Annotated in this window: 48 protein-coding genes; 22 read left to right on the top strand and 26 right to left on the bottom strand. The window is 53.9% G+C overall.

Features of this window, described 5'->3' with window-relative positions; all coding sequences use genetic code 11:
* The coding region (locus tag NP596_RS04430; RefSeq protein ID WP_256614049.1) for an L-serine ammonia-lyase, iron-sulfur-dependent, subunit alpha at positions 1-328 on the top strand (328 nt) is incomplete at its 5' end.
* Between the two features lie 3 nt (positions 329-331).
* Here the strand turns inward: NP596_RS04430 and NP596_RS04425 are convergent.
* The 4 genes from NP596_RS04425 to NP596_RS04410 form a co-directional block, all read right to left on the bottom strand.
* The gene (locus NP596_RS04425; RefSeq protein WP_256614048.1) at positions 332-1,459 is read right to left on the bottom strand and encodes a GGDEF domain-containing protein; all 1,128 of its coding nucleotides are present in this window, start codon (positions 1,457-1,459) and stop codon (positions 332-334) included.
* A gap of 185 nt (positions 1,460-1,644) precedes the next feature.
* Positions 1,645-4,203: a bifunctional aconitate hydratase 2/2-methylisocitrate dehydratase gene (acnB, locus tag NP596_RS04420; RefSeq protein WP_256614046.1), complete on the bottom strand. Its 2,559-nt coding sequence runs from the start codon at positions 4,201-4,203 to the stop codon at positions 1,645-1,647.
* 52 nt (positions 4,204-4,255) lie between these two features.
* Positions 4,256-4,870 (bottom strand): Uma2 family endonuclease, encoded by a 615-nt coding sequence (locus tag NP596_RS04415; RefSeq protein ID WP_256614043.1) that lies wholly within the window; start codon positions 4,868-4,870, stop codon positions 4,256-4,258.
* A 44-nt stretch (positions 4,871-4,914) separates the two neighbouring features.
* Positions 4,915-5,925 (bottom strand): isocitrate/isopropylmalate dehydrogenase family protein, encoded by a 1,011-nt coding sequence (locus tag NP596_RS04410; RefSeq protein ID WP_256614041.1) that lies wholly within the window; start codon positions 5,923-5,925, stop codon positions 4,915-4,917.
* 324 nt (positions 5,926-6,249) lie between these two features.
* On the opposite strand from NP596_RS04410, the gene NP596_RS04405 reads away from it, so the two are divergent.
* The 9 genes from NP596_RS04405 to NP596_RS04365 all read left to right on the top strand — a co-directional run bounded on the left by NP596_RS04405 (position 6,250) and on the right by NP596_RS04365 (position 15,191).
* Positions 6,250-7,164, top strand: coding sequence for an ABC transporter ATP-binding protein (locus tag NP596_RS04405; RefSeq protein ID WP_256614040.1), 915 nt, complete (start codon positions 6,250-6,252; stop codon positions 7,162-7,164).
* Complete coding sequence (locus NP596_RS04400) at positions 7,161-8,453, top strand: ABC transporter permease (RefSeq protein WP_256614039.1); 1,293 nt, start codon at positions 7,161-7,163, stop codon at positions 8,451-8,453. The genes NP596_RS04405 and NP596_RS04400 overlap by 4 nt, the downstream gene beginning before the upstream one ends.
* Positions 8,454-8,466: 13 nt before the next feature.
* Entirely contained in the window at positions 8,467-9,336 is an 870-nt protein-coding gene (locus NP596_RS04395) for an ion transporter (protein WP_256614038.1), read from the top strand.
* Between the two features lie 216 nt (positions 9,337-9,552).
* Positions 9,553-11,292 carry a L,D-transpeptidase family protein gene (locus NP596_RS04390; protein WP_256614037.1) on the top strand — a complete coding sequence of 580 codons (1,740 nt, stop codon included), beginning with the start codon at positions 9,553-9,555 and terminating at the stop codon, positions 11,290-11,292.
* A 361-nt stretch (positions 11,293-11,653) separates the two neighbouring features.
* Positions 11,654-13,057: a cytochrome c peroxidase gene (locus NP596_RS04385; RefSeq protein ID WP_256614036.1), complete on the top strand. Its 1,404-nt coding sequence runs from the start codon at positions 11,654-11,656 to the stop codon at positions 13,055-13,057.
* A gap of 51 nt (positions 13,058-13,108) precedes the next feature.
* Entirely contained in the window at positions 13,109-13,615 is a 507-nt protein-coding gene (locus NP596_RS04380; protein WP_256614035.1) for a general stress protein, read from the top strand.
* A 39-nt stretch (positions 13,616-13,654) separates the two neighbouring features.
* The gene (locus tag NP596_RS04375) at positions 13,655-14,014 is read left to right on the top strand and encodes a NifB/NifX family molybdenum-iron cluster-binding protein (RefSeq protein WP_256614033.1); all 360 of its coding nucleotides are present in this window, start codon (positions 13,655-13,657) and stop codon (positions 14,012-14,014) included.
* A gap of 140 nt (positions 14,015-14,154) precedes the next feature.
* Positions 14,155-14,646, top strand: a complete 492-nt coding sequence (locus tag NP596_RS04370) for a hypothetical protein (RefSeq protein ID WP_256614032.1) — start codon at positions 14,155-14,157, stop codon at positions 14,644-14,646.
* 107 nt (positions 14,647-14,753) lie between these two features.
* The gene (locus NP596_RS04365; protein WP_256614031.1) at positions 14,754-15,191 is read left to right on the top strand and encodes a c-type cytochrome; all 438 of its coding nucleotides are present in this window, start codon (positions 14,754-14,756) and stop codon (positions 15,189-15,191) included.
* A gap of 124 nt (positions 15,192-15,315) precedes the next feature.
* On the opposite strand, the gene NP596_RS04360 is transcribed toward NP596_RS04365, so the two are convergent.
* The 8 genes from NP596_RS04360 to NP596_RS04325 form a co-directional block, all read right to left on the bottom strand.
* Positions 15,316-15,951 (bottom strand): class I SAM-dependent methyltransferase, encoded by a 636-nt coding sequence (locus tag NP596_RS04360; RefSeq protein WP_256614030.1) that lies wholly within the window; start codon positions 15,949-15,951, stop codon positions 15,316-15,318.
* Positions 15,952-15,986: 35 nt separating this feature from the next.
* Positions 15,987-16,439, bottom strand: a complete 453-nt coding sequence (locus NP596_RS04355) for a ferritin-like domain-containing protein (protein WP_256614029.1) — start codon at positions 16,437-16,439, stop codon at positions 15,987-15,989.
* 3 nt (positions 16,440-16,442) lie between these two features.
* On the bottom strand, positions 16,443-17,180 hold the full coding sequence (locus tag NP596_RS04350; protein ID WP_256614028.1) for a ZIP family metal transporter: 738 nt from the start codon (positions 17,178-17,180) through the stop codon (positions 16,443-16,445).
* 121 nt (positions 17,181-17,301) lie between these two features.
* The gene (locus NP596_RS04345; protein WP_256614027.1) at positions 17,302-18,237 is read right to left on the bottom strand and encodes a SufB/SufD family protein; all 936 of its coding nucleotides are present in this window, start codon (positions 18,235-18,237) and stop codon (positions 17,302-17,304) included.
* Positions 18,224-18,946 carry an ATP-binding cassette domain-containing protein gene (locus NP596_RS04340; RefSeq protein ID WP_256614026.1) on the bottom strand — a complete coding sequence of 241 codons (723 nt, stop codon included), beginning with the start codon at positions 18,944-18,946 and terminating at the stop codon, positions 18,224-18,226. Before NP596_RS04340 ends, NP596_RS04345 begins: the two co-directional genes overlap by 14 nt.
* A gap of 4 nt (positions 18,947-18,950) precedes the next feature.
* Complete coding sequence (locus NP596_RS04335; protein ID WP_256614025.1) at positions 18,951-20,951, bottom strand: heavy metal translocating P-type ATPase; 2,001 nt, start codon at positions 20,949-20,951, stop codon at positions 18,951-18,953.
* Between the two features lie 14 nt (positions 20,952-20,965).
* Entirely contained in the window at positions 20,966-23,479 is a 2,514-nt protein-coding gene (feoB, locus tag NP596_RS04330; protein WP_256614024.1) for a Fe(2+) transporter permease subunit FeoB, read from the bottom strand.
* A gap of 198 nt (positions 23,480-23,677) precedes the next feature.
* On the bottom strand, positions 23,678-24,613 hold the full coding sequence (locus NP596_RS04325) for a radical SAM protein (protein WP_256614023.1): 936 nt from the start codon (positions 24,611-24,613) through the stop codon (positions 23,678-23,680).
* Positions 24,614-24,884: 271 nt separating this feature from the next.
* On the opposite strand from NP596_RS04325, the gene NP596_RS04320 reads away from it, so the two are divergent.
* The 10 genes from NP596_RS04320 (at position 24,885) to rpiA (ending at position 36,189) form a co-directional block, all read left to right on the top strand.
* Complete coding sequence (locus tag NP596_RS04320; RefSeq protein WP_256614022.1) at positions 24,885-26,057, top strand: acetylornithine transaminase; 1,173 nt, start codon at positions 24,885-24,887, stop codon at positions 26,055-26,057.
* A 7-nt stretch (positions 26,058-26,064) separates the two neighbouring features.
* The gene (gene argF / locus NP596_RS04315) at positions 26,065-26,964 is read left to right on the top strand and encodes an ornithine carbamoyltransferase (RefSeq protein ID WP_256614019.1); all 900 of its coding nucleotides are present in this window, start codon (positions 26,065-26,067) and stop codon (positions 26,962-26,964) included.
* Positions 26,965-27,011: 47 nt separating this feature from the next.
* Positions 27,012-27,650, top strand: coding sequence for a TIGR04211 family SH3 domain-containing protein (locus NP596_RS04310; RefSeq protein WP_371927900.1), 639 nt, complete (start codon positions 27,012-27,014; stop codon positions 27,648-27,650).
* A gap of 96 nt (positions 27,651-27,746) precedes the next feature.
* Positions 27,747-29,597 carry a dihydroxy-acid dehydratase gene (ilvD, locus tag NP596_RS04305; protein WP_256614017.1) on the top strand — a complete coding sequence of 617 codons (1,851 nt, stop codon included), beginning with the start codon at positions 27,747-27,749 and terminating at the stop codon, positions 29,595-29,597.
* A 101-nt stretch (positions 29,598-29,698) separates the two neighbouring features.
* Complete coding sequence (locus NP596_RS04300; RefSeq protein WP_256614016.1) at positions 29,699-30,883, top strand: AAA family ATPase; 1,185 nt, start codon at positions 29,699-29,701, stop codon at positions 30,881-30,883.
* Positions 30,883-31,299: a type II toxin-antitoxin system VapC family toxin gene (locus tag NP596_RS04295; protein WP_256614015.1), complete on the top strand. Its 417-nt coding sequence runs from the start codon at positions 30,883-30,885 to the stop codon at positions 31,297-31,299. The genes NP596_RS04300 and NP596_RS04295 overlap by 1 nt, the downstream gene beginning before the upstream one ends.
* A gap of 48 nt (positions 31,300-31,347) precedes the next feature.
* Positions 31,348-32,181 (top strand): AlbA family DNA-binding domain-containing protein, encoded by an 834-nt coding sequence (locus NP596_RS04290; protein WP_256614014.1) that lies wholly within the window; start codon positions 31,348-31,350, stop codon positions 32,179-32,181.
* A 30-nt stretch (positions 32,182-32,211) separates the two neighbouring features.
* On the top strand, positions 32,212-34,449 hold the full coding sequence (locus NP596_RS04285; protein WP_256614013.1) for a fused MFS/spermidine synthase: 2,238 nt from the start codon (positions 32,212-32,214) through the stop codon (positions 34,447-34,449).
* An 8-nt stretch (positions 34,450-34,457) separates the two neighbouring features.
* Positions 34,458-35,486, top strand: coding sequence for a UDP-3-O-(3-hydroxymyristoyl)glucosamine N-acyltransferase (lpxD, locus tag NP596_RS04280; RefSeq protein WP_256614012.1), 1,029 nt, complete (start codon positions 34,458-34,460; stop codon positions 35,484-35,486).
* Between the two features lie 31 nt (positions 35,487-35,517).
* Complete coding sequence (gene rpiA, locus NP596_RS04275) at positions 35,518-36,189, top strand: ribose-5-phosphate isomerase RpiA (protein ID WP_256614011.1); 672 nt, start codon at positions 35,518-35,520, stop codon at positions 36,187-36,189.
* Between the two features lie 139 nt (positions 36,190-36,328).
* On the opposite strand, the gene NP596_RS04270 is transcribed toward rpiA, so the two are convergent.
* Positions 36,329-37,057 carry a pentapeptide repeat-containing protein gene (locus tag NP596_RS04270; protein ID WP_256614010.1) on the bottom strand — a complete coding sequence of 243 codons (729 nt, stop codon included), beginning with the start codon at positions 37,055-37,057 and terminating at the stop codon, positions 36,329-36,331.
* 486 nt (positions 37,058-37,543) lie between these two features.
* Between NP596_RS04270 and NP596_RS04265 the strand changes: the two genes are divergently transcribed.
* A complete protein-coding gene (locus NP596_RS04265) occupies positions 37,544-37,888 on the top strand; it encodes a small metal-binding protein SmbP (protein ID WP_256614009.1) in 345 nt (114 codons plus the stop codon).
* Positions 37,889-38,098: 210 nt separating this feature from the next.
* Here NP596_RS04265 and NP596_RS04260 read toward each other — a convergent pair whose 3' ends face one another.
* From NP596_RS04260 to NP596_RS04235, 6 genes are all read right to left on the bottom strand, one after another.
* Positions 38,099-40,420, bottom strand: coding sequence for a TonB-dependent receptor (locus NP596_RS04260; protein WP_256614008.1), 2,322 nt, complete (start codon positions 40,418-40,420; stop codon positions 38,099-38,101).
* 376 nt (positions 40,421-40,796) lie between these two features.
* Positions 40,797-41,783 carry an exo-alpha-sialidase gene (locus NP596_RS04255; RefSeq protein WP_256614007.1) on the bottom strand — a complete coding sequence of 329 codons (987 nt, stop codon included), beginning with the start codon at positions 41,781-41,783 and terminating at the stop codon, positions 40,797-40,799.
* Between the two features lie 424 nt (positions 41,784-42,207).
* Entirely contained in the window at positions 42,208-42,498 is a 291-nt protein-coding gene (locus tag NP596_RS04250; protein WP_256614006.1) for a cupin domain-containing protein, read from the bottom strand.
* A gap of 54 nt (positions 42,499-42,552) precedes the next feature.
* On the bottom strand, positions 42,553-43,551 hold the full coding sequence (waaC, locus tag NP596_RS04245) for a lipopolysaccharide heptosyltransferase I (protein WP_256614005.1): 999 nt from the start codon (positions 43,549-43,551) through the stop codon (positions 42,553-42,555).
* Between the two features lie 3 nt (positions 43,552-43,554).
* Complete coding sequence (waaF, locus tag NP596_RS04240) at positions 43,555-44,553, bottom strand: lipopolysaccharide heptosyltransferase II (protein WP_256614003.1); 999 nt, start codon at positions 44,551-44,553, stop codon at positions 43,555-43,557.
* A complete protein-coding gene (locus NP596_RS04235) occupies positions 44,554-45,480 on the bottom strand; it encodes a branched-chain amino acid transaminase (protein ID WP_256614000.1) in 927 nt (308 codons plus the stop codon).
* A 411-nt stretch (positions 45,481-45,891) separates the two neighbouring features.
* Between NP596_RS04235 and NP596_RS04230 the strand changes: the two genes are divergently transcribed.
* Positions 45,892-46,083, top strand: coding sequence for a hypothetical protein (locus tag NP596_RS04230; RefSeq protein ID WP_256613999.1), 192 nt, complete (start codon positions 45,892-45,894; stop codon positions 46,081-46,083).
* A gap of 172 nt (positions 46,084-46,255) precedes the next feature.
* Here NP596_RS04230 and NP596_RS04225 read toward each other — a convergent pair whose 3' ends face one another.
* The 7 genes from NP596_RS04225 to NP596_RS04195 all read right to left on the bottom strand — a co-directional run.
* On the bottom strand, positions 46,256-46,747 hold the full coding sequence (locus tag NP596_RS04225; protein WP_256613998.1) for a VOC family protein: 492 nt from the start codon (positions 46,745-46,747) through the stop codon (positions 46,256-46,258).
* A 179-nt stretch (positions 46,748-46,926) separates the two neighbouring features.
* Complete coding sequence (locus NP596_RS04220; protein ID WP_256613997.1) at positions 46,927-47,625, bottom strand: response regulator; 699 nt, start codon at positions 47,623-47,625, stop codon at positions 46,927-46,929.
* Positions 47,626-47,649: 24 nt separating this feature from the next.
* Positions 47,650-50,388: a DUF4118 domain-containing protein gene (locus tag NP596_RS04215; RefSeq protein WP_256613996.1), complete on the bottom strand. Its 2,739-nt coding sequence runs from the start codon at positions 50,386-50,388 to the stop codon at positions 47,650-47,652.
* 103 nt (positions 50,389-50,491) lie between these two features.
* Complete coding sequence (locus tag NP596_RS04210) at positions 50,492-51,022, bottom strand: potassium channel family protein (protein WP_256613995.1); 531 nt, start codon at positions 51,020-51,022, stop codon at positions 50,492-50,494.
* Between the two features lie 51 nt (positions 51,023-51,073).
* Positions 51,074-51,442, bottom strand: coding sequence for an IS110 family transposase (locus NP596_RS04205; protein ID WP_256613994.1), 369 nt, complete (start codon positions 51,440-51,442; stop codon positions 51,074-51,076).
* A gap of 111 nt (positions 51,443-51,553) precedes the next feature.
* Entirely contained in the window at positions 51,554-51,901 is a 348-nt protein-coding gene (locus NP596_RS04200; protein ID WP_256613993.1) for a hypothetical protein, read from the bottom strand.
* 2 nt (positions 51,902-51,903) lie between these two features.
* A partial coding sequence (locus NP596_RS04195; protein ID WP_256613992.1) for a sigma 54-interacting transcriptional regulator occupies positions 51,904-52,735 on the bottom strand: 832 nt, incomplete at its 5' end.

The following is a 52,735-nucleotide window of genomic DNA, read 5'->3' as shown; positions in this document are numbered from 1 at the left end:
CTGTTCGATGGCGGCCGGCGCGCTGGCGGAAGTGTTGGGCGGCACGCCGGCACAGGTGGAAAACGCGGCGGAAATCGGCATGGAACACAATCTAGGCCTGACCTGCGATCCGGTCGGCGGCTTGGTGCAGGTGCCGTGCATAGAACGTAACGCCATGGGCGCGGTCAAGGCCATCAATGCCGCCCGCATCGCCTTGCGCGGCGACGGCAGCCATTTCGTATCGCTGGATAAAGTCATCAAGACCATGCGCGAAACAGGCGCCGATATGAAAACCAAATACAAGGAAACCTCGCGCGGCGGCTTGGCGGTTAATCTGATCGAATGTTGAAAATCAAGCCTGTTGCAGCTGCAATTTTTCCAAAATAATCCCGCTACTTTCCACCCGGTTTCTGCCGTTGTGTTTGGCTTTGTATAAGGCCGCATCCGCGGCCTGAATCAAGCGGCCGGCGGTTTCGGAAACGCTGTTTTTTTGGCTTAGTTTGGCATCGAAGGTCGCCACGCCGATGGAAATGGTGACCGGAATGCTCCGGCCGGCGAATTCGATGCTCAACGCGGAAATACTGGCGCGGATCCGCTCGGCGATTTCCCCGGAAATAGTCTCGCCGCTGCCCGACAGCAAGGCCACGAACTCCTCCCCGCCGAAACGCGACAACACGTCGTTGCTGCGCAGCTGTTTTTTGATTGCGGCGGCGACCAGCGCCAACACGTGGTCGCCGGCTTGATGGCCGAAGTTGTCGTTAATGCGTTTGAAATAATCGATGTCCAGAAACAGGCACGACAACGGCTGCCGGTTGCGCAGGCTGCGGTCTATCTCTTCGTCGATACGTTGTTCCAAAAAACGCCGGTTATTGACGCCGGTTAAGGGGTCGATCAGGCTGGTGCGGCGCATGGTCTCGAAATTCAGGGTGTTTTCCAAACAGATGCTCAATACCGAAGCCAGGTGTTCGATAAAGTCCGTGGCCATGGTGCGTATGAAGCGGTCCTGGCGAAAACTGCCCAAATTCAGGGAACCCAGATATTTGCCGCGCCGCGCCAAAGGCGCCAGAATCACCGACGACGGTCTTTCCGTCTCGCCGGGGAAAAATTGCTCATAGTTTTCCGGATGATAGATGCCCAGCAGCGGCCGCTGGGTATGGTCGAAAAATTTTTTGAACAGGCCGTCGTCGTTGACCAGCGCAAGTCCTTTACGGTTTTGGTAGGGATACTGGTCGCTGTCCAGGTAAGCCGCTATTTCCCGGCTAGGATCGAACAAAAACAGGCTGACGATTTCCAGATCGAACAGGGATTTGCTTTCGTCCAGTATGTAATCGATCATCTCGGTCAACGAACTGAGCCCCAACAGCCGCATTTCGAAGACTTGCAGGCGTTTTAAGGTCAGGCTGTTATGTTGTACCCGGTTCAGCATGCCGTCTAAATGGCTTTGCAGGACCCGCAAGTCGGCTGTGATATCTTCGTCCAATGTTCAGTCTCGACAGAAATTACTGATGTATTAAGGTTAGCAGCAATCTGAAAATCTGCCCGGCCCCGGCGCCTGGCCGGAACCGAACTTTGAACGTTACGCTAAAGGTGCGCGATCAAAAACCAGCCTTGCTCGCCCCAAGCTCGCATCCATATGCCGGAGCGGCGAAAGCTTTTTCATGATCTTTAAGCTACCCGGTCAGCCTTTTCCTGAAAACTGGGGATTTGATTAAAATTCAGGTAACGGTAAGTATCGGCACTGGTTTCATCGATCGTCGCCGCATACTGCATGTATTCCGCAACGGTGGGTATTTTGCCCAACAGGGAACAAACCGCCGCCAATTCCGCCGAGGCCAAATAGACATTGGCGCCGTTACCCAGACGATTCGGGAAATTACGGGTGGACGTGGATACCACGGTCGAACCTTCCGCCACCCGCGCCTGATTGCCCATGCACAGCGAACAGCCCGGCATTTCAGTGCGGGCACCGACTTTGCCGAAGGTGCCGTAATAGCCTTCTTCCACCAACTGGCTTTGGTCCATCTTGGTCGGCGGCGCCACCCATAACCGGGTCGGCAAGGCGCCGGCTTTTTCCAGCAGCTTGCCCGCCGCCCTGAAATGGCCGACATTGGTCATGCAGGAACCGATGAACACTTCGTCGATTTTGGTATCGGCCACCTCGGACAAGGGTTTGATGTCGTCCGGGTCGTTCGGGCAGGCCAGTAGCGGCTCGGTGACTTGGTTCATGTCGATTTCGATGATTTCGGCGTATTCCGCATCGCTATCGGCCTCCATCAACAGCGGGTTTTCCAGCCATTCCCGCATGGCTTTGATCCGGCGCTGCAAGGTGCGCACATCGCCGTAGCCCTCGGCTATCATCCATTTCAACAGCGTGATATTGGAATTGAGATATTCGGCGATAGGTGCTTGATTCAGTTTGATGGTGCAACCGCCGGCCGAGCGTTCCGCCGAGGCGTCGGACAATTCGAAAGCCTGTTCGACTTTCAAATCCGGCAAGCCTTCGATTTCCAGAATCCGCCCGGAAAACACGTTCTTCTTGCCCTGCTTGGCCACGGTCAGCAAACCGCGCTGGATCGCCGCGTAAGGAATCGCATTCACCAGATCGCGCAAGGTAATACCAGGCTGCATTTTGCCGGTAAACCGCACCAATACCGATTCAGGCATATCCAGCGGCATCACGCCGGTGGCGGCGGCAAACGCCACCAGACCGGAACCGGCCGGAAAGGAAATGCCGATCGGGAAACGCGTATGCGAGTCGCCGCCGGTGCCGACCGTATCCGGCAGCAGCATGCGGTTCAGCCAGGAATGAATGATGCCGTCGCCGGGGCGCAAAGAGACGCCGCCGCGGGTCATGATGAAATCCGGCAGGGTGTGCTGCATTTTCACATCGACCGGCTTCGGATAAGCGGCGGTATGGCAGAACGACTGCAATACCAAATCGGCGGAAAAACCCAGGCAGGCCAGGTCTTTCAGTTCGTCGCGGGTCATGGGCCCGGTGGTGTCTTGCGAGCCGACCGTAGTCATGCGCGGTTCGCAATAACTGCCGGGACGCACGCCCGGCAAGCCGCAGGCTTTACCGACCATTTTTTGCGCCAGCGTGTAGCCCTTACCGGTATCGGCCACCGCCGCCAAATGGCGGAACACGGTCGAGGCCGGCAAACCCAGGGCCTTGCGCGCCCTATCAGTCAGGCCGCGGCCGATGATCAGCGGGATCCGTCCGCCGGCCCGCACTTCGTCCAGAATCACCTCGGTTTTGAGTTGAAACGCGCAAACCGTTTCGTCGCTGCCGTGGCGCTTGACCACGCCAAGATAGGGATAAATGTCGATCACATCGCCCATATGCATGGCGCTGACGTCGCACTCGATCGGCAAGGCGCCTGAATCTTCCATGGTATTGAAGAAGATAGGCGCGATCTTGCCGCCGATACAGACGCCGCCGGCGCGTTTGTTGGGAATATGGGGGATATCGTCGCCCATGAACCACAGCACCGAATTGGTGGCGGATTTGCGCGACGAGCCGGTGCCGACCACATCGCCGACATAGGCCACCGGAAAGCCCTTGGCTTTCAGTTCGGCGATCTGTTGTTCGGCGTTGGCGATGCCTTCGCGCGGCATTTTCAGCATGGCCTTGGCGTGCAGCGGAATATCCGGCCGCGACCAGGCATCCGGCGCCGGCGACAGGTCGTCGGTATTGGTTTCGCCGCTGACCTTGAACACCGTCACGGTCAGTTTCTCCGGCACTGGCGGCTTGGCGGTAAACCATTCCGCGTCGGCCCAGGATTGCAGGACTTGCTTGGCGTAAACATTACCGGCCTCGGCCTTTTCCTCTACGTCGTGGAAGGCGTCGAAAATCAGTAAAATGTGCGACAGGGCGGCGGCGGCCGTGGCGGCCAGCGCGCCGTTATCCAACAATTCGATCAAGGGCGCGATGTTGTAACCGCCCAGCATGGTACCCAACAATTCGGTGGCTTTTTGCGGCGATACGATGGGCGATACCGCCGCGCCCTTGGCCACATCGGCCAAAAAGGCGGCCTTGACATAGGCGGCTTCATCCACGCCGGCCGGCACCCGGTTAGCCAATAAATCCAGCAGAAATGCATCTTCGCCAGCCGGCGGCTGTTTCAGTAATTCCACCAGCGCGGAGACTTGCCCGGCATCCAGAGGTTTGGGAACGATGCCTTCGGCGGCCCGTTCGGCTACGTGTTTTCGGTATTGTTCTAACATAAGCTTAATCCTGCAAATAACGGCCACTCGAATGGCGGCCGGCAACAATAATTTAAATTGGGTGGCTATCGCGCTGGAGCGATTGCTGTTCCAGCAAAAATGCCCGCACATCCTCGTTTTCGACCCGCTCGTAAATCTCGGCCACGGTCAGCGTTATATCCACCGATTGGAAGAATACCTCGTCGCCGAGAAAATAATGATTGGACACCCAGCCTTCGCTGCGGCGGCAAACTTCCACATCGACGATGTCCTGCTCGATGAGCACGTATTCCTGCAAACTGGGCAAACTCTGGTAAAGGCGCCGCTTAAGGGTTTCGTCCATGCGCCGCGTGGATTTGGATAACACTTCAACCAGCAACGTCGGGGCTTCGCTGTAATATTCGTGCGGCTGGTTCTCTTCGCAAACCACCATCGCATCGGGATAAAAAAAGTGATTTCCTACTTTGACTTTTAGATCCGAATTGAACGCCTCACAGGGTTTTCCGCGCAATCGATAACGTAATTCCGCGAATACATTACCGGCAATCCGCTCATGATTTCGACTGGCGCCGGACATGGCATACACGGCGCCATCGATATATTCATGCTTAATATCGCTCAGCAACTCGCCTGCAAGATAGTCGTCGATACTGACCCATGCATCTTGAACCTTTTGCCGCAGACTCATGCTAACCTCCGATTCTTGGCAGTCCCACTTAAACCGATAATAGCTTACGCCATCGCATCGACGATGGCCTGCCCCATTTCCTTGGTACCGCAGGTGCTGTGCGGATTCAGGTCCGGCGTGACGTATTTGCCCTCGTTCACCACTTTTTCGATCGCATGCAGCATACGCATGCCGGCCTCGTGTTCGCCCAAGTGAGTCAACATCATCACCCCGGCCATCATCACCGCGGTCGGATTGGCGATATTCTTGCCGGCGATATCGGGCGCGCTGCCGTGCACGGCTTCGAACAACGCCGCATCCCTGCCGATATTGGCGCCCGGAATCAGCCCCAGGCCGCCGACCAGTCCGGCGGTCAAATCGGACAAAATATCGCCGAACATATTGGTGGTGACCACCACGTCGAATTGCTCGGGTTTCATCACCATGTGCATGCAGGCGGCGTCGATGATTTTTTCGTCGAACTCGATCTGCGGATATTTTTTGGCTACTTCGCGGGCGGTATTCAAAAACAGGCCCTGGGTAAATTTCAGAATATTGGCCTTGTGGCAGACCGTCACTTTTTGCCTGTCGTTATCGATGGCGTATTTAAAAGCGTATTCGACGATACGCTCGGAACTGTCCTTGGTGACCACCGCCAAACTTTCGGCGATGTCTTTTTGCGGCGTCAGATAATGTTCCAGACCCACGTACAGACCCTGGGTGTTTTCCCGCACCACCACGATGTCGACATCGTCGTAACGGGTTTTGACGCCGGGCCAGCTTTTGGCCGGGCGGACGTTGGCGTAGAGATCGTATTTTTTGCGCAATTCGACGTTGATACTTCTGAAACCCTCGCCCACCATGGTGGTCAGCGGTCCTTTGAAAGCGACCCGGGTTTCGTCTATGGATTGCATGGTGGCGTCCGGCAAGGGATTACCGGTTTTTTCATAAGCGGACATGCCGGCGTCGGCTTCATGCCAGTTTATTTTGGCGCCGGATGCATTGATGACCGCTACCGCGGCATCCATAATCGAAGGACCAATCCCATCACCTTTAATCAACGTGACGTTGTGCATTCACTCTCTCCTGGGTGTTTTTTAAATTTTAAATGATAACAGTTTCCCGGCCGGCAGGCAGCCAAGCGGTTCACCAGCCGTTGCCGCCCGGTAAAAAATCGCTATCAACCAAGACCTGTGTCAAGCAATTTTAATACCATAACAACCATAAAAAATCCCGCCCCGTTCCATGAACCCAACCCCCAGGGCTATTAAGCGAATAGTTCCAGCATAAGCTGAAATTTTGCACCAAGCCAGCCATTTAAAGACCGATAATGGTGCGAGGTTAGCCGCTATCGCTATTGTTGGCTACAATGCCCGGCAAACCCAATAAGGCGAGCCTACATGATCACGGTCGATAAACTGATTTTTGAATACCCGGGGCTCAGGGCGCTGGATAACGTGTCGTTTCAGATTAATCAAGGCAGCATCACGGCCTTGGTCGGCCCCAACGGCGCCGGAAAAACCACCTTGCTGCGCTGCATGGCGGCGCTGGATAGGCCGGTCGGCGGCACCATTACCATCGAGGATATCGATGTTTTGGAGCAACCTCGCGAATGCCACCGGATTATCGGTTATCTTTCGGATTTTTTCGGGCTTTACCAACGGCTAACGGTACGGCAATGCTTGCATTTCGTCGCGCGCGCCCAAGGCATAGCCGATGGCGATTGCCCGGCGGCGATAACCGAGGTTTGCCGCCGCCTGCATATCGAAGACCGCCTGGAAATGCGGCCGGACGAGTTGTCGCGCGGCTTGCGGCAGCGGGTGGCCATCGCCCAAGCCATTATTCATAAACCCAGCTTGGTTTTGCTGGACGAACCGGCATCCGGACTGGATCCGGAGGCCCGCCATGAGTTGGCCGAGCTGTTCCTGGACCTGCAACGCCAAGGCATGACGCTGCTGGTCTCCTCCCACATACTGGCCGAACTGGAGGCCTATTGCACCGACATGCTGGTACTGCGAAAAGGCCGCTTGGTCGAGCAGGTCGCCGTAAAAACGCCCCAACACCATAAACCGTTTAAATTATTACTGGCGCAAGCGGTGCCGAATTTGGCTGACATATTGACACAATTACCGGATATCGAACTATTGAAAACCGAACACGATCGTCTGGCGCTGATCCGGCTATCAACCGACACTCAACATCAGCACGCGGTATTAAAAGCCTTGTTGGCGTTGAATTTACCGGTTTGCGAATTCGCCCCCGCCGCCAGCAACTTGCAGGACGCCTATCTACAGACCATCAGGCAACGCCCATGAATTTGAATCCGGAATTTCAACGCCAGCTTTATCTGGAATGCTCGCAAGCCCGCTTGATCGGTATTCCCGCGGTTTTGGGCATCATCTTCACCTTCAGTTATTTTATCGACGGCTATCGGCTGGGCAATGCCACGGCAAAGGCCGCCTTGAGCTTATTCATGCTGATCACCCTGTTATGGGGCGCGCGGCAAGCGGTCGACAGCATCGTCGAGGAATACCGGGACCGCACTTGGGACATCCAGCGCCTGTCGGCGTTGGGGCCCTGGGAAATGGCGTGGGGAAAATTGTTCGGCAGCACTGTGATGGTTTGGTACGCCGGTTTACTGTGCCTATTCGCATACGGCTTGGCCATTGACGATTACGCCGCCCTGCCCCTGTTGATTTTTTACAGTATTTGCGCGGCGCTTTTGGTGCAAAGCGGCAGCCTGTTGCTAGGCCTGCTTGCGGTACGGCGGGGACAAACCAAAAGCGGCTCGATTTTCCTGCTTGCCGTTATCGGCTTTTTATCGATTGCCCCCTGGCTGTCGGACGTGTCGAATCTGACCTCGTATGCTTTACCGGACTCGACTACGCATTGGTACGAAATGCGTTTCAGCAGTGGCGATTTTCATCAAGTCAGTTTGTTACTGGCGCTATTTTGGTGCGCCGTGGGCAATTACCGCTTAATGTCGCTGGAATTGGGCTTGCGGGCAACACCCTGGGTATGGCTGGGATTTAGTGTGTTTTTGATGATTTATGTCGGCGGCTTTATGCCCGGTTCGGCTTATGCGTTCTGGTTGGCGGCATTCGCGGTTTGCGGCACATTGACCTATGTGGGCGTATTGGTCGAAAGCAACGACGCCATGCGCATCAAACGCCTGTTGACTTACTTTGCCGAGCGCAACTGGCGCCGAGGTAGCGAAGAATTACCGATCTGGTGGCTGTCTTTCCTGTTATTGTTGCCGGCCGCGTGGGTGTTGAGCTTGTCCGAACACCCATTGCGCGAATTCAGTTTGCGCTTTCATTTTTATCCGTTGGCGATGGTGTTGATTTTATTGCGCGATTGCGGCATCTATATTTATTTTTGTTACGGCAAAAATCCGCAACGGGCCTTAAGCATGACCTTGCTGTTCGCCGTATTACTGTACGGCATCCTGCCGGGTATTTTTAACGCCCTGGGCCAAAACGGCCTGGCGGCGCTGTTTTTTCCGCTGTGGGCGGACTCGGCCGGCGGCGCCTTGCTCTGCGCGCTTTTGCAAACCGGATGGGTATCGAGTCTGCTGTATCGACGCTGGAAAGCCAACACTTAAATTAATGGGCAACATGAAACCGATTTATAGAAAATCCGTCATCAATGAAGGCCATGGCCTGGCACCCTGGCGGGAAAAGCTGAATGAAGTGATTTTCGGCTCCGAAACGGCCGCCGGGCGTAATTTCGATCTGGTTTTGATCGTATTGATCGCGCTCAGCACGCTGGTCGTCATCGTCGACAGCGTTGAGGACTTTCACGACCGGCATGCCAAATTTCTGGACCGATTGGAATGGCTGTTTACGCTCTTGTTCAGTCTGGAATATGTGTTACGTTTATTGTGCGTACGGCATCCTTGGCTATATATACGCAGTTTTTACGGGATAGTGGATTTATTATCCATTTTGCCCAGTTATATCGGCTTGGTTTTGCCGGGCGTGCAATACACCAGCGTGGTGCGTATTTTACGTTTGCTGCGTATTTTCCGGATCCTGAAGCTTTCGGTTTATCTCAACGAAGCCAACCTGCTCAAAACCGCGCTATACAACTCGCGCAAAAAAATACTGGTATTTCTTTACACGGTATTAACGCTGGTGGTAATTTCCGGGGCCCTGATGTACGTGATAGAAGGCAAGGCGGCCGGATATACCTCCATACCCGTCAGCATGTATTGGGCCATCGTTACGTTGACCACGGTAGGCTACGGCGACATTGCTCCGCAAACGCCGCTGGGGCAAATTACGGCTTCCTTCATCATGGTCATGGGTTACGGCATCATCGCCGTCCCCACCGGTATCTACGGCGCGGAATTGATTAAAACCGCCGGCCAAACCAATTTCTCGAACGAGCCATGTCCGGATTGCGGCAGTATCGGCCATGACGTCGACGCCAATTACTGCAAACATTGCGGGCATAATCTCAGCGATCTGCCATCCCATCACTGAACCTTGGCGTAAGTGGATGATCCGATTCGAAGCGCCTCAAGCAATGCCGCCATGGGCCGATATATGAAAAGCACGCGGAATGCATGCAGTTTTACTGTTTTTATTCCGCCGGACAAAAATTGTTGTATAAAGGCCGGGATATTCTGACCGCAATCAATTAACCATGTGCTTTACCTTTAAGTTTCAAAGTGCACCGCGTCTATACTATAGAACCCTATGAATACTACCGGCTTAAAAAAACTATCCATCAACGTTGGCCTGATGCTACCGGTTGTATTGTTTTTATTTTTTTCGGCCCAACCCACCGCCACCGCCGAGGAAACCAGTTACCCTCTCGATGCCGGCACGGCCATCGCGGCCTTGATCGCGGGCAAACAGAATGCTTTATTGACCAGGCCCGATTTCTCCAATGACGCCGAACTGCTGGGCAATCTTTATCAAAAAAATAATAACCAACTGTTATGGCTGGGTGAAAAGCGTTCAAAAGCCAATATCGATCAGGCCCTGGCAATACTGGGCAATGCCGGCTCCGACGGCCTGAATCCGAACGACTACGATGCGGATGTATTGAAGGCGAATTTACAAATGGCTCTGTCGATTCCGCAAACAGCGGTAAAAGAGCTGGCCGAATTCGATACCGCGCTGTCCATCGCCCTGTTGCGTTTTACCAACGATTTGCATCATGGCCGGGTCAACCCGCAACAACTGAGCTATCCCACCCCATTCGGCAGCAAAACCTCCGCCGATATGCCGGCCCTGATTAAACAAGCCCTGGACAACCTGACGCTGTCGGCATTACCGCAACAATTGCAACCCAAGTTCAAACAATACGAGCAATTGAAACGCGTATTGGCCGCTTACCGTAAAGCACCCGCCGAATCGGAATATCAAGCGCTGGTTTTTCCAAAACTGTTGCGTCCCGGAGACAGCCACCCCCAACTGGCCGCGCTGCATCAGCGCCTGATTGCCCTGGGCGCTCTGCCCGAACGGGCCCCGGACGGCGCCGCGGAAAAAAGCTATACCCCTACCTTGCAGGAAGGCGTGAAAACCTTTCAACGCGAAAACGGCTTGAAAGCGGACGCCATTATCGGTCAGGAAACCGCCGACCGGCTCAATCAGTCCTTGGGGCAAAAAATCCTGCAAATCGAACTGGCCATGGAAAGGCTGCGCTGGTTGCCGGACGACATTGCCGGTCCGATGATTATCGTCAACATCCCGGCTTTTCAGCTGTGGGCCTTCAATTCTCCCGAAGATACCGACATATTGAATATGAAAGTCATCGTGGGCAAGGCGCTAAAAAACCAGACCCCGGTTTTATTCGAAGAAATGAAATATCTGGAATTCATGCCTTATTGGAATATCCCGAAGAACATTATGGATAAGGAAATCCTGCCCAAGCTGTATAACGACTTTAGTTACCTGCAAAGCCAGGATATTGAGTTGGTCCAGCGTTATGCATCCGACAGCGCGGGCTCTTGGGACAGCGTTTTCGACGATATCCGCCGCGGGCGAGTACGGGCCCGGCAAAAGCCTGGCAAGAAAAATCCGCTGGGCAAGGTCAAGTTTATTTTTCCCAACAAGGAAGATGTCTATCTGCACGACACCTCGACCCCTAGCCTGTTCAGCCGCAGCCGGCGCGATTTCAGCCATGGCTGCGTCAGAGTCGCGGAAGCGGAAAAATTGGCCGAGTTTGTGTTAACCAACCAACCCGAGTCCACCTGGGATGTGACAGCCATTCAAGAAGCCATGTCGGGTTCCAAGACCCGCCGCGTCACCTTGAAAAAACCCATTCCGGTACTGTTTTTTTACAGCACATCTTTTGTCGACCGCGATAACCGGATTCATTTTTACCGGGACATCTACGAACAGGATGCCGCCTTGGAAAAGGCGCTGGGAAAGATAAGCGGTTCCGGAAGCAGTGAATTATTAACGGCCAAAACAACCTCATCCAGTTAAGCCGGCCGAGATAGCCGCCTAACAGTCCCGAATTTCCCGGTATCGACTCGACAACACGCTATCGCGGCCGCTTCGGTTTTCCAAGATTCTAACAAGAAGCGGTGCTTGAAAATCCTCGAACGCCTCAACCGTACCCGCGCCGGTCCTGACGCATAGGCCTGTTCTCCGGCCGCATACCTGGGGAGCGGCCGCCTCCGCTGGGCGTTGCATTGCAGCTTGTTTTTTGCACGCCGATAAGTTTGTTATCCGCGGATCGATATGCTACCTTTCAAAAACATCAGTTGACCAAAAGCGTCTGTAGCTGGCTTAGCCTGCTAACCCGAATTGTGCGATGCACTTAATAACTCACGGGAGTCAACGCATGAATAAATTATCCTTATTTTTACTTCCCCTGCTAGCCGTTATTCTATTTTTCCCACTATCCAATCTGCTCGGTTTGCAGGGTAAAAACGAAGCAATTGCCGTGATTCCGAACCGTTCCGAAAATTTTGCCGAGGTTTCGCGAATCATGCAGGATAAATGCGTCGATTGCCATGCGTCCGGCATGCTTAGAAAGCCGTTTTATGCCGAATTCCCCGTCGCCAAACAGTTGATGGAACAAGACATGGAACAGGGCAGCGCCAGACTCAGTCTGTCGAAAACATTATTTAGCGGCGAGGAAGCCTTTACACCTTTGATGCTTGCCCGCATGGAACATGTGGTTCGAAACGGCAGCATGCCGCCGGCGCAATATCTGGCGATGCACTGGACCGACAGTTTGAGCGCCGACGAAAAGAATACCCTGCTCGCCTGGATCGCCGAGGAACGGGCCAAATTGCCTTGGAGCCGGGACGCCGCCGCCGAGTTTAAAGGCGAACCGATACCACCCTTGCCACTACAGGTTGAACTCGATGCTGACAAAGTCTCCTTGGGCGACAAACTGTTCCATGATCGCCTGTTGTCCGGTGATAACAGCTTAAACTGCGCATCCTGTCACGACTTGACCCGTGGCGGCACCGACCAGGCCAAGGTCGCCACCGGCATACGTGGACAACAGGGACCGATCAATTCGCCGACCGTCTACAACGCAATGTACAACCTTGCCCAGTTCTGGGACGGCCGCGCCAAGGACTTGCAGGAACAAGCGGCCGGCCCGGTTGTCAATCCGGTGGAAATGGGCGCGCATTGGGATGAAGTTGTCGAAAAACTCAAGCAGGTAACCGAATACCAAGAGGCTTTTGCCAAGCTCTATCCCACGCAGGGCCTGAACAAAACTACCGTCACCGATGCGATTGCCGTGTTTGAACAATCGCTGGTCACCGGCAATTCCCGCTTCGACCAATATCTGCGCGGAAATGCATCCATCCTGACTAGCGACGAAATACAAGGCTACGAGTTGTTCAAGACAAACTGTGCCTCTTGCCACGCCGGTCCTGCGTTGGGCGGCTTGTCTTATGAAAGAATGGGCGTCAAGCGGGATTATTTTAAACTGCGGGGTGGGGCATTGACTGAAGCCGACAATGGCCGTTTCAATGTCACCAAACAGGAAAAAGACCGTCATTTCTTCAAGGTGCCGGTATTACGCAATATCGAATTGACCTACCCATATTTCCACGACGGTTCGGTTGCCAGTCTTGCCGATGCGATTCGGATCATGGGCGAGGTCCAACTCGGCAAAAACTTCAGCAACGATGAAATCGTCAAGATGGCGGCCTTTTTACGGACCTTGACCGGCGAATACAAAGGTAAATCGCTCGCGCGGTTAACGGCTGAGGACATCCAATAACGCGGTTTTCCCGAGCTACAGGCTCGGAAACCGCCCAATCAGGAGAAGATCATGAGAAGAATCTATTTTTTAGTCCCCGACCTCGAAACGACGCATAAAATTGTCGATGAGTTACGGGCGGAAGGGTTTGAAGACCGGCATATTCATGTTTTAGCCAAACGCGATACGCCGCTGGGCGATATGCCGGAAGCGTCGGTCTTCGAGAAAACCGATTTTATCCCGGCAGTCGAACGCGGTGCCGCGCTCGGCGGCGCCACAGGTTTGTTGGCCGGGCTGGTGGCTTTGCGCTTTGCCGGCTTTGCCATTGCCGGCGGCCCCGTGCTGGGGGTGTTATTTTACGGGGCCACCATAGGCGCGATGATGAGCGGTTTGGCCGGTCTGCAGGTAGGCAATTCCAGAGTCAAGGATTATGCCGACGCCATAGAAAACGGCCAGCTGCTGGTTATGATCGATATTGCAAAACAGCGCATCGATGCCATCAGGCAGTTAATTATCAAACATCACCCGAGCGCCGAATTCGAAGGCATAGAGCCGCTGTTGCCGCCCAACTATGTGTAAATCGCGTTTGGTTGTAGCGCTTAATGATCGAGAATTGTCATGAAAATTGCCGTCGCCAGTCAGAACCGAAAAGAAATCACCGGCCATACCGGCCGATGCCGTAAATTCTGGATTTACAGCATAGAGAACGATGCGATTGCCGGAAAGGAAATGCTGGAATTACCCAAAGAGCAATCTTTCCATGATTCATCACCCTGGGAGCCGTCGCCGTTGGATGACGTGCAGGTGTTGATTGCCGGCGGCATGGGCACCGGCTTGGCGCGCCGTTTACAACAGAAAAACATCCAGGCGGTGTTGACCAAGGAAACTGATCCGGATCAAGCCGTAAAGGATTTTTTAAACGGCACCCTGAAAACCGAGCCTTTCGAACCGCACGAACACGGGCATAAGCACCCGTAAGTGTTATGCGGCCGGAATCGCCAGGATTATCCTTTACCGTAGGACTGGACGTTGCGATGCTCAAACTTCTCTCTAAAAAGCTATTCGAGCGAATGGGACTTACACGGACTTACGATAAGCGAAGCAAGCGCTTCGTCGCCGTGATTGAATGCATTATCAATCAAAATGCGCGCGATGCCGGCGCTGCGATCTTTCCGGCGATGAACTGGCCTATTCTTAGCCTATGCAACGAATATAACGTCGGCATATTGCAAATACCTTGCCCTGAAATTCGTTTTTTGGGGCCGGCAAGAAAACGGCAACCCGGGCAATCCTTAAGGGACGCGCTCGATACCGATGCAGGCCGCGACTGTTGCAGAAAAATCAGCATGGATATCGTAAATCGAATCGAAGATTACACGGACCAAGGGTATCGGATATTAGCCATCCTGGGCGGCAATCCTAAAAGTCCGGGATGTGCGATTCATTGCGAAAACAGCAAGCTATCGCCTAATTCGGGCGTATTGATGCGGGAACTTCAGGACGAACTTCGGAACAGGCGGATTGAGATTCCCTTTAAAGGTATCCGGGATGCCGATCCGGAACTGTTGGCACGGGATATCGCGTGGGTGCGCGAAATTTTTTCGATTTAGGCGGCAAGTTGATCGCCTATTTCCAGGTACGGCTGATTTCTCAACCAAGCGTATAGTATGGGAAGAGAGCTATCCGCTTATTATTCAATACCATTTTTGGAGGCAATATGAAGATTTCTACAAAATTCCGAGGGGTCTTATTAGCACCGATTGGCGTCATGCTGATCGGTATGTCCGCCAATGTACAGGCGGATAAAGTGGATATCGGCAAAAGGGAATACGATTCAGCTTGCGCCGTTTGCCATGGGCTGACCGGCAAGGGCGACGATGGCCCGCTGAAATCGTTGTTGGCTAGGCCGGTACCCAACCTGACGGTACTCGCCAAAAATAATAAAGGCGTGTTTCCATTCGACAAAGTCTTTCAAATCATAGACGGCCGGCAGGAAGTTGCGGCTCACGGGCCGCGCGACATGCCCATTTGGGGAAATGCCTTTAACAACCAGACATCATTGTATTTCGACAACTATCCCGAGCAGGATAGAGAGTCGGCGGCTCGCAGCCGAATTTTAGCGCTGACGGAATACGTCTATCGCCTACAACAATAATGAGACGTTGAATTGCAAGGATACCGTTCGTTTTTCGGCTTCAAAAGGCGAACGGTATTTATTAGAGTCAGTCCATGCGATCAGTCGAATAAGCTCCCATGCTTCGTCTGACGGGGTATGCCGATCAAATCCCTTTGCTTGCCGCCATGACAACAAATGCCCCACGCCCATGTCCGGCACGCAAAGTCTCGATCTCCCGAATTTCAGCAAGAGGATGAGACAGCGTTTGCCCCCAGCCGTCAATCGAGAAACCACTTTTCAGAAGAAGCCTATCCACCTCGTCAGCCGAAAAGAACGTGGCCTCGCGGTAAAACACGCTCTCGGCTTGATGGAGCAAATAGTCTTGTCCCAAGTCGCTTTCCCGGTCTATAAAGCCGATCACCAGACGCCCGCCCGGCTTAAGTACCCTGTGCGCCTCGGCCAGCATCTTCGCCGCGGAATCCACAAAGCAGATCGTGGTGACCACTAACGCATAATCGAAACTGCCGGCTGCGAAAGGCAGATTTTCGGCCACCCCTTCGACGACTGCTATGCCTCGCGCGGCGGCATGAACCAGCATGGCAGGGGATGGATCAACGCCCACTTGCACTCCCAATGGCGCGGCGAAGCGGCCGCTGCCGACCCCGATCTCGAGACCTTTGCCTTTCCAGGGCACGAATGGGCGCAATGCCAAGAGCTCCGAGATATAGGCGGCTTCGTGTTTTCCGAACCACGCCTCATAGCGCTGATGATGCGCTTCGAACGGCGCAACTCTAGGCATGACACTTAGTCCGTCGAAAACGGTAATCGGTGAACTTATTCATGGCCGCCTCTGTGTCTGCCGCGGTGCCCGCCACCACCCGCGGAACCTTGCGCGCAGCGCTGAAATGCCGGCAAGTGACGCTGCTGCGATGCATCGTGCAGATTGCGGAACACCGTCAGGATGTCCGGGCGCTCGGTCGATTGCAACAAGCGCTGATAGATTTCGGCATTGGCGACCTCGGCGGTGACACCCGCCTCGCAAGCGGCTTGCAGGCTGGTGTATCTATCTACTGTGCCCGGCCAGGGATTCTCGGGTATCGACAGACCGTAACGGGCAAACAGCGAATGCAATGCCTCGATGTGCCTCGCTTCGGCGTCGCGAATGTTGTTGAACGGTTGCGCCTCGCCGAAATCGGCAAGCACTTGTTCGTAAGTCGCGAAGGCGCGATATTCGTCGTCGAGCGCTTCGTTAAGCGCGCTGATTTCGGTTTCGGTTAGAGTGGTCATGGCTCAAGCTCCTAAATGAAACAAAGCGATGGTCCCGATGCCCGCCAGCAGCAACACAAACTGCCGCACCGAGGCAGCCAGCGTTACCTGCCGGTTGAGGGCCGGAATCAGGTCGGCCGCCGCGATATAAATGAAACTGGCGGCGGATACCGCCAAAATATAAGGTACCGCTTCGCGGGTTCCCCCCAGCCAGAAATAGGCGATCAACGCACCGGGCAGCGTGGTGCTGGATGACAGTCCGTTCAGCAGTAGCGCCCTGGACCGACTGTAACCACTGTCGAGCAAAATGGCGAAGTCGCCGACCTCCTGCGGCACCTCGTGGGCGATCACCGCCAAGGCCGTAGCGATACCCAGCGGAACGGAATTAAGGAATGCCGCGGCAATCACCACGCCATCCACAAAGTTGTGGAAGGCATCGCCAATCAAAATCAATGGGGCGGCGCGTCCGTGTATTTCACAGTCTGCTTGGTGGCAATGGCGCCAAATGACGAGTTTTTCCAACACGAAAAACAGTACCATTCCGGCCAAGACTGTGGCCATGATTAGGTTCGCCGGTGCTTGTTCGAGTCCGGACGGAATCATGCCCAGAAACGCCGCGCCGAGTAAGGTGCCGGTGGCATAACTGATCAGACAGGGAAGCAGAATTTTGCGTATGCCGTCCGGAAAAAACAGAAACAGGGCGGCTCCGGCGATGGCGCCTAAGCTGCCCAGGATACTGAAGCCGATTATCCAAAGTAGCATTCGATTTATACCCCGGTTCGGTTTTATGCGAAAAAATTTGGGCAAGTATCACATCACCTGATGTCGATCATTCGAGGCCATGATAGCGTAACAATTCAAGTGAGTCTGCCTAATTGTTAGATTAGCGCAACATGCCCAACACGATCATATCCGTAGCCTGTTCGGGGGAAAGGCCGTGGGCGATCAAGGTCTCCATTTGTTTTTTATCGACGGTGCCGATAGCGGCTTCGTGGGTGATCTTTGCTAGCGGATGACTGACTTTGACGATGGGCGTCGATTGCCCGATTGCTTGGTCCTTGATGATTTCCATGCAATCCATATGGCCTCGCGCGCCTTCGGCTCGGCCTTCGGTAATGCCGACGATGTCCGCTCGGGCTTCGCCTTCCAATGCGACTCGGCTTTTGATCATGCTGCGGGAAAAGCGGCCATTCAGGTTGACGGCTTCGTTGATTTTGATCAGATCGTTCTCGTGCCCGAAAATGCGGGAGACCAGTTCGACTACCGCATAGTCGTCGGCCTGAACCGATTCGTCAAAATCGAGCTTGCCGACCCGACCAGCCGTTAATGAAAAATCGCCACTGTAGCGCGCATGCTTGCCGACGCTTACCTTCCCAGTCGTTTTTACTTCCATTCCGCCAGACACGCCGTGAATATGGCCGTCCATGAAATGTAGCTCCGCTCCTTCGTCAATTGCTATGGTTTTTTCCATGCTGTGCTTGACGATAGTCGCGTTGGCGAACAAGCCATGGGCGATAAATTGGGCCTTGGCGCCGGATTCCAGATGGATATGGATTCTGAAGTGCTGGCTGCCTAGTCCTTGTAGCAAGCCGAAGCAAAGATGAACAGGTTGGGTAATCCGGCTATCGCGGGTAATGTTGATTTCGGCAATCGTCAGGTCGCCGCGTTCATCAATGTTTAGGGTTAGTCCCGGAATTGTTTGCCGACTCACCAACGTTTGTCCATCGGCAACGATATGCGCGGTATTGGGATCAGCCAGCACGTCGCTATCGATACCGGCCGCATTCAATAACGGAAAAAACTGATCACGCAGCGGCATAACCGCACTCCTGGCCGTTACAAATCAGACAATGCCGGGATTTATATTGACTAACGACCCTGTCGGGCGATCCGGTCAAGATGATTTTGCCCCCACACAGTAGCGACGCTTGATCGGCGATGCCGGCGACGTCTTCCTGGTGAGTGATTAACAGAATCGATGAGCCATTTTGTTTGATCCGGTTGATCACCCGCAGGATGTTGTCAATGGAGATCAAATCGATGCCTGCAACGGGTTCATCCAGAATACAAAGCCTGGGCCGCAACGCCAGCATAGCCGCCAGTTCGATGCGTTTCCGTTCGCCGCCGCTCATCGATTTGTCCAGTAGTCTGTCCAGATAGTCGTCCGGAGCCAGCCCGACCTGTGCCAGGCAGTCAGACAAATTAGCCAAGCTGTGGCCGAGACTCAAATAGTCGCGCACCGAGATTCCTTCGAACAAAGCCGGCTCCTGCCAGACCATCGTCATGCCGGCTTGGGCGCGCTGGTATAGGCTCCGTTGTCCTATGTCCTGACCGTCGAAAAGGATTTGCCCGGAAGACAGGCTATAGTCTTCGTTGCCGATGATCAATCGGGCTAATGTGCTCTTGCCGGTGCCGTTGGTGCCGATCAGCGCATGCACATCGCCTTCTTCGAGAGCAAAATTCAGATCGTCGAGTATCTTTTTTTGACCTACCAGAAAATCGGCGTGGCGTATCTGCAATAGCGGCATACGATCAGGACTCTGGTTCCGCGACTGTTTCGGCGGCAAGTTCGGAATCGGCTACTGCGGAGTCATCCCGGCACAGCCGTTTTCTGTCGGTCAGCTCATCCAATTTTCTGAACACAGGGCCAATGATGGATTGTTCGATCCCCGTAAAATACAGCCGGCCGGCATTGACGACCACGAATACCGAGCTGAAGTGATGCAGTAAGGCGGCAACGATGGGATTGAGCAGGCCGAATGTCGCCAGCGCCAGGCCGATGCTGTTGAAACCGACCGCCCATAGATAATTTTGTTGAATAATCCCGCCCATTTTATGACTGAGCCGCAAAATGGTGACCAGATCCTGGGCATCGTGACCGAGAATCACCACATCCGAGGAAATAATCGCCAAATTGACATTCTTGTGCCCGCCGATGGCGATGCCGACATTGGCGGCGGCCAGTGACGGTGCGTCGTTGACGCCGTCGCCGACCATTGCGACTTTACCCTGGGCCTGAAACTTTTTGACCAGCGCGGTTTTGTCCTCCGGCTTACAATTGAAATAGTATTCGTCGGCGTTGATATAGTCGGCCACCCGTTTCGCTTCTCGCTCTTCGTTGTCGCCGGTCGCCAGAATGACTGTTTCGATGCCGCAAGCACGGATGGTGTCGGCCAAGCCTTGCATTTCCGACAACATGATGTCGCGAATGACGATGACGCCTTGGACTTCTCTATCGACGGCCAGCCAGATCGCGCGGCCGGTATAGTCGATGGCTGGCAGTTCAATATCCTGAAGACTCAGTGTTTCGGCGCTGCCCATCAAAATATCCTGTTGTCCGACACGGGCCTTGATGCCGCGGCCCGGCAGATCCTCGGCCTGCTCGACCGGCAGGAAACGGCTTACGCCTTGCGCTTTTGCATAGTTGATAATCGAGCGGGCGATCGGGTGATCGAAGCGGGATTCAATCGATGCGGCCAGTTCCAGCAGTTGTTGCCGCGGCATGCCGAGCTCGATGACTTGGCTGACCTCGGGTTCGGCCAGGGTAACCGTGCCGGTTTTATCCAGAATCAGGGTTTTGATGTCCTGCATGTTTTCCAAGGGTTCGCCGCCTCGGGCCAGAATATTGGCGCGGGACAGACGGCCGATGTTGGCGGCGAACGCGGTCGGCGTCGCCAGCGCCCAGGCACAGGGGCAGACCACCGCCAGCGCGGTCGCCATCAGATGCAGGCTGCCGGTGATAAAAAATAGCATAAATGCATAAGCCGTGACCGACAGCAGCAGAATCTGCACTGTGGTATCGGCGCGCCGCTGCAAATCCGATTTGTTCAGCAGGCTTTTTTCGATTTCCTGGGTAATCACCGACAGAAACGAGTCGTCGCCGTTTTTGTCGGCTCTGACCTGCAATGGACCGGTCAGATTCAGCGTGCCGGAGGTGACGCCGGCGCCGGCTTGTTTATAGACGGGGAACGGTTCGCCGGTAATCGTCGATTCGTCTATGGACGATTCGCCTTCGATGATGGTGCCGTCGATGGGCACCATCGCGCCTTTTGGAATAATCACCACATCGTGTTGCCGGATTTGGTTGATGGGTATTTCCCTGACTTCCTGGTTTTGCAGCACGTTCGCGGTTTTTTTGCCCTCCTGAATCAGACTCTCGATTTTTTCCCGGTTTTTGCGGATGATCGTAAACGAGATGTATAAGCCCAAACCAATGAACCAGGCCACCATGGCTCCGCTTAACGGCGCGCCGTCGATCAGCGTCACCGTCATCACCAAAACGATCAGCAGTTCCGCCGACACCTTGCGCATGAACAGGAGGGTTTTTAACAAAGCCTGCAGATAAATCGCCAGACAGAACAGATAAAACGGTATGCCCAGCCAAAACAAAACCGGCAAGTCATAAAGCGCATCCAGGCCGAACAGGACCACCGGAATCACGGCGGCCAACACGCGCAGCAGCATGATGTCGCCGCTTGGGCTGATTTTCAGCAGCTCGGCGTCGATTCTGTCGAAGTGGATTTTATAAGGCATGGTTAATTCCTCTGTTAAATGGCCGACGGAGCGTTTGGCCGACGTTTGCCCCAGTACCGAAATGCCAACACCACGGCGGCGGCGATAACCGCAATGCCGCTCACCCAGGCTAACGATGTTCCCGGATGCTGGTCATAGGTCGCCAGTTGATAAAACAATGTCGCGGTCAAATAGGCCAGCCCTGTGGACCAGACTAGCATGAATGCCGACCAGCCCAGGCTGGATTCTCTATAAGCGGCGGCCGTGGTGGCGATGCACGGAAAATACAACAGGATGAACAACAGATAGGCAAAAGCGCCGATTTGCCCATCAAAATGCGCATGCAGCGCGGCGACAAAACTATCCTGGCCAGCCGGTTGGTTAGCGGGTGCTATGCCGAACATTTTTTTCAGGCCCATCGGAATGGTCATCAAGGCGCGCTTGACCGAGTTATTCAAATCAAAGTCCGGCTTTTGTTGAGGTAACGCCGGTTGATCGGCATCGGCGTATATCGTTTTCAGCGTACTGATCGCGACGACCTTATGCAAAATACCGGTAAACAACGCAACCGTTGCCGGCCAATTGTCTTCGCGGATACCCAGCGGCGCCATTACCGGCGTCACGGCTCGCCCGGCGGCGCTGAGCACCGAATGCTCGATATTATTGGCTTTGAATGAGCCGTCCGTCCCCAGCGCACTGAGGATGTTCAATATCAGGACCATCGTGATGATGATTTTTCCGACCCGCACCACAAAAGTCTTGACCCGGGTCCAGGTGTTGATCAGTACATTTTTCAGCTTGGGCACATGGTAGTTGGGGATTTCCATCAATACCAATGAAAACTCCTCTTTCAAAAAGGTGTTCTTCAGCAGCAAGGCCGTCAGCGCGGCGAATACCACGCCTATCAGATAAAGCAGAAAAACGATCATGCCGCCGTTGTCCGGGAAAAACGCCGCGGCGAACAAGGTGAATACCGCCAGACGCGCACCGCAGGTCATGAAGGGATTGAGCAGGATGCTCAACAAGCGGTCGCGCGGATTCTCCAATGTGCGGGTCGCCAGCATCGCCGGCACGTTGCAGCCGAAACCCAGAATCATCGGCACAAAGGCCTTGCCGGGTAAGCCCAACGCGCGCATCAAACGATCCATCGCAAAGGTCGCCCGGGCCATGTAGCCGGACTCTTCCAGCACCGAGATAAACAGATACAGAAAGCCTAGAATCGGCACGAATGCCGCCACTTCGCGAATGCCGTTGCCGATGCCTTGAGCGATCAGCATGATCAGCCAGGGCGGGCTATCGAGCAGCGCCAACGAATAGGCCGTACCGTCGATGAATAGCGCCTGGGCGATATCGTTGAAAAACGGCTTGAAGGCGCGGCCGAGTTTGATCGTGAAGGTGAACATCAAATACATCATGCCGAAGAAGATCGGAATGCCGAGAAACCGATTCAACATCACGCTGTCGATTTTATCGGACAGCTCGCGGCCGATTTCCGATTGCCGGCAAAGCGTTTCCCGCACCAAAAGATTGATAAAGCCATAACGGCCGTCCACAATGGCTATATCGATTTCATCGCCGGTATCCGCTTCTATTTCACGTCGCAGCTTTGCCGCCGTCTCGATCAATGGTGGATGGCCATGGCTGAGCGCAAAGCCGTCTTGTTCCAATAGCTTGATGGCAAACCAGCGGGCATCGCCAAACCGATTATCCAATTGTTGTGCAACCAGTGGCGTCAGCCGGTCTAGCGCAGTTTGAATCGCTTCAGGATAATCGATGGCGAAAGTAGGCAATGTTGTCTGTTCCACCAGCCGATCAATGCTCGATTTCAATCCTCTGATATCATCGGCCCGGGTGGCCACCAGCGAAACCAAGGGGCATTCGAGGCGCCGGCCGATTTCATCACTGTCGATTTTCAGGTCGCAGCCCGTTGCATCGTCCATGTTATTCAACACCACCAGCATTGGCAGCCGCATTTCCAAGAGCTGCGTGGTCAGGTATAGATTGCGCTCGAGATGCGAGGTATCGACAATGTTGATGAGCAGGTCCGCCTGCCGCGATAGCATGTAGTCCCGGGCGATTTTTTCGTCCAGTGCGCCGGCCGTATCGCTGACATCCAACGAATAAAGCCCGGGTAAGTCGACGACTTTGATGACTTTGTTACAGTAGCTGTAAGCGCCGGTTTTCTGTTCGACGGTCACTCCCGCCCAGTTGCCGACATGTTGCCTTGCGCCGGTCAAGCCATTGAATAGCGTGGTTTTACCGGAGTTGGGATTGCCGATGATGGCGATAGTGAATTCCGCCTGCCGCATTACAGATTTTGAAACTTCGGTGACGCTGTCCAGGCGTTTGATGTTCAAGCCGGCCACTTCCTCGCGGCGTAAACTGAGATCGGTGCCACGCACCCTGATTTCAATCGGATCACCCAGCGGCGCGACACGTATGACGTGAAATTCCGTGCCGGGCGTCAAGCCCATCGAAAGTAGCTTCTGTCGGTAGGGCAAAAAGCGCTTGTCGTAATCCGCGACGCGTCCCCGATCGCCTACCTTCATATCGCAAAGTTTGATAATCATTTTGGAGCCATCCTGTTCCATTGCGCGTAAAAGGCGGCCCATCCTGTATGCTCGGCAGGATACCGCCCGTGTCTATGAATATTAGTTTTATCTCAATATGATGCACTTGTTCAACCCGGTGCCAAGCAGGGAAATTTTATTTAGACGCTACGACGTCGCGGTATTTGCTGGCTCTGATTAATGCCCGATACGCAGATAAAAATAATGGCCTTGGTATTCGATTTCCCGCAGTTTTCCTTGATCCAGCAACAGTTGAACAGCCCCCCAGTCTTCGCCTGTTTTGTCCAATAGCGCTAACACGGCATCTTTGCGCATCGGATGCACGGCGGTAATGGCCAGCAGATCGTCGGTAAAATTGCCGGTCGACGCGAAGGCGTCGCCTTCGTAGCCCGTAAGTAGTTCGATGCCAGTTATGTTCTGGTTCAAGGTTTGGTAAACACGATTGACTGTCGCCGCATCGGGCGCGCGAATATTGTTTTCGGCCGTGGGACGGGTGGGAATGGCGAGATAAACTTTATTAGGCGCCAGTGTTTGCAAAAAAGCGCTCAATTGCACCACGGCGTCGTGTTCGGTATTGATGCCTTCGAGTAGCATGGTTTCGGTCGCCAGCGTCCCGTTAAATTCCTTTGCAAACGCCAGCATTCCCGACAATATGATATCCAGTTCGAGACCCTCGCAGGGTCGATTGATCGTCCGCCAGGTCGATGCGTCGACGCTGTCCACTTTCAGCGATACCCAGTCTGCCATCTTCAGTACTTCCCGGACTTCAGGTTGCCAGATCAGCGAGGCATTGGAAATCACCGCAATTTTGAGGTTCAGTCCGCGCAACAACTCAATAGCTTTACCAAGGCCGGCATCAAGGGTGGGTTCTCCATCGGGGACGAAGGTCAAATAATCGACCGTTTCATTCGTCGCTTTAAGTTTTTCCAGGTGTTGGCTCACTGCTTCGTAAATGACTTCCGGCTTGTAAAAATAGCCGGGACGCATTTCCGTGGCTTTAGTCGGCCCCACCTGACAGTACAAACAAGAATAGGAACAGTGTTTCGGCGGAATATTATTGATGCCCAAGCTGCGGCCGAGACGCCTGGATGGTACGGGTCCAAATACCAACATCTTTAATTCTCCCATATGCCTACGTCACACTTCAATCAGCCGGTTCGATAGCGGGTCGCCATAATAATAGCTCATGGCGGGAAGTGCGGGTAACATATATTTTTCGTGGGAGATGATGCTATATCCAGCCGACCAACAATGCGTATCGTGGTTTTTCTGGGTACGATTACCTCCCTCAAAAACTATATATTGCTTCCCCCGGCTCAAAAAAATATAATCGCGGCTTTTTTTTAATCCAGATCGTTTTTTTAACCTACGAAGTCTCAACAACATGACAACCCATATCATGCCTACATATGCTCGGCAGGCAGTTACTTTCGACCGCGGCGACGGCGCGTGGCTTTGGGACAGTAATGGCAAACGTTATCTGGATGCCTTGGCGGGTATAGCGGTTTGCAATCTCGGTCATGCCCACCCCGCCGTGCATCAAGCTTTATGCAAGCAAAGCCAGACCTTGATCCACACTTCCAATTTATACGGCGTAAAATTACAGGCCGAATTGGCGGACACATTATGCCGACTCAGCGGCATGGACAACGTGTTTTTTTGCAACTCCGGCACGGAAGCCAACGAAGCCGCCATAAAAATTGCCCGCAAATACGGCCACGAACAAGGCATCGCCGCCCCGGTCGTCGTCACCATGGAAAAAAGCTTTCACGGCCGGACCATGGGGGCATTAAGCGCGACCGGCAACAGCAAGGTCAAGCAAGGTTTCGGCCCGCTACTGCCGGGTTTCGTCCATGTGCCTTATAACGATATCGACGCCATCCTTACAGCCATTCGCGCCGATAAAAATATAGTGGCTATTTTGGTGGAACCCATCCAGGGCGAAGGCGGCGTCAACATTCCGGATGCCGATTACCTGAACCAAATTCGCGCCATCTGCGACCAGCATCGACTACTGATGATGGTGGACGAAATCCAGACCGGCATCGGCCGTACCGGCCGATTTTTGGCGTATCAGCATAACGGCATCCTGCCGGATGTCTGCACGCTGGCTAAAGCGCTGGGGAACGGCGTGCCCATAGGCGCCTGCATGGCGCACGGCAAGGCGGCGACAATTTTGACGGCCGGCAATCACGGTTCCACTTTCGGCGGCAACCCGCTGGCCTGTAGCGCGGCGCTCGCCGTTCTCGACACACTCGGCAACACCAGCCTGATAGCCGATGCCGATATAAAAGGTAATCGTATTTGCGATACCATAGCCCGGCAACTTGAAGGCAATCAGCATATCGTCGCCATCCGTCATCAAGGCCTGATGATCGGCATTGAGCTGGACGCCCCTTGCGGCGAACTGGTGGGCAAGGCATTGGAAAAAGGTTTGTTGATCAATGTTACCGCCGACAGCACCATACGCTTGCTGCCGCCGCTGCTGATCGACGACGCGCAGATCGATTTACTCACCGAAACATTGTCTGCACTTATAAAAGAACACAGCTATTAGTACCCTTATGCAACCCAGACACTTCACCAGCTTGCTGGACTTGAGCAGCGCCGAATTACGGCATTTGATTCATCGCGCCATCCAGTTAAAAAATCACCGCGATCCCGATTTTCAACCTCTTAAAGGCAAAGTGCTGGCCATGGTGTTCGAAAAGTCGTCCACCCGCACCCGCATTTCCTTTGAAGCGGGGATGACGCAATTCGGCGGCAGCGCGATATTTTTATCGCCGCGCGACACCCAGCTGGGCCGGGGCGAACCGCTGGAAGACAGCGCCAAGGTCATCTCCAGCATGGTGGATTGCATCATGCTGCGCACCAACGAACACGACACGGTCACCACCTTTGCCAAGCACTCGCGGGTACCCGTCATTAACGGTCTGACGGATTTGCTGCACCCCTGCCAATTGCTGGCCGACATGCAGACTTATTTCGAGCATCGCGGCGACATTGCCGGCAAAACCGTGGCCTGGATAGGCGACGGCAATAACATGTGCCATTCCTATATCAACGCCGCCCGCCAATTCGATTTTAAACTGCATATTGCCAGCCCGGCCGATTACGGCCCGGTGCAAAGCATTGTCGAAGCCGCCGCCGATAAAGTGGCGTTCTTTAATTCGCCGGTTCTGGCGGCGCAACATGCCGATTTGGTGGTAACCGACGTTTGGGCCAGCATGGGCCAGGAAAGCGAGCAGAAGAAACGCGAATATGCGTTCCGGGATTTTCAGGTCAGCCAAGAGGTCATGCAAGCCGCCCATCCGGAAGCGCTGTTCATGCATTGCCTGCCCGCGCACCGGGGCGAAGAGGTGGCCGCGGCAGTCATAGACGGCCCGCAAAGCGTCGTTTTCGACGAGGCCGAGAACCGCCTGCATGCGCAAAAAGCCCTGCTGGAATTTCTCATCCGCCGATAATTTCGCTAGAATTACCGGTTTTTAGTTAGTTGATGAAGAGCGCCGCCGTGAAAAAAGCCATCGCCAGTTTTCTTGTTTTACTTGCAACCAGCAGCTTGGCACAGGCCAGAACCGGTTACGTCACCGACAGCATCGACATTCCGTTGCGTAGCGGAGAAAGCGAACGCAGCCGTATCGTCAAAATGCTGCCGAACGGCATGGCGCTTACTTTATTGGGCGATAACACCGAAAACGGTTACACCTATGTGCAAGCGGCGAATGGCTCGGAGGGCTATATTCTGACCCGTTACATCAGCGGGGAACCCATTAGCCGCACCCAACTGGAAGCCGCCAGCAAAAAATTGGAAGCCCTGCAGGAAGAAAACAAGGCGCTTAAAACCGCACAGGCCAACGGCCAGGAAATCAGCGGCGAACGCGACCGGCTAAACGCTGAACTTAACGAGCTTAAACAAACGGCCGCCAACGCCATTCAACTCAAGCAACAGCGCGACCAATTACAGGAGCGCGTCATTACCGTTGAACGAGAACTGCAACAGCTAAAACGCGAAAATCAGGCCTTGACCGACAATACCAACCAGGACTGGTTTCTGTATGGCGGCGGCTTGTCGCTGTTCGGTGTGCTGCTGGGTTTCATCCTGCCTAAACTCAGTTGGCGCCGCCGCTCCAGCGGCTGGGATACATTTTAGTTTTTTACGCATTTAACCGCGGGTTTGCCCCGCGGTTAAGATACCCTTTCCACTGCGGCAGTTTAAGTGCCGCTTTTGCTTTCAGTTGGAATTACCATGCCTGCATATCGTTCACATACCACCACTCAAGGCCGCAACATGGCGGGCGCGCGCGCATTGTGGCGCGCCACCGGCATGAAAGACGGCGACTTCGATAAGCCGATTATCGCGATTGCCAACTCCTTCACCCAATTCGTGCCAGGCCATGTGCATTTGAAAGACTTGGGCCAACTGGTGGCGCGCGAGATCGAACAAGCGGGTGGCGTGGCGAAGGAATTCAACACCATCGCGGTGGACGACGGCATTGCCATGGGCCACGACGGCATGTTGTATAGCTTGCCCAGCCGCGATCTGATTGCCGACAGCGTCGAGTACATGGTCAATGCCCACTGCGCCGATGCGCTGGTGTGTATTTCCAATTGCGACAAAATCACGCCCGGCATGCTGATGGCGGCGATGCGCATCAATATTCCGGTGATCTTCGTATCGGGCGGCCCCATGGAGGCCGGCAAGACCAAACTGGCGGGATCGGACGAAATCAAAAAGCTGGACCTGATCGACGCGATGGTGATGGCGGCGGACAGCAAAGTCTCCGACAGCGATTTGGCCGAAGTCGAACGCTCGGCCTGCCCGACCTGCGGCTCCTGCTCCGGGATGTTCACCGCCAACTCGATGAACTGCCTGACCGAAGCACTGGGCCTGTCGTTGCCGGGCAACGGCACCGCGGTCGCCACCCACGCCGACCGCGAACAATTGTTCAAGCAAGCCGGCCGGCGCATCGTCGAACTGGCCAGACAGTATTACGAGCAAAATGATGAATCGGTACTGCCTCGTTCGGTCGGCTTCAAAGCCTTCGAAAACGCCATAGCGTTGGACATCGCCATGGGCGGCTCTACCAACACCATTTTGCACTTGCTGGCGATCGCTCAAGAGGCCGGCATCGCTTTCACGATGGCTGACATCGACCGCATGTCGAAAGTCGTACCGCAGTTGTGCAAGGTCGCGCCCAACACCAACAAGTACCACATCGAAGACGTGCACCGCGCCGGCGGCATCATGGCGATTCTGGCAGAGCTTAACCGAGCCGGCAAACTGCATACCGACGTGCCCACCGTCCACGCCAAAACCCTGGGCGAAGCCTTGGCGCAATGGGATGTGATGAGCAACCCCAGCGATGCGGTCAAAACCTTTTATATGGCCGGCCCCGCCGGCATTCCGTCTCAGGTGGCCTTTAGTCAGAACACGCGCTGGCCGAGCCTCGACCTTGACCGCGCCGAAGGCTGCATCCGTTCCTTCGATCACGCCTTCAGCAAGGAAGGCGGCCTGGCGGTGCTGCACGGCAATATCGCGCTGGACGGCTGCGTGGTAAAAACCGCCGGCGTCGACGACAGCTTGCTGGTATTCGAAGGCAACGCCCATGTCGTCGAGTCGCAGGATGAGGCCGTCGAGAATATTCTCGGCGACAAAGTCAAGGCCGGCGACGTGGTGGTGGTGCGTTATGAAGGTCCAAAAGGCGGCCCCGGCATGCAGGAAATGCTGTATCCGACCAGCTACATCAAATCCAAAGGCCTGGGCAAAGCCTGCGCGCTGTTGACCGATGGCCGCTTTTCCGGCGGCACCTCCGGCCTGTCGATCGGCCACTGTTCGCCGGAAGCGGCGGCGGGTGGCGCGATCGGACTGGTTCGCAACGGCGACCGCATCCGCATCGACATCCCCAACCGCTCGATCGATGTTTTGGTGTCCGACGAAGAGCTGGCCCAACGCCGCGCAGAGCAAGAAAAGCTAGGCTGGAAACCCGCCAAGCCGCGCGCCCGCAAGGTTTCGGTGGCGCTGAAAGCCTATGCCATGTTTGCGACATCCGCCGACAAAGGCGCGGTGCGGGATTTGGCTAAGCTGGAAGAGCAATAAATGCGTTGAGTGAATTTGGCCAACTAAAAACTGAGCTTATCTCGGCATCCTTAATCTATATTCAGGCATAATTGTTCTAATCGGGCTTAAGGAAGAAAATCATGATCACCTCATTTAAAACTGAAGGGTTAGGCGTAGGCTTTGATTTTGATATAGCCCTGGAAGCAAACAAACAGATTTACTGTTTTATCGGGAAAAACGGCATAGGTAAAACCCAGCTTCTGGAAAACATGGCGAAATCGCTGATTTATTCGCATGCCATGTTTTCAGAAAACAAAAACCACAAATACGCGAATTTATTCCTCAAAAAACATATACACGACAAACTAAAAGGCTACAATCTAAAACTACCTTTAGAAGTCGAAGTCAACAAGTTTAAAATTAAAGATAAGGCCCATCAGAACTGGGGATTTACTGATTTCGAACACATCCCGGACAGTATTACCCAATATTCTTTCGTTTGCGACAAACCGATTGTATTCATAGGCGCGAAGAATCGGGGCTTTTCTAAGAACATAGATAGTAACAACATAAAAATCCTAGCAGACAAGGAACATCGTTTTACCGATAGTTTTGAACGCACGCTAAGTTATCTGAATGGCGATGGTTTGGAGCAACAGGAAATCGCCGATTGGTTTGCTTCCCGTCTGATCATTAACCCAAATTTCGTTTTAAAAAACCAAAACAAGGAACAGGAAGCCGTTACTGTCCTTCAGCTTATGGATAGATTGGAGCCCGGACTCGATTTAGTCAATCGGCGCGAAGATGGCGGCTTATCTTTAAAACTGATGTTTTACGAAGGGCAATTGTTGATTAACAATACTCCACTCGACAAGCTCTCTACCGGTTTTATTTCGATAATTAAAATATTTCAGGAGATTATTGCCGGTTACAGCGGTTGGACAGACCAAGCCAATCTTAACGAAGTAGACGGCATCGTTTTTATTGACGAAATCGAACCCCATTTGCATATCAGTTGGCAAACTAAAATTATCGGCGTTCTACGCGAGTTTTTTCCGAATACCACTTTCTTCATTTCCACTCACTCGCCTTTAGTATTGTCCGGCTTAAAAAACGGCGAAGGGTACGAGATGATTCGAGATGGGAATTTTGTCAAAACCAAAACAGTAGACAATATTGAAAGCTATTTTTTAAACGATATTGTGAAAGAATTCTTCAATGTCGATCTTAACAAAGAAAAAATCAATCATGTCGATAAAGAGAAACAAAAAAAGGCCAAAACTGCATTGTTGGATCTTGTAAATAATTTACAAGAGGAAGACTAATGAGGTATTTCATCGACACCAACTTGATTATAGATGCCTACGACAAAAAGAAACCCGAAGCGATCGACAAACTGAGACCTATACTTGAAGACGAAGAAAGCGAAATATTCATTAACCGATTGGTCTATTTGGAAACATTACGGACTGTTAAGCTGACTAACAGCAAAAATTTCCAACAACTTAAAACCATCTTCGAAAGCTTTGGAATTTTAGATATTACACAAGAAATCTATGACCAAGCCATCCAGCTTTCCAGATACAGCCAATCGAAAGGAATAAGCTTAAAAGGAAAATGTGCGGCTATCGATTTTCTTCACTTTATAACCGCCCAACATTACCGACTTAATTTGCTAGCCAGCGACAGGGATATGGAGAAATTAGCCAAGGTCTATATCGAATGGCAAAATTCACATTAATTATTCTTACTTCGGCCACAATGCTATGTTTTTAGCATTATCCCAGGAATGAAACGCTTCCTCCTGCAGCTCATCGCCATCTGGAAACAAAAAATCAAAATCTACTTCATAGCGGCGTGGATCGGTGCCGGCGTGGGGATTTTTCTGCTGGCGCCCAGCTACGATTACATCAGTTCCCGCGAAAACAACGCCGATCCCTTGTCGTCCGTCGAATACGTGCTGACGCAATTCAAGGAAATAATGACGGGACAGATCAACCAGAACAACATCATTCTGTTTTACGCCGAAATCGGCGCCATACTCGGTTTGCTGTCGTTGGGTTTTTACCGCGTGCTGCACAAGCGCTTGCTGGACCTGGATGCGCTGAAATCCGAGCTGGACAAAGACTTGCCCTCCATCATACGCCAGGGCGAAGGGCCGCTGCTGGAATTCAAATCCTCGTTGCGCTGGGATATGCAGGAGCAACGCATCAACCGCGCTCTGGAAGCCGTGGTGATGAAAACCCTGGCCGGTTTTCTGAACAGCCATCTCGGCGGTACCTTGCTGATAGGCGTGCGCGACGACGGCGAAATCATAGGCCTGGAAAAAGACTATCAAACCCTGAAAAGACCCGATCAGGACGGTTTCGAGCAAACCTTGATGACCGCCATATCGGCCAACCTGGGCGCCGACCTTTGCGCCAATGTGCATATATTGTTTCACGTCATCGATCACAAAGACGTCTGCCGGGTTATTATCTCGCCTGCCCTCAGACCGGTATTTTTAAGCCAGGGGAATACGCCCAAGTTTTTCGTCCGTACCGGCGGCGGTACCCGCGACTTGAATATTCAGGAAGCCCTGGAATATGTGGCCGGGCGCTGGAAAAACCTCAAAATGAATTAATCGGGATTCAGTAGCACAACATCAATAATAATGAACACTACTTTACAAACCACCGCCAAACCATTGATTTCGCCCGTCATATTATTCGCCGGCACCCTATTCGTCAGCGCCATGCTGATGTTCGCACTGCAACCGATGTTCGGCAAGCTCCTGCTGCCTTTATTGGGCGGAACGCCGGCGGTTTGGAACACCTGCATGGTGTTTTATCAAACTGTTTTATTCGGCGGCTATTTATATGCGCATTGGCTAACCAACCGCTCGGGCCGGCAACGGCAAGTTCAAATCCACACCGCCCTGCTAATCTTCAGCCTGTTTGCCTTGCCGGTCGCCCTGCCCGCCGACGCCAACCCGCCCACGGAAGGTAATCCGACCTTTTGGCTGATCTGGACTTTGTTTCTCGCCATCGGCCTGCCTTTTTTTGTGGTATCCACCACCGCCCCGCTACTGCAGAAATGGTTTTCGCATTTAGGCCATCACAGCTCGGAAGACCCTTATTATTTGTATGCGGCGAGTAACGCCGGCAGCTTATTGGCTTTGCTCAGCTATCCGTTTCTGCTGGAACCGAACATCGGCCTGGTCAATCAACGCCTGTTCTGGAGCATAGGCTACGGTCTGCTGTGTATTCTGATCATGGTCTGCGCTGTCGCCCTGTGGCGCAGCATCGCGGAAATCGATGCCGATGAGATGCACGAAACCGCGACCGAAGAGATTGCCGCCCCGCCCATGCGGCAACAGTTGCACTGGCTGGCATTGGCTTTCGTGCCGTCCAGTTTGTTACTGGGTCTGACTCAATACATCAGCACCGATATCGCCGCCGTGCCGTTGTTGTGGATACTGCCGTTGACCCTGTATTTGCTATCGTTCATCCTGGTATTTTCCAAATGGGCCGACCGCATACATCCCGGCATGGTCGCGCTGCAACCGGCCGTTTTATTGATATTTATCGCCTATTCCTTCATCAATCCGGCGGTTTTGCCGTATTGGCTGGATTTGATATTGCATTGTCTGGCATTTTTTCTGGCCATCATGGTCTGCCATGGCGAGCTGGCCAAGCATAGGCCGCACCCGCAACATTTGACCCGCTTTTATCTGGTGATGTCCTTCGCCGGCATGCTGGGCGGCTTGTTCAATACCTTCGTGGCACCGTTCGTGTTCAATGCCGTGTACGAGTACCCGATCATGATAGTGGCTGCCTTGCTGTTGCGGCCGGGCTTTTTCAACGGCCGCTGGTTTCTGCAGCCGATTTTTCCCGGCTTGCTGCTGCTGATGGGTTTTGCGGTTTATTTTGGCACGGACCGGCTGTTCGAATATCTGGATGTCATCGGCGGGGCCTTAATCTTGTTGGCAGGTCTGACCTATTCCGTCCGCCATAGCCCGCTGGGGCTGGGGTTATTGACGGCTGTCATCCTGGTTTTCACGCTGGGCCTGCATAGTTTGGCATCCAGCACCTTATATCGAGAGCGCACCTTTTTCGGGGTGTTATCGGTGCGGGATACCGTCATAGCCGACGAAAACCAACGCCCGGAAAAAGTCCGCGAGCTGTATCACGGCACCACCAAGCACGGCGCCGAGCGTCTGACCGCCGCCAACATCACCACCCCCCTCACTTATTACAGCCGCCCCGGCCCGATCGGCCAGCTGTTTGCCGAATTCGACGCCGAAAACCAACACTGGAACATCGGTGCCGTCGGTCTGGGCGCAGGTGCCTTGGCTTGCTATAGCAAGGAACAGCAGCGCTGGCGGTTCTACGAAATCGACCCGTTAATCGTCGATGTCGCTAAAAACCCTAAATGGTTTCATTATCTGGAGCGCTGCAACCCGCAAGCGGACATGATAGTCGGCGATGCCCGTTTATCCTTGGCCAAGGAGCCGGACCGCAGCTTCGATTTGCTGATCATGGATGCCTTCAGCTCGGATGCCGTTCCCACCCATTTGCTGACCCGCGAAGCGATGCAGTTATACTTTAGCAAACTCAAAGACGACGGCATGCTGGCGTTCCATATCACCAACCGGCATTTGGCCTTGAAAAAGGTGCTGGCCGACCACGCCGAAAACTTGCAACTGTCCGGCCTGTTGCAGGAATTCAACCCCGACAACACCGCTCCTCCATTGGTGGTTGCCACCGACTGGGTAGTACTCGCCAAGCAACCGCAACGGCTGGACCGTTTGCGTCAAAGCCGTCTCGGCCATTGGCAAAAACTGCCGCTGGCCTTCGATTTACAACCGTGGACCGACGATTTCACTCATATCATAGGAATCTGGAAATAGGAAAGATTATGCTGATTACGGAACTTGCCCAACTTTGCAATGCCACTCCACGGGGCGGCGATGCCTCTGTCACCCTGCAGTCGGCAGCCGACATCATGTCAGCCCAGGCTCATCAAGTCACGGTATTGAGCGACGGCAAATACAAAAAATATCTAAAAGACTGCCAAGCCTCCGCCTGTTTTATTGCCGAATCCCTGATCGACGGCGATGCACCGGCCGGCTTGACTTTATTGGTCTGTAAAGACCCGGAGATGAGCTTTCTCGTCGCGGTCAAAGCCCTGCATCCCGAACCGGCATTGGACAGACGAATTTCCCGGCAAGCGGCCATTGCGGATACGGCCAAATTAGGTTCCAACATACACGTCGGCCCCTTCGCCAGCGTAGGCCAACACAGCCGCATCGGCGACGACAGCACGGTCGATGCCGGCGCGCGCATCGGCAACCATGTCGGCATCGGCAAAAATTGCCGTATCCACGCCAACGCGGTGATTTACGACAACACGGTGATCGGCAACAACGTCATCATTCATTCCGGCGCCATCATCGGCGCGGACGGCTTCGGCTATAAATACCGCGATAATCAGCACGTCAAAGTGCCGCATGTCGGTAACGTAGTGATAGACGACAACGTCGAAATCGGCGCCAATACCTGTATCGACCGCGGCGCGCTGGGCGCCACCCGTATCGGCTGGGGTAGCAAGATAGACAATCTGGTACAGCTCGGCCATAACAACTTGGTTGGCAAAAACGTCATCGTTTGCGGCCAGTGTGGCATTTCCGGTTCCTGCACCATTGAGGACGGCGCTATTCTGGCCGGCAGCGTCGGCGTGGCCGACCATGTCAAAATCGGTACCCGCGCCGTGGTGATGGCGCGTAGCGGCGTTTCGCAGGATGTAGAGCCCGGCGCGCAAGTGTGGGGCAGCCCGGCCAAGGACAGAAAAATCGCTTGGCGGGAATTGGCGGCGCTGGCAAAATTGCCGGAACTGCTGCAAAAAATCAAACAGCTGGAAAGCCGTCTGACTAAGCTGGAAGAATAATTTTTCATTTCCCACCCAAAGGGAGCTCGCCATGAACGATAAACAACTCGTCGCCGAACACGCCGCGCAACGCATAGAATCCGGCATGCTGGTGGGTTTGGGCACGGGCTCCACCGCAAACTTTTTTATCGAGGCGCTGGCCCGCCGCCAGCAGGACGATAATTTGCAAATCGAAGTGGTTGCCAGCTCGATAGTCAGCACGCTGAAAGCCCAGCAGTTGGGTTTAAAGCTACGCGGCATGGAACATATCGGCGGGCTTGACGTATACGTCGATGGCGCCGATGAAGTCGCGCCGGACTTGACCTTGCTCAAGGGCCGCGGCGGCGATCTGGTACGGGAAAAATTGCTGGCAAAAGCCGCCAAGGCTTTCTGGGTATTGATAGACCCCAGCAAACACGTGAAACGCATCGGCCAAAACTACCCGGTTCCGATTGAAGTCATGCCGTTCGCCTGGCAATTGGTGCAGCGCAGTCTGGCCGGCATCGGCGGCGCGGCCAAGCTACGAAGTCACGGCGACGGTTTATTCGTCACTTCTTACGGCAGCCTGGTGCTGGATACCGCCTTCGATCCGGGCGTGGACGGCAAAACCCTGAACGCTCAACTCAACGCCATTCCCGGCATCGTCGAACACGGCATCTTTGCAGACCTAACCAGCGCGGTATTTTGCGGCAATAACGGTTCGGTTGAGGAAAGTTTGGCCTGATATCCGGCCGTCCTTGCGGATTACCTGTTCAGACTATGGGGACATGAAAATCGGATTCCCCCGCGTTGATAAAACACGAGAGATTGCGCCCGCCGCAGCGGCTTGTACCGAACCGCGACGCACCGCCCTTCTCGACTCGTCACTCACCGCCGTTTAAGCCCCGCGCGGAATCCAGCCCTTTAACATTGTTGATAACGGCGCCGTCGAGATTGGCATGGCGAAAGTCGGCCCCGGCTACGTCGGCGCCATGCAGATTGGCACCGGATAAATCCGCCCACTGCAGGCGCGCCCGGCGCAAATCGGCATTTTGCAGTTTGGCGTAGGACAGGATGGCATGGGTAAAATTGCTGCCGCTGAGGTCGGCTCCGGTCAACACGGCATTGTTCATTTCCACGCGCGCCGGCGCCATGCCCTGGTTGGCCATGTCGGCCCCGAGATCGGCGCCGGCGAGTTTGGCGCGACTGAGGTTGACCCCGTTCAACACGCCGATGATACGGCTACCGGCCAAGTTGGCTTCCGACAAGTCGGCATTATCCAACACCACGGCGTACAAACTGGCATTCGACAAATCCGCTTTTCTCAACGTCGCTTTCCGTAATTGCGCTCGGTTCAGGTTGGCGCTCCGCAGGTTTGCCGCATCGAGATTGCAGTTCTCCAAATTGGCGGAAAACAAATCGGCTGCTTTAAAGTCGACGCCCGACAGGTCCAAACCGGACAGGTCTTTGTGGGTGAATTTCGCTGGCCGATCGCCGGCGTTGCCGATTGTCGCCACGACTTGTTCCCGGCTGTACTCCGCCGCTTGGCAAGGCGGCAGGCAGACGGCAAGCCCTTGAATGAATAATAGATAACGAACAACTCGCGGTTTCATAAAGCCATGGCCCCCAAAAATATTGATGAGGACAGTGTAGGCATGGCCTGAATAGGCTGGCAATCCTGCCCGAAACAAAAGGAAAAAGCTCAACTGAATAGTCGGAATATTTCCCGTTTCATCCGGCAAACAATGGCGTGCGTTTATTGAATCGTATCGATATGAGGCTTTGTCGACAATCGGGCAACCAAGTTATCGCATCGACGTAGCGGTTAGCAAAAGACAGGCGGATGCCGCCCCCTGCCCGCCTTCCCCTCCGAGACACTCGCCAACCCTACGCCGCACAGGGTATTTTTCAGTTTCAATTCAGTTCGTCTCCTTATAATCCCTTTGCCTTCGTATCAATAACCTACAAGTTCTTGCCGGTAGCGAACCGCGCGCCGAAGGCCGACCCACAAACTCAAGGCTTTTTGTAAAGCCCGCAAGGGCAACGAAAAGCCATGGTTTTGCGGTTTAAATTTCAACCACAATTCAAGCGGAATAATCATGATGAAATCACGCCATCCGATCGCAGCATTACTTTTCTTTATTTTATCGAGCGCTGTTCAAGCGGCCGGCTCCCCCATGAACGAAGACTTTACCAATCTGATCTCCCTGTCCAAGAACGCAATCGAAGCCGGTAAGCAGGAAGATGCACAGGCCTTTGCCGAAAAAACCAATATCGCCATGGAAGCTCTAAAAGCACAAGCGCAAAACGAAAAGGGATACTCCATTAAACTGCCGCGCGCCAGCGCCAAACTAAAAGCCGCGCTGAAAGCAGCCAAGGCCGGCAATATTCAAGAAGGGATCGACAACCTGGAGTTAGCCGTCACGGAAATGCAAAAGAAATAGCACACTATTAGTAGTAGGGTTAGGCGCCTGCCGTAACCCTACTCGTCGGCTTATTGCGGTTCAATTGCTTCGATTGTCGGGTTATGCTAACCCAACCTGGGCAATCGATCCGTATCGGCTGACATTCGGAGCTTTGGGCCGCTTGAATACGCATCCGTCTGAGCCCGCCCAAATCGCCGGTTCCGGTTATTTAGGCGGGCGAACGGCCGATCAATAATCGAAAGAGGCTTTTACGAAGTAGGTACGTAGCGGAAAAGGATGGTTTTCGTAGACGTTTTGATCCAGTACGTTATCGATACCGGCCGAAATCGTACTCTTCAAATTATGGTAGGTCGGCAGCCGGTAACTGGTTTTCAGGTCGACAAAAGTGTATTCGTCGGTGCCGCCGAACACGTTGGACTGCGTGTCGCTGTTGTCCAAACGTTGAAACACATCGCTACGATAGCGCACCGACGCGGCAAAATCCCAAACCGGCAAGATATGGTAGGTCGCCGAGGTGTTGACCTGCAGTTTGGGAATCCGGTCCCATTCATTGCCCACCAATGCGGTATTGCGGCTGTTTTTGGTGATTTGCTTATTCATGAAAGTACCGTTGATCATGAAATCCAACGGCAAGTCAAACAAACGGTTTTGCTGGAACGTCAGGTCCACGCCTATGGTTTCGGTCTGCTCGATCGGTTGAAACGTAGTTACGGCAACATTGCCGAAATTTTGCAGGGTATTGGCAATTTCATCGTTGATCAAATCGTAGAAGAAGTTCGCCCGTACAAATCCCTTCGGCAAATCGTACTGCATCATCAAATTGTGGAAGTAACCATTCTCGGGGCCCAAGCCGGGAAATGCGACTGTCGTGCTATTGAAACGGGAATTGCTCAAAAATAGCTCTTCCGCAATCGGGAAACGATAGGCTTTGGAAAACGAGTATCTGAAGGTCCAGACATCCGGTGAAAACTCCAGCGATGCTTTCGGAGAAATCCGGGTGGCATCGCGGTCGGCATAATTTTCGGTGCTGGTCGTGCTATACACATGCCCTTCCATGGCCTGCCAATTATCCAGGCGGGCGCCGGCCATGACCGCCCAGTCCGGCAAAAACCGCCATTCCAGTTGCGAAAACACACTGTTGGTTTGCGTTGCGCCGCCACTATCGTTGGTGAGGCCCGCCCTGGAACCCGTCGTGTAATTGTTACTATCGTAGGTCTTGTTGTTCAAGGACGCATGGTTGAACTGATAACCGCCCATAAACGATAAATCTTTGTTTTCCAGGAAGTTATCGGTGGATAATTTCAGATCGTAATTGGCCCACCAGGCGTCTACATCGTTAACTTGCCCTTTATTTTGATTTAAGGGATGGGCGGGATTTAGCGAAGACGATACGGACTTATCGTGAAAGGCATCGTAATAGCTGGCGTTGGTATCGATACTCCAGTCATTGGAAATTTTGCCTTTTAAGCCAGCACCTAAATTGATGGTCTGGCGTTCGGACTCCGAGACATTAAAGGCCGAACCCGGCACCCTAAAGCTCCTGCCGTCCAAATTATAAGTGGCGTTGGTACTGCCGCCTGTTGCGGTCGCCCCTCCCCAGAGCGTATTGCCCGACGCATTTTTCAACAAACTCAAGGGATCGTTGGTTTCGCTGATACGCTCCTCATAGGCCACGGTAAAACGCCCCTGCAAATCGGGCGTAAAGTCGTAACCCATTTTGACTTTAAACAAGTCGGTTGTGGTTCTGGCCAAGCCATCGTCGCCATAGTAAATACCCGGCGAAGTATTGGGTTGCGGCTCGTTAAGCGGCCCGTTAACAGCGGTGCCGCCCGTGCCCGATAAAGCCGTCGTCCGCGGCGTCATCGGCTGCCCCTGATTTTCCAGGCGATTGTAAGACCCGAAAATACTGAATTTATCGAAACGGTTACCGGCGGAAATATTGGTTTTATAGCCGGTCAAGGTATCGTTGCGGCCGCCCCTATGCAAGGTTTGGAACATGCCCATGGCATCCAGGTGGGCTTCGAAGTTATCCGGCATCCGGGTGTTCAGATTGACCACGCCGCCAAAGGAGTTACCGCCGTACTGCGCCGAAAACGGCCCGTACAGCACCTCGGCCGATTCGACTTCCGATGGCGAAACCATGGACCAGCGCGGCGCGCCGTTAAAGCTGGTCCGCAAAGGATTATGCAACGGCATGCCGTCGGCGAATACCATGGTATGCGCGGTCTGGAACACGTTGGAGCCGCGCATGCCCAAAGAACCGTTCGGGTCGCCGATATAGCGCTTGCGGATATTTAGGGAAGGGGAAAATCTGAGATAGTCTTCCACGGTAGTCGCATTAACAAACTTTTCGACTTCCTTGACTTGCACTTCGTAGGTTGGGGTTGCCTTTGCCGTTTTTGGGAATAGCTGCTGCTCGGTAGAGGTTACCTCCACTGCGTCCAATCGAGTAGTTTCAGTATCGTTAACGGACTTGGCATAGCTGATGGCCGGGGAGGTCATAGCGCTCGGCAGCAGCATGAGAGCCAACGTGATTTTATTTTTTTGCATGTCTGGTATTTCCTGATTGTATTTAATCCATCTCCCGGAAAAACCGTTTGGTCGGATCAAATTTCCCAACTGGAATACCGAGAGCAGCAGCATACAAAAGCAATGCTCAGGCCAATACTTAATTGCAATTGTTTACAATGACTTAAACACGTTCTGTTGGATTTTGTAAACCATCGGCTAGCACGTTGAAGTAATTTTCATGCGATCTAACCATATTCTGGGCTGTGTGTGTGATATCACCTAAACAGCCCATGTTTTTTTCCATTCAGCCAAGATTTCAAGCTTAAAGATTGTCAATATGCGTTAGCGTCATCACATAATCGGCCGGATCACTTTTATTGAACTATGTTAATTAACGAGTCCGGGTTACTAATTTTCAAATATCGTTCAACGCTCTAATCCGATAGCCCTGCCGGGTTTGCCAGGATAAATACAGCGTCTCCTTATCGGCCACCAGAAACGCATAATCGGCGGACTCCGCTGTTTGCCCGATTTGTTTGGGTTCCGACCAATGCTTGCCTCCGTCAATTGACAACAACAACTTGACCACGGTATTGCTGCCATCAAACTCAAGCCAGGTAATAGCTACCTGTTGACCGCTAACCGCTACATGCGGATGCTTGGCGCCGTTCCCGCCAAAATGCATGGCAGGCGAAAAGCTCAGGCCCCGGTCTTGCGAATACGCATAAAACAGACCTGGTTGCGATTCTTCCGCGCTAAACCAAGTTGCGTGATAGCCGCCGTCGTCAGCCACCGCCAAGGCGGGACCGTGATGCGGACAGGCATCGATCTTCCAATTCTCATGGCTCAAGCGCCTAACGTCACCGGGCACATCCCAGTCGGTAAACTTCAGCAAGGCATGGTCCCGAATCTCGCCCGGGAATACATGCCGCCAAATCACAAGCGGCAGATTATCTTTATCGATTGCCGTTCCCAACCTGCAGCATTCGCAGGTATGCGCCGCCGCAAGCTTATTGCTTTTAAAACTGTCGCCTTGAGTATCGGACCAGGCGTAATACAGCGCGGTCCCCAAATAATCTTCGCCCGCCTGCGTTGCCTTGACCTTGTCGCGCGCATCCAGCCAGGCCACAAATACTTCGCCATTTTCGCCGACAGACAAACTATCGAAGCGATGGCTGATCATCTCCAAATTGTCGTTAAGGGTAACCGGCTCGGAAAAAGTCTTGCCGCCATCCAGCGAGCGGCTGAACCGGATATGGCCGGTATGGCGCTTTTCCAGGCTGCGGGTCCAGGTCAGATAAATATTGTCTTGTTTATCCAGCTGAATTTTGGGGCGGTATTCGTCGTGCGCGATAACAGGCTCCGCTATTGAATTAACCATCACGGGATCGGAATAAGTCATGCCCTTGTCCACGGATGACTGTACAAAAATATGCTCGTTATGTACCCATGCCAACCAAAGCGTACCGTTCCGGGAAAAAGTAGCGGTAACCGTTTTCGAGCAATCTCTATTGGGGACGGCAATGTCCCGGCACGAATTTGACTGATCAACCGCTGTCGCCGCCATTGTGCCAATAGGAGTACCAGGGTTTTCAGCGCAAGCCTGCAGCAGTAGCATGCTGAAAAACAATAAACAACGAACTTTCATGTGCATTTTCCTAATGTATGTCAATGGAAGGCAAAGTGGAATCATCCGCAAAATAGCGATTACAAGCTTAAGCAAGTTTAGTACCTGAAGCAGACTTGGCCGCTCCGCACTCCAAAAACGTAAGTCGTAGGACAAAAAAAAGGCAACCTGGGTTGCCTTTTTAGTACGTGTTGGGTAATTAAATGCCGTCCGGAAAATCGTAGCTGTAATGCTTGCGTAATGGCTTTACCACTTCCCATTGACTATCAAGCCCTGCCGGAAACACCACCAAATCGCCCGGCAGGATACGCACCGGTTCGCCACCGGCGGGCGTTACCAGAATCTCGCCGTCCAGCACATAGGCGCACTCGGTTTCATCGAAGTCGATGGGAAATTTCGAGACTTCTTTTTCCCAGATCGCCCAGCCGGACACGCCGAGTTCTTGCAGGCGTTCTTCGCTGGGGTTATGTTCAATTTTAATTTGGCTCATGTCGTTAAATTAGCAAAGTTTTTGAAGCGTTGATTTTAGCATTCCGCGCGCGGCTTAACCATGCGTAAGCAAGGATTTCGCCGATTCGACCACAACCTGGGGCGGAATCTCGGCGATGGAAAAATCGTTTTTATTCAGTTTGAACGGATTCACACTGGATGGCGATTTCAGTACCCGGTTAATGTCGGTTTGATATACCCGGCTGACTGGGGTTGGACCGAACAAGGTAATCGATGGCCGATTCAGCCCCCACGCCATATGGGTGGGACCGGTGTCGTTGCCGATCAATAAATCCGCACGGGCAATCGCGGCTTTTAAATCGTTCAAACTCAGCCTGGGCAATACATTTGCGTCGCTGCGCTCCGCCAACCATCGTGCGCGCTGCAATTCCTTTTCGTTACCCCAACAAATCAGGTAATTGGCCGGCAAGCCTTGCATGACCCGCAAAAAGTGCTCGACCGGGTAATTGCGGCTGGGCCAGGTCGAGCCTATTACCAACAGAATATTCGGTTTATCCGTTGCAAACAAAGTCTCCAGACCTGCTTCGGCGGGCTTGTAATACAGAAAAGGCTTTTTATCCAAAATCTGCTGCCGCGTCACATTTAGACCCAAGGGCCGGGTCAAAACGCTAACGTTTCTATCTATGGTATTGGCATCGTAAGGACAGGCTATCGCTGTTGCATAAAGACTGGCGGCCCATTTTTCGCGGATGGAATGTTTATCGAAACCGACTGTATTCGCTGATAGCAGGCGGGCGACGATGGCCGACTTGATCAATCCTTGGGCGTCGATCACCAGATCGTAATGCTGTTGCGCGTAGCGTCTGATGTTGGCAAACTCGCGAAACAACAAGGTTTTGTCCGTCTTTAAGGCTTTTAAATTGACCGGCAGCACACACTCGATATGCGGATTATCGGCCAGCACCCCGGCAAAACCTTGTTCCACCACCCAGTCGATTCGCGCTTCCGGCAATGCCGCTTTAATGAACTGCAAGGCCACCATGGCATGCACGATGTCGCCCATCGCGGACAGTTTGACGATGGCGATTTTCATGGCTTAGTGAGGAATAGCGGCGATCACCCGCTCCGGCGCGATGTCGGTCAAACATTGGGTATGGCCCAACGGGCATTCGCGTTTGAAGCACGGCGAACAGTCCAGCTTTAGCGTGATGATTTCCGCGTCCGGGTGTAAGGGCGGCGTGAAACCGGGATCGGAGGAACCGTAAAGCGCGATGAGTTTTTTATCCAGCGCCGCCGCTACATGCATTAATCCCGAATCGTTACTGACCACCGCATCGGCCAGCGACATCAAATCCACCGCTTCGGCCAGATCGGTCGAGCCGGCAAAATTCCGGCAGACCTGTTCGGACAACGCGTTGATTTGTTCGGCGACCACTTTATCCTTGTCGGAACCCAACAGCCAGACTTGCCAACCTTGTTGATGCATGTGCCGGGCAACCTTGGCAAAATGCTCTATCGGCCAGCGCTTGGCGGGACCGTATTCGGCGCCGGGACACAGCGCCAGGATTTTCGTTTCGCTATTGGCGGCAAATTTAGCGGCAACCGCTTGCTGTTGCTCCGGGCTGATCGCCAACCGGGGAAAGGGATAGTCCGATATATCACAGCCGGCCAGCGCCACGAAACGCTGCACGGTCATGGTAAGACGGCTTTTGTCCAGCAAGCGGGCATCATTCAACAAGCCGTAACGCATTTCGCCGACATACCCGGTTCGCCGGGGAATACCGGCAAAAAACGGGATCAGCGCGGATTTCCAGGAATTGGGCAGCACAAACGCCCGGTCGTATCGGCGGCTTCGCAAACCGCGGCCGATGCGCATGCGTCCCAACAAATCTAACTGGCCGTGCCCCAAGGTCATGGGGATAGCCTCGCGGATTTGCGGCATGCGTTGCAGCAGTTGCAGCGACCAAGCGGGCGCCAATACGTCGATCCGGCAACCCGGATATTGTTGCTTGAGAACGATGAACAGGCTTTGCGCCATGACCATGTCGCCGACCCAGGACGGGCCGACCACCAGGATGTTAAACGGTTCCTCCACTTATGAAACGGGTGTCAGCCAGTCTTTGTGGTCGGCGCGGCGGCCGTGCACGTAATCGAAATACAGGGTTTGCAATTTTTCGGTGACCGGGCCGCGGCTGCCGGAACCGATGTCGCGGTTGTCGTATTGGCGGATAGGCGTCACTTCCGCCGCCGAACCGGTAAAAAAGGCTTCGTCGGCCACGTACACTTCGTCGCGGGTAATGCGTTTTTCGATCACTTCGTAGCCTTGCTCGCGGGCAATGGTAATCAGCGTGTCGCGGGTAATGCCTTCCAGCGCCGAGGTGGTTTCCGGCGTATACAGTTTGCCGTTGCGGACGATGAACAGGTTCTCGCCGCTGCCTTCCGCGCAGAAGCCTTCGTGGTCCAGCAACAAGGCCTCGTCGTAACCGGTGGACAGAGCTTCCTGCAACGCCAAAATGGAGTTGATGTAGTTACCGTTGGCCTTGGCTTTGCACATGGTGCTGTTGACGTGATTGCGGGTATAGGACGAAGTGCGGATGCGAATGCCTTTTTCCATATTCTCGGCACCCAGATAAGCGCCCCAGGTCCAGGCGGCAATCATGACGTGCACTTTCAAGTTGTCGGCGCGCAGGCCCATGCCTTCGGAACCGAAAAACACCATGCTGCGGATGTAGGCGCTATCGAGGTTGTTTTTCGCTACCGCATCTTTGTGGGCCTGATTGATCTCGTCCTTGTCGAACGGCATTTTCATGTTCATGATGTGCGCGGAGCGGTACAGGCGGTCGGTATGTTCGGCCAGCTTGAAAATCGCGGTGCCGGCATCGGTTTTATACGCCCGCAAGCCTTCGAACACGCCGCAACCGTAATGCAAGGTATGGGTCAACACGTGGACTTTGGCATCGCGCCATGCAACCCACTGTCCGTCTAGCCATATCCAACCGTCTCTGTCATCCATCGTTTTCATCATCTGAACCTGTGTATCTTGTGTGAGAGTGTAATTAGTAAGTTTCAGCCGCAGCCATGGCGAGAATTGTACTATAGCGCCGCTGATGACAATAAATAGAAAATTGGCCGGTTTAGCCGGTTTGACGCCCTGGTTCGGAATATTTCAAATTTTGCGTGATTGAGCGATTCGCTCGCGGTATCCGCATGTCCGTAGAACCGTGAATGCGGGCTGGATTTTCCGCGCGCGGGGAACAGAGCCCGCGACTATCGATGACAACAAGCTTGCATGCAAGATACGGGCACGTGGCCTCGTTCATTGTTTCCTAAACAGACACAAACAATCAATACGGATAACTATTGTAAATAAAATATAACCGCTTATAGTTGATACGCACTCACATCAACGACTGAAATCAGTCTAGGCGGTAAAATGAAGATACCCAATAAGCTGTATAGAAAACTCGCCTTCGGTTTTGTATTTATCATCGGGTTACTCGGCTTGCTGCCGCCGGAATTCGTGTTATCTACGCTGTTGTTTATTGCCGTGACCTACGGCGGTGTGTTGGCGATTAAACTGGCTACCGCGCACGACTTGAAAATCAAGCGGGAAACCAAAACCTAAGCCGCCGGCCGTTCGAGGCGCTTATAAGACCAAGCGCCTGTTTGAACCGCCGGCTTGTGTAGCTTTCGGTCACGTTTTCGCCGATTTTGACCAAGTCTTTGCCGCATGTTCCGCTGGCGCAAGAATCGGGTTCGTGGCGGCAATTTGCTCCAGCACCCTTCCCCAGCTTTCTTCAAAGCTCATGGCCGCAAGCCGCATTGGCCGCGAAGAAAGCTTCCATGCGGCTTTGAAATTCGCCGGGATCGACATCTTCGACATGACTGGCGATCAGCCAATGATGGCCGAACGGGTCCACCAGCGAACCCATGCGGTCGCCCCAGAATTGGTCGGCCAACGGCATGGTTTCCTTGGCCCCGGCCGCAAGGGCTTGGGCAAAGGCGGCATCGGCATCGGGTACATACAGATGCAGCTTGACGGTGCTGCCGCCCAACGTTTCCGGGGCCGCAACAGGACCGTTGGCATATTCGTCGGAAATCATGAAGTGGGAATCGCCGATAGTGAATTCGGCATGGGCGATGCCGCCTTCCGGCATATTAAGGCGCATGACTTCGCCGGCGCCGAAGGCTTGCCGGTAAAATGCCAGCGCGGCCGCGGCGTCCTTGACGATCAGATAAGGGGTCAGCGTGTGATAACCGTCGGGGATGGGATTGATAGCTGTTGACATAAAAGTGCTCCCGGTGTTGAAAAATGGGGGTTCAAAGGGGTAATGGCCGCCAGTCGAATGGCCGGCTAACGGATTCTATCAGCTTCATCGCAATTCCACACCCTCCTCTCCGCGCGCCTGTTTCGGTGTACCCCGCTTGGCGCCGCAAATTCAAACGGGCTTGTCTCGCTTGACGCTTTTTACCAGGCTTTCAGCCGATAACCGACGCCCGACTCGGTCAGCAAAAATTTGGGCTGGGTGGGGTCGGCCTCGAGTTTTTGGCGCAGCTGGCTCATGTAGATGCGCAGATAATGGGCATTTTCCCGAAACGACGGCCCCCAGACTTCGTTGAGAATTTGTTGATGGGTCATGACTTTGCCGGCGTTTTTCACCAACACCGCCAGCAAGCGGTATTGGATGGGGGTGAGATGAACTTCCCGGCCGTCGACGCTGACGACGCGGTTGCTAAGGTCCACTTTCAGGTTGCCCGCCATGAATACATTATCCTGGCCGGACTCCCGCGGTCGCGTGGCATGGCGCAAGGCCACCCGTATCCGGGCCAGCAATTCGCCGAAACCGAACGGTTTGGTCAGATAGTCGTCGGCGCCGGCATCCAAGGCATCGATCTTCTGCTGTTCGCCGCTGCGCGCCGATAATATGATGATGGGGACCGCCGACCAGGCCCGAATGATCCTGATGGCTTCGACGCCGTCCATGTCCGGCAAACCCAGGTCGAGTATCAGTAAATCGGGCTTACGCACACCGACTTCGACGATGCCTTGCTTGCCGGTGCCGGCTTCGAAAACGTTAAAGCCGTGCGTGGTCAGGCTGGTGCGCAAAAAGCGCCGGATGGACGGGTCGTCTTCCATGACAATAATCACGGGATCGGTTTTAGCCATGGCAAAACATCCTTTGGGATGGCGTCATTCTTCCGGCTCCACGCTGGGGGGCGGTTGATCCAGCGGCAAGGTAAAAATGAATACCGCCCCGCCTTCGCTCCGGTTTTTAGCATAAATGCGGCCGCCATGCACTTCGACAATGGCCCGGCAAATCGCCAATCCCAGGCCGACGCCGCTTTGCGCCGTCTCGTGGCGGCTTTGATAGAACTTTTCGAACAGGCGTTCTTCCTGCCCCTTGGGAATGCCGGGGCCATGATCGGCCACGGCGATTTCCACCGCCGCGTCGGCGATTTCCGCGCTAATCTCCAGCCCGCTGCCGGGCGGCGTGTAACGCACGGCATTCTCCAGCAGATTGATCAGAACCTGTTCTATCATCACCGAGTCCGCCAATATCATCGGTATGCCTTCCGGCAGCTTGACCCTGACCGGTCTGCCGGTCAATTGGTTGTGCAATAGCGTCAATACCGTACCGATGATTTCCTCCAGCGGATACCATTGCTTGTTCAGTTCCAACACGCCGGCCTCGAGCTTTGCCATGTCCAGAATATTGTTAACCAGATTCGACATCCGCTCGGCCTCGTCGACGATGCCTTGCACAAGCTCCAATCTATCCCGGGCTTTTAATTTTCCTTCGTCTTGCACGATGGTGCTGGCCGAGCCGACAATGGTCGCCAGCGGGGTACGCAAGTCGTGGGAAATCGCGCTAAGCAGGGAGTTGCGCAAGCGCTCGGCTTCCATCTGCATTTGGGTGGAGCGCGCATGTTCCGAGAAGCGGATTCTGGATACGGCCTGGCCGATCTGGCGCAAAAAGGTTTCCAGCAGTTTTTGTTGCTCGGGCAGAAACACCCGCCGCAGATTGACCGGCAACAAGGCCAAAACGCCCAATACCTTGTCTTCGTTATAGATGGGAAAATAAACCGCCGTGGCACCCGGCAAGGTATTGGTACCTTGGCCGGCGATTTCGTTATGGTCGAACACCCATTGCGCGACGCTCAGATCCGCGCCCGGCAACGATTCGGCTATCGCCGGCCGCCGGGGAAAAACCACGCGGCCGCTGCTATTGGGGAACAGAATCGTGTTGGGGCTGCTGAATTCCGAATATAAATGCTTCACCGCGATGCCGACGACCTCGTCTTCCGATTGACTGCTGCTCAACTCCTTGCTCATCGAATACAGCGCCGCCGCGCGCCTTTCCCGATGCGCGGCCACCTTGGCCTGGGCCCGCACGTTGACCATCAAATTACTGATGACGATGCCCACCACCAGCATCGCCAGCAAGGTAATCAAATACTGGCTGTCGGCCACCGAAAAGCTGTGATAAGGCTGTACGAACAAAAAATCGAAACAGCCCACGCCCAGCACGGAGGCCAAAATGGACGGCCCGCGGCCGAAGCGGGTGGCGACAAAGACCACGCCCAACAAATACACCATCACCAGATTGGCCAGTTCAAGATGCCCGAACATCAACCGGCTCACGGCCGTGCTCAACAGGGTCACCGCAATGGCCCAGACATAGCCGCCGTAACGCCGCTTGGTCTTGGCGGGAATGCGTTGTTTTAGGCCGGGTAAGGGACTTTTACCGAATAAGGTCAATTCGGACTGCAATTCCGCCCGCCCCCTCGCTGACGGACTGCCGAGCAAATAAATATTGATATTGTGGGCATGGCTGATCAGCACATCGACCACCGATCCCAACAGCCAACGCCGCCAACCGCGCCGGCTGGGTTTACCGATCACGATTTTGTTGATGTTGCGTTCGCGCGCGAAACGGATCAGCGCGCCGCTCATTTCGGGCGCGCTGAGGGTCACGGTTTCGGCGCCGAGTTGTTCGGCCAAGCGCAGGATGCGCAACACGCCGTCGCGCTTTTCGGCCGGCATGCGCTGCAATTGCGGCGTTTCCACATAAGCGACGATCCATTCGGCGCGCAGGCTGTTGGCCAAGCGCTTGCCGGCCCGCACCAGGCGTTCGGCCAATTCGTTGGGGCCGATGCAGACCAGGATGCGATCGCCGACCTGCCAGACTTCGCGTATGGCGTTGTCTTCGCGGTAATCCAGCATCTGCGCGTCGACGCGGTTGGCCGTTTGCCGCAACGACAGCTCCCGCAAGGCAATCAGATTCCCCTTGCGGAAGAAATGGTCCACCGCTTCCTGGGCTTGTTGCGGCAGATACACCTTGCCTTCTTTCAGTCGAAGCAACAATTCGTCCGGCGGCAAATCCACCAGCTCCACTTCGTCGGCGTCTTCGAAAAACGTGTCCGGCACGGTTTCCCAAACCCGGATACCGGAAATCTGGCCGATGTCGTCGTTCAGGCTTTCCAGGTGCTGGACATTCAATGCGGTGTAAACATCGATGCCGGCTTCCAGCAATTCATGGATGTCCTGCCAGCGTTTAGGGTGGCGGGAACCCGGCGCATTGGAATGCGCCAGTTCGTCGACCAGAATAATGCCCGGCCGGCGTTTCAGCGCGGCGTCGATATCGAACTCGTGAAGCACGGTGCCTTTGTAGTCGATTTTCCGCGGCGGCAGCACTTCCAATCCGTCCAGCAGGGCCTTGGTTTCCTTGCGGCCGTGGGTTTCCACAACGCCGATCACCACGTCCAGGTTTTCGGAACGCCGCTCCCGGGCCGCCAGCAGCATCGCAAAGGTTTTACCGACGCCGGCCGCCGCGCCGAAGAATATCTTCAGCCGGCCGCGTTTGGCCCTAGCCTGATCGCGTTCGAAGCGTGCCAGCAGTTGGTCGGGATCGGGGCGTTCTGCGTTCATCATCGCCTTCTATTGTTAGCTTTATCAGATGGGGAAACCCGTGCAAGGTAGTTAAGATCGGCGTTGCCAATGTCAAGCGGGACTTTTTCAAACCTTAACATAATCATGCCGACTCTTTGAACGCTTCACCAATGGTTCGGTTAGATGCTTTGGTACAGCCGGTATTGTTTAGCAATAACTTTTGCAACACTTCCATGCGCAATTGCAGTTGGGCCAACTCGTCCAGAATCAGTTCATGGCTACCTTGTAACCGGTTGATCACAAATTCATTGTTTGCCGGAAGATTTGCCGAGAATTCGGCATTTCTGCCGATTAAAATTACCGACACCAACGCGGTAAACAACGAGAACAATACCAAACCAAGCAAGATCAATCCTGCCGCTAACAAACGCCCCAGAAACGACGCTGGCACCACATCGCCGTAACCGACATGGGTCATCGTCACCCAAGCCGACCAAATGCCGTCCAGCGGGGAATGAATGTTGGTATCTATCAGAAACAGCAACATCCCGACCACCAAGGTGGCCGCCAACGATAGCAATACCAAATAACCCACGTGCTGGCATTTGAACAGATCGGCACGCAGGCGGTTGGCCCAATGTAACGCTTGATAAAAATCAGTTATTCCACTCATGATATTGTCTCCCGATTTACGGTTTTAATGAGGCTTCGGATATTCGCACGATCAGATCATGCGTTCGGCGCAACAGGCCAAGAGATAGGCTCGGCGCGAATTTGCCTGAAATACAGCTGTTGTCGAATCTCTCGGTAACCAATTCAAATGCAGCCTTAAGCCGGCGTTAGACATCAACACTACTTCCACGCCAGCGATGCCGCTGATGAATTTCACCAATTCAAATACTCTCGGGTTAGCTGGATTCAGGCAGATTTTCGGCCGGTCGCAACGTTCGTTAATGAAGCGCACCAAGGCTTCGAATTCGGCGAGGGTGTTTTTGTAGGGTCTGGAAAAAACAGTTTTCCCATCGCACCACAAAACCGCTATCCACTCATTTTTATCAGTGTTGTCGATACCTACGTAACTTCGCTCGTTCATGGGCTACCCCAGTCGTTGAAAACGCCCACAGTTTATGGATTAGCTCGTAAAAAATTCGTTAAAATCGCGTCCCGGAAAATAAAAAAAGTATAAATTTTCGCGGCACGCTACCTATAGGGATGGTTTTATATCCAAACTATGATCGTGAATTATTTTGCCGTTGGACAAATCGCAAACGACAAACCAATCCGTGCCGTCGCGCATCTGGATTTGATAGCGTATCCAGAACGTTTTCGGCTGCGGTAACACACGTAATTCGTCGATCAAGCCAGGATGCAATCGTAGCGCCTCGCGTTGACAAGCTTCTATATTTACTTTGCTCGGCGGCAGTGCATGGCGATCGGCTGTGTTGGAATCGGCGGCCGACGGTGCTGCTAATAGAAACAGCAAGCCACATCCGTATTGCATCGATACTTTACATGCGGCATTCGCAAGGCTGAACCCGTTCGTTTTCTTCATGATCAGAACACCAATTGCAATTCCTTGATCTTGCGGGTCAGGGTGTTGCGGCCATAACCCAGGCGCTTGGCGGCCAGATAACGGTGGCCCTCGCATTGCGCCATCGCGGCCCGGATCAACACGGTTTCGAAGATGGCTTGGGCATCTCTGGCGACATCGTTTTTACCGGTTTGCAACTGCAGTCTAGCCCAATGCATCAAGACTTCATGCCAGTGCGCCCCTACTGCTCCGGCCTGCAATTGAGACATTTCCGCTAGATCGCCCAAGCGGATTTCCGAGGTATTCCCCATCAGGGCCAACCAATGGCATACGTTTTCCAGCTGGCGTATATTACCGGGCCACTGAAAAGCCTCGAGATACGAGCGCGCCTCCGGCATCAAGACCTTAGTAGGCTCGTGGAGAGACTCGGCTGCCTTCTTCAAATAATGCTCCAGCAGCAACGGAATGTCCTCGCGGCGCTCCCGCAACGGCGGCATCCGCAGGCGAATGACATTAAGCCGATGAAACAAGTCTTCGCGAAACCGCCCCTGCGCAACCAGTTGCTCCAGGTTTTGATGGGTGGCGGTAACGACTCGAACATCGACCCGCGCCGGAGAGTACGCACCGATCGGATAAAACTCGCCGTCCGCCAGCACCCGCAACAAACGGGTTTGCAGTTCCAGCGGCATGTCGCCGATTTCGTCCAAAAACAAGGTGCCGCCGTCGGCCTGTTCGAAACGCCCCGCGCGCCGCCCGACCGCACCGGTGAACGCGCCGCGCTCATGGCCGAACAGTTCCGATTCCAGCAAGTCGCGGGGAATAGCCGCCATGTTCAGCGCGATGAACGGTTTGTCG

The organism is Methylomonas rivi (assembly GCF_024505165.1).
GTDB lineage: Bacteria > Pseudomonadota > Gammaproteobacteria > Methylococcales > Methylomonadaceae > Methylomonas > Methylomonas rivi.
The sequence above is the reverse complement of the archived record's forward strand: the minus strand, read 5'-3'. Positions and strand labels throughout refer to the sequence as shown.

Coding starts and splice junctions, on each gene's coding strand:
- NP596_RS04365 (WP_256614031.1), top strand. CDS start 14,754: ATGAAGATTTCTACAAAATTCCGAGGGGTCTTATTAGCACCGATTGGC.
- NP596_RS04270 (WP_256614010.1), bottom strand. CDS start 37,057: ATGAAACCGCGAGTTGTTCGTTATCTATTATTCATTCAAGGGCTTGCC.
- NP596_RS04210 (WP_256613995.1), bottom strand. CDS start 51,022: ATGAGTGGAATAACTGATTTTTATCAAGCGTTACATTGGGCCAACCGC.
- NP596_RS04405 (WP_256614040.1), top strand. CDS start 6,250: ATGATCACGGTCGATAAACTGATTTTTGAATACCCGGGGCTCAGGGCG.
- NP596_RS04265 (WP_256614009.1), top strand. CDS start 37,544: ATGATGAAATCACGCCATCCGATCGCAGCATTACTTTTCTTTATTTTA.
- NP596_RS04375 (WP_256614033.1), top strand. CDS start 13,655: ATGAAAATTGCCGTCGCCAGTCAGAACCGAAAAGAAATCACCGGCCAT.
- NP596_RS04230 (WP_256613999.1), top strand. CDS start 45,892: ATGAAGATACCCAATAAGCTGTATAGAAAACTCGCCTTCGGTTTTGTA.
- NP596_RS04320 (WP_256614022.1), top strand. CDS start 24,885: ATGACAACCCATATCATGCCTACATATGCTCGGCAGGCAGTTACTTTC.
- NP596_RS04355 (WP_256614029.1), bottom strand. CDS start 16,439: ATGACCACTCTAACCGAAACCGAAATCAGCGCGCTTAACGAAGCGCTC.
- NP596_RS04220 (WP_256613997.1), bottom strand. CDS start 47,625: ATGGCTAAAACCGATCCCGTGATTATTGTCATGGAAGACGACCCGTCC.
- NP596_RS04255 (WP_256614007.1), bottom strand. CDS start 41,783: ATGACTTATTCCGATCCCGTGATGGTTAATTCAATAGCGGAGCCTGTT.
- NP596_RS04415 (WP_256614043.1), bottom strand. CDS start 4,870: ATGAGTCTGCGGCAAAAGGTTCAAGATGCATGGGTCAGTATCGACGAC.
- NP596_RS04360 (WP_256614030.1), bottom strand. CDS start 15,951: ATGCCTAGAGTTGCGCCGTTCGAAGCGCATCATCAGCGCTATGAGGCG.
- NP596_RS04400 (WP_256614039.1), top strand. CDS start 7,161: ATGAATTTGAATCCGGAATTTCAACGCCAGCTTTATCTGGAATGCTCG.
- feoB (WP_256614024.1), bottom strand. CDS start 23,479: ATGAAGGTAGGCGATCGGGGACGCGTCGCGGATTACGACAAGCGCTTT.
- waaC (WP_256614005.1), bottom strand. CDS start 43,551: ATGAAAATCGCCATCGTCAAACTGTCCGCGATGGGCGACATCGTGCAT.
- NP596_RS04335 (WP_256614025.1), bottom strand. CDS start 20,951: ATGCCTTATAAAATCCACTTCGACAGAATCGACGCCGAGCTGCTGAAA.
- NP596_RS04215 (WP_256613996.1), bottom strand. CDS start 50,388: ATGAACGCAGAACGCCCCGATCCCGACCAACTGCTGGCACGCTTCGAA.
- NP596_RS04350 (WP_256614028.1), bottom strand. CDS start 17,180: ATGCTACTTTGGATAATCGGCTTCAGTATCCTGGGCAGCTTAGGCGCC.
- NP596_RS04290 (WP_256614014.1), top strand. CDS start 31,348: ATGAAACGCTTCCTCCTGCAGCTCATCGCCATCTGGAAACAAAAAATC.
- NP596_RS04300 (WP_256614016.1), top strand. CDS start 29,699: ATGATCACCTCATTTAAAACTGAAGGGTTAGGCGTAGGCTTTGATTTT.
- NP596_RS04325 (WP_256614023.1), bottom strand. CDS start 24,613: ATGTTGGTATTTGGACCCGTACCATCCAGGCGTCTCGGCCGCAGCTTG.
- NP596_RS04285 (WP_256614013.1), top strand. CDS start 32,212: ATGAACACTACTTTACAAACCACCGCCAAACCATTGATTTCGCCCGTC.
- NP596_RS04410 (WP_256614041.1), bottom strand. CDS start 5,925: ATGCACAACGTCACGTTGATTAAAGGTGATGGGATTGGTCCTTCGATT.
- argF (WP_256614019.1), top strand. CDS start 26,065: ATGCAACCCAGACACTTCACCAGCTTGCTGGACTTGAGCAGCGCCGAA.
- NP596_RS04260 (WP_256614008.1), bottom strand. CDS start 40,420: ATGCAAAAAAATAAAATCACGTTGGCTCTCATGCTGCTGCCGAGCGCT.
- NP596_RS04380 (WP_256614035.1), top strand. CDS start 13,109: ATGAGAAGAATCTATTTTTTAGTCCCCGACCTCGAAACGACGCATAAA.
- NP596_RS04395 (WP_256614038.1), top strand. CDS start 8,467: ATGAAACCGATTTATAGAAAATCCGTCATCAATGAAGGCCATGGCCTG.
- lpxD (WP_256614012.1), top strand. CDS start 34,458: ATGCTGATTACGGAACTTGCCCAACTTTGCAATGCCACTCCACGGGGC.
- ilvD (WP_256614017.1), top strand. CDS start 27,747: ATGCCTGCATATCGTTCACATACCACCACTCAAGGCCGCAACATGGCG.
- NP596_RS04390 (WP_256614037.1), top strand. CDS start 9,553: ATGAATACTACCGGCTTAAAAAAACTATCCATCAACGTTGGCCTGATG.
- NP596_RS04200 (WP_256613993.1), bottom strand. CDS start 51,901: ATGAAGAAAACGAACGGGTTCAGCCTTGCGAATGCCGCATGTAAAGTA.
- NP596_RS04340 (WP_256614026.1), bottom strand. CDS start 18,946: ATGCCGCTATTGCAGATACGCCACGCCGATTTTCTGGTAGGTCAAAAA.
- NP596_RS04235 (WP_256614000.1), bottom strand. CDS start 45,480: ATGAAAACGATGGATGACAGAGACGGTTGGATATGGCTAGACGGACAG.
- NP596_RS04385 (WP_256614036.1), top strand. CDS start 11,654: ATGAATAAATTATCCTTATTTTTACTTCCCCTGCTAGCCGTTATTCTA.
- NP596_RS04295 (WP_256614015.1), top strand. CDS start 30,883: ATGAGGTATTTCATCGACACCAACTTGATTATAGATGCCTACGACAAA.
- NP596_RS04205 (WP_256613994.1), bottom strand. CDS start 51,442: ATGAACGAGCGAAGTTACGTAGGTATCGACAACACTGATAAAAATGAG.
- NP596_RS04345 (WP_256614027.1), bottom strand. CDS start 18,237: ATGCCGCTGCGTGATCAGTTTTTTCCGTTATTGAATGCGGCCGGTATC.
- NP596_RS04225 (WP_256613998.1), bottom strand. CDS start 46,747: ATGTCAACAGCTATCAATCCCATCCCCGACGGTTATCACACGCTGACC.
- NP596_RS04250 (WP_256614006.1), bottom strand. CDS start 42,498: ATGAGCCAAATTAAAATTGAACATAACCCCAGCGAAGAACGCCTGCAA.
- rpiA (WP_256614011.1), top strand. CDS start 35,518: ATGAACGATAAACAACTCGTCGCCGAACACGCCGCGCAACGCATAGAA.
- acnB (WP_256614046.1), bottom strand. CDS start 4,203: ATGTTAGAACAATACCGAAAACACGTAGCCGAACGGGCCGCCGAAGGC.